Annotated in this window: 51 protein-coding genes, 1 tRNA gene and 2 pseudogenes (2 of these 54 cut by a window edge); 24 read left to right on the top strand and 30 right to left on the bottom strand. The window is 59.3% G+C overall.

Translation table 11 applies throughout. From position 1 onward, the window contains the following. The 5 genes and pseudogenes from glnD to asnB all read left to right on the top strand — a co-directional run. Positions 1-1,555: pseudogene (glnD, locus tag H8L67_RS07735) on the top strand ([protein-PII] uridylyltransferase) (its annotated part extends 932 nt beyond the left edge of the window); the annotation flags it as partial. Further along, on the top strand, positions 1,474-2,466 hold the full coding sequence (dapD, locus tag H8L67_RS07730; protein WP_434063433.1) for a 2,3,4,5-tetrahydropyridine-2,6-dicarboxylate N-succinyltransferase: 993 nt from the start codon (positions 1,474-1,476) through the stop codon (positions 2,464-2,466). The pseudogene glnD and the gene dapD, both read left to right, overlap by 82 nt. Then, entirely contained in the window at positions 2,463-2,822 is a 360-nt protein-coding gene (locus tag H8L67_RS07725) for a Spx/MgsR family RNA polymerase-binding regulatory protein (protein ID WP_220379264.1), read from the top strand. The genes dapD and H8L67_RS07725 overlap by 4 nt, the downstream gene beginning before the upstream one ends. Further along, positions 2,819-3,955 (top strand): succinyl-diaminopimelate desuccinylase, encoded by a 1,137-nt coding sequence (dapE, locus tag H8L67_RS07720; protein WP_220379263.1) that lies wholly within the window; start codon positions 2,819-2,821, stop codon positions 3,953-3,955. The genes H8L67_RS07725 and dapE overlap by 4 nt, the downstream gene beginning before the upstream one ends. A gap of 178 nt (positions 3,956-4,133) precedes the next feature. After that, the gene (gene asnB, locus H8L67_RS07715; RefSeq protein ID WP_220379262.1) at positions 4,134-5,822 is read left to right on the top strand and encodes an asparagine synthase B; all 1,689 of its coding nucleotides are present in this window, start codon (positions 4,134-4,136) and stop codon (positions 5,820-5,822) included. A 21-nt stretch (positions 5,823-5,843) separates the two neighbouring features. On the opposite strand, the gene H8L67_RS07710 is transcribed toward asnB, so the two are convergent. The 5 genes from H8L67_RS07710 to nirK all read right to left on the bottom strand — a co-directional run bounded on the left by H8L67_RS07710 (position 5,844) and on the right by nirK (position 11,798). Continuing rightward, on the bottom strand, positions 5,844-6,329 hold the full coding sequence (locus H8L67_RS07710) for a hypothetical protein (RefSeq protein WP_220379261.1): 486 nt from the start codon (positions 6,327-6,329) through the stop codon (positions 5,844-5,846). Between the two features lie 99 nt (positions 6,330-6,428). Further along, the gene (gene parC, locus H8L67_RS07705) at positions 6,429-8,675 is read right to left on the bottom strand and encodes a DNA topoisomerase IV subunit A (RefSeq protein ID WP_220379260.1); all 2,247 of its coding nucleotides are present in this window, start codon (positions 8,673-8,675) and stop codon (positions 6,429-6,431) included. Positions 8,676-8,831: 156 nt separating this feature from the next. Continuing rightward, positions 8,832-9,455, bottom strand: a complete 624-nt coding sequence (locus H8L67_RS07700; RefSeq protein WP_220379259.1) for an SCO family protein — start codon at positions 9,453-9,455, stop codon at positions 8,832-8,834. Between the two features lie 13 nt (positions 9,456-9,468). Next, entirely contained in the window at positions 9,469-10,206 is a 738-nt protein-coding gene (locus tag H8L67_RS07695) for a formylglycine-generating enzyme family protein (protein WP_255555934.1), read from the bottom strand. A 26-nt stretch (positions 10,207-10,232) separates the two neighbouring features. Next, on the bottom strand, positions 10,233-11,798 hold the full coding sequence (gene nirK / locus H8L67_RS07690; RefSeq protein WP_255555933.1) for a copper-containing nitrite reductase: 1,566 nt from the start codon (positions 11,796-11,798) through the stop codon (positions 10,233-10,235). Between the two features lie 130 nt (positions 11,799-11,928). On the opposite strand from nirK, the gene fabA reads away from it, so the two are divergent. Both fabA and fabB read left to right on the top strand, forming a co-directional pair. Next, complete coding sequence (fabA, locus tag H8L67_RS07685; protein WP_220379258.1) at positions 11,929-12,441, top strand: 3-hydroxyacyl-[acyl-carrier-protein] dehydratase FabA; 513 nt, start codon at positions 11,929-11,931, stop codon at positions 12,439-12,441. After that, entirely contained in the window at positions 12,441-13,649 is a 1,209-nt protein-coding gene (fabB, locus tag H8L67_RS07680; protein WP_220379257.1) for a beta-ketoacyl-ACP synthase I, read from the top strand. Before fabA ends, fabB begins: the two co-directional genes overlap by 1 nt. Positions 13,650-13,669: 20 nt before the next feature. Here fabB and H8L67_RS07675 read toward each other — a convergent pair whose 3' ends face one another. The 6 genes from H8L67_RS07675 to H8L67_RS07650 form a co-directional block, all read right to left on the bottom strand. Beyond that, a complete protein-coding gene (locus H8L67_RS07675; protein ID WP_220380782.1) occupies positions 13,670-14,758 on the bottom strand; it encodes a PLP-dependent cysteine synthase family protein in 1,089 nt (362 codons plus the stop codon). Beyond that, positions 14,746-15,147 (bottom strand): SirB2 family protein, encoded by a 402-nt coding sequence (locus H8L67_RS07670; RefSeq protein WP_220379256.1) that lies wholly within the window; start codon positions 15,145-15,147, stop codon positions 14,746-14,748. The genes H8L67_RS07675 and H8L67_RS07670 overlap by 13 nt, the downstream gene beginning before the upstream one ends. A gap of 15 nt (positions 15,148-15,162) precedes the next feature. Next, the gene (locus H8L67_RS07665; protein WP_220379255.1) at positions 15,163-16,425 is read right to left on the bottom strand and encodes an NnrS family protein; all 1,263 of its coding nucleotides are present in this window, start codon (positions 16,423-16,425) and stop codon (positions 15,163-15,165) included. Next, positions 16,425-18,728, bottom strand: coding sequence for a nitric-oxide reductase large subunit (locus H8L67_RS07660; protein WP_220379254.1), 2,304 nt, complete (start codon positions 18,726-18,728; stop codon positions 16,425-16,427). The genes H8L67_RS07665 and H8L67_RS07660 overlap by 1 nt, the downstream gene beginning before the upstream one ends. 93 nt (positions 18,729-18,821) lie before the next feature. Continuing rightward, complete coding sequence (locus tag H8L67_RS07655; protein WP_220379253.1) at positions 18,822-20,375, bottom strand: histidine kinase; 1,554 nt, start codon at positions 20,373-20,375, stop codon at positions 18,822-18,824. Continuing rightward, complete coding sequence (locus H8L67_RS07650; RefSeq protein WP_220379252.1) at positions 20,372-22,051, bottom strand: histidine kinase; 1,680 nt, start codon at positions 22,049-22,051, stop codon at positions 20,372-20,374. Before H8L67_RS07650 ends, H8L67_RS07655 begins: the two co-directional genes overlap by 4 nt. A gap of 84 nt (positions 22,052-22,135) precedes the next feature. Here H8L67_RS07650 and H8L67_RS07645 point away from each other — a divergent pair, with 84 nt between their 5' ends. Continuing rightward, positions 22,136-22,756, top strand: a complete 621-nt coding sequence (locus H8L67_RS07645) for a response regulator transcription factor (RefSeq protein WP_220379251.1) — start codon at positions 22,136-22,138, stop codon at positions 22,754-22,756. Between the two features lie 162 nt (positions 22,757-22,918). On the opposite strand, the gene H8L67_RS07640 is transcribed toward H8L67_RS07645, so the two are convergent. Further along, a tRNA-Leu gene (locus tag H8L67_RS07640) sits at positions 22,919-23,003 on the bottom strand. A 94-nt stretch (positions 23,004-23,097) separates the two neighbouring features. Here H8L67_RS07640 and rnr point away from each other — a divergent pair. After that, positions 23,098-25,458 carry a ribonuclease R gene (rnr, locus tag H8L67_RS07635; RefSeq protein ID WP_220379250.1) on the top strand — a complete coding sequence of 787 codons (2,361 nt, stop codon included), beginning with the start codon at positions 23,098-23,100 and terminating at the stop codon, positions 25,456-25,458. A 26-nt stretch (positions 25,459-25,484) separates the two neighbouring features. Then, positions 25,485-26,237 (top strand): 23S rRNA (guanosine(2251)-2'-O)-methyltransferase RlmB, encoded by a 753-nt coding sequence (rlmB, locus tag H8L67_RS07630; RefSeq protein ID WP_220379249.1) that lies wholly within the window; start codon positions 25,485-25,487, stop codon positions 26,235-26,237. Here the strand turns inward: rlmB and rnt are convergent. The 11 genes from rnt to H8L67_RS07575 form a co-directional block, all read right to left on the bottom strand. After that, positions 26,219-26,869: a ribonuclease T gene (rnt, locus tag H8L67_RS07625; RefSeq protein ID WP_220379248.1), complete on the bottom strand. Its 651-nt coding sequence runs from the start codon at positions 26,867-26,869 to the stop codon at positions 26,219-26,221. The two genes, rlmB and rnt, sit on opposite strands and share 19 nt — an antisense overlap. A gap of 49 nt (positions 26,870-26,918) precedes the next feature. After that, complete coding sequence (phoU, locus tag H8L67_RS07620; protein ID WP_220379247.1) at positions 26,919-27,623, bottom strand: phosphate signaling complex protein PhoU; 705 nt, start codon at positions 27,621-27,623, stop codon at positions 26,919-26,921. A 14-nt stretch (positions 27,624-27,637) separates the two neighbouring features. After that, entirely contained in the window at positions 27,638-28,450 is an 813-nt protein-coding gene (gene pstB / locus H8L67_RS07615) for a phosphate ABC transporter ATP-binding protein PstB (protein WP_255555930.1), read from the bottom strand. A gap of 19 nt (positions 28,451-28,469) precedes the next feature. Beyond that, positions 28,470-29,351 carry a phosphate ABC transporter permease PstA gene (gene pstA, locus H8L67_RS07610; RefSeq protein ID WP_220379245.1) on the bottom strand — a complete coding sequence of 294 codons (882 nt, stop codon included), beginning with the start codon at positions 29,349-29,351 and terminating at the stop codon, positions 28,470-28,472. Next, positions 29,351-30,319 carry a phosphate ABC transporter permease subunit PstC gene (gene pstC, locus H8L67_RS07605; RefSeq protein ID WP_220379244.1) on the bottom strand — a complete coding sequence of 323 codons (969 nt, stop codon included), beginning with the start codon at positions 30,317-30,319 and terminating at the stop codon, positions 29,351-29,353. Before pstC ends, pstA begins: the two co-directional genes overlap by 1 nt. 81 nt (positions 30,320-30,400) lie before the next feature. Next, positions 30,401-31,504, bottom strand: coding sequence for a phosphate ABC transporter substrate-binding protein PstS (gene pstS / locus H8L67_RS07600; RefSeq protein ID WP_220379243.1), 1,104 nt, complete (start codon positions 31,502-31,504; stop codon positions 30,401-30,403). A 174-nt stretch (positions 31,505-31,678) separates the two neighbouring features. Next, a complete protein-coding gene (gene pstS / locus H8L67_RS07595) occupies positions 31,679-32,686 on the bottom strand; it encodes a phosphate ABC transporter substrate-binding protein PstS (RefSeq protein ID WP_255556076.1) in 1,008 nt (335 codons plus the stop codon). 44 nt (positions 32,687-32,730) lie between these two features. After that, on the bottom strand, positions 32,731-34,032 hold the full coding sequence (locus H8L67_RS07590) for an OprO/OprP family phosphate-selective porin (RefSeq protein WP_220379242.1): 1,302 nt from the start codon (positions 34,030-34,032) through the stop codon (positions 32,731-32,733). Positions 34,033-34,133: 101 nt separating this feature from the next. Continuing rightward, on the bottom strand, positions 34,134-34,778 hold the full coding sequence (gene nth / locus H8L67_RS07585) for an endonuclease III (protein WP_220379241.1): 645 nt from the start codon (positions 34,776-34,778) through the stop codon (positions 34,134-34,136). Between the two features lie 15 nt (positions 34,779-34,793). Next, positions 34,794-35,153: a hypothetical protein gene (locus H8L67_RS07580; protein ID WP_220379240.1), complete on the bottom strand. Its 360-nt coding sequence runs from the start codon at positions 35,151-35,153 to the stop codon at positions 34,794-34,796. Positions 35,154-35,163: 10 nt separating this feature from the next. After that, positions 35,164-35,946 carry an enoyl-CoA hydratase/isomerase family protein gene (locus H8L67_RS07575; protein WP_220379239.1) on the bottom strand — a complete coding sequence of 261 codons (783 nt, stop codon included), beginning with the start codon at positions 35,944-35,946 and terminating at the stop codon, positions 35,164-35,166. Positions 35,947-36,087: 141 nt separating this feature from the next. On the opposite strand from H8L67_RS07575, the gene H8L67_RS07570 reads away from it, so the two are divergent. From H8L67_RS07570 to H8L67_RS07550, 5 genes are all read left to right on the top strand, one after another. After that, positions 36,088-36,792, top strand: coding sequence for an FKBP-type peptidyl-prolyl cis-trans isomerase (locus H8L67_RS07570; RefSeq protein WP_220379238.1), 705 nt, complete (start codon positions 36,088-36,090; stop codon positions 36,790-36,792). A 74-nt stretch (positions 36,793-36,866) separates the two neighbouring features. Then, positions 36,867-37,046, top strand: a complete 180-nt coding sequence (locus H8L67_RS07565) for a DUF1289 domain-containing protein (protein ID WP_255555927.1) — start codon at positions 36,867-36,869, stop codon at positions 37,044-37,046. After that, on the top strand, positions 37,036-37,692 hold the full coding sequence (locus H8L67_RS07560; protein WP_255555925.1) for a CoA pyrophosphatase: 657 nt from the start codon (positions 37,036-37,038) through the stop codon (positions 37,690-37,692). The genes H8L67_RS07565 and H8L67_RS07560 overlap by 11 nt, the downstream gene beginning before the upstream one ends. Beyond that, on the top strand, positions 37,689-38,567 hold the full coding sequence (locus tag H8L67_RS07555) for a sulfurtransferase (RefSeq protein WP_220379236.1): 879 nt from the start codon (positions 37,689-37,691) through the stop codon (positions 38,565-38,567). The genes H8L67_RS07560 and H8L67_RS07555 overlap by 4 nt, the downstream gene beginning before the upstream one ends. Beyond that, complete coding sequence (locus H8L67_RS07550; RefSeq protein WP_220379235.1) at positions 38,564-39,001, top strand: copper chaperone PCu(A)C; 438 nt, start codon at positions 38,564-38,566, stop codon at positions 38,999-39,001. The genes H8L67_RS07555 and H8L67_RS07550 overlap by 4 nt, the downstream gene beginning before the upstream one ends. 17 nt (positions 39,002-39,018) lie before the next feature. Here H8L67_RS07550 and H8L67_RS07545 read toward each other — a convergent pair whose 3' ends face one another. The 3 genes and pseudogenes from H8L67_RS07545 to H8L67_RS07535 form a co-directional block, all read right to left on the bottom strand. After that, complete coding sequence (locus H8L67_RS07545) at positions 39,019-39,426, bottom strand: acyl-CoA thioesterase (protein ID WP_220379234.1); 408 nt, start codon at positions 39,424-39,426, stop codon at positions 39,019-39,021. 6 nt (positions 39,427-39,432) lie between these two features. Next, positions 39,433-42,276: pseudogene (gene uvrA / locus H8L67_RS07540) on the bottom strand (excinuclease ABC subunit UvrA); the annotation flags it as partial. A 180-nt stretch (positions 42,277-42,456) separates the two neighbouring features. Next, positions 42,457-43,938, bottom strand: a complete 1,482-nt coding sequence (locus H8L67_RS07535) for an OmpA family protein (RefSeq protein ID WP_220379232.1) — start codon at positions 43,936-43,938, stop codon at positions 42,457-42,459. Positions 43,939-44,146: 208 nt separating this feature from the next. On the opposite strand from H8L67_RS07535, the gene rplU reads away from it, so the two are divergent. The 3 genes from rplU to cgtA all read left to right on the top strand — a co-directional run bounded on the left by rplU (position 44,147) and on the right by cgtA (position 45,856). Beyond that, positions 44,147-44,464, top strand: coding sequence for a 50S ribosomal protein L21 (gene rplU / locus H8L67_RS07530; RefSeq protein ID WP_220379231.1), 318 nt, complete (start codon positions 44,147-44,149; stop codon positions 44,462-44,464). Positions 44,465-44,476: 12 nt separating this feature from the next. Then, the gene (rpmA, locus tag H8L67_RS07525) at positions 44,477-44,737 is read left to right on the top strand and encodes a 50S ribosomal protein L27 (protein ID WP_220379230.1); all 261 of its coding nucleotides are present in this window, start codon (positions 44,477-44,479) and stop codon (positions 44,735-44,737) included. Positions 44,738-44,824: 87 nt separating this feature from the next. Then, the gene (cgtA, locus tag H8L67_RS07520) at positions 44,825-45,856 is read left to right on the top strand and encodes an Obg family GTPase CgtA (protein ID WP_220379229.1); all 1,032 of its coding nucleotides are present in this window, start codon (positions 44,825-44,827) and stop codon (positions 45,854-45,856) included. 116 nt (positions 45,857-45,972) lie between these two features. Here the strand turns inward: cgtA and rpsT are convergent, their stop codons facing one another. After that, positions 45,973-46,242, bottom strand: coding sequence for a 30S ribosomal protein S20 (rpsT, locus tag H8L67_RS07515; RefSeq protein ID WP_166293226.1), 270 nt, complete (start codon positions 46,240-46,242; stop codon positions 45,973-45,975). A 143-nt stretch (positions 46,243-46,385) separates the two neighbouring features. On the opposite strand from rpsT, the gene murJ reads away from it, so the two are divergent. From murJ to radA, 6 genes are all read left to right on the top strand, one after another. Continuing rightward, positions 46,386-47,978, top strand: coding sequence for a murein biosynthesis integral membrane protein MurJ (gene murJ, locus H8L67_RS07510; RefSeq protein ID WP_220380779.1), 1,593 nt, complete (start codon positions 46,386-46,388; stop codon positions 47,976-47,978). A gap of 37 nt (positions 47,979-48,015) precedes the next feature. Next, a complete protein-coding gene (locus tag H8L67_RS07505) occupies positions 48,016-48,987 on the top strand; it encodes a bifunctional riboflavin kinase/FAD synthetase (RefSeq protein WP_220379228.1) in 972 nt (323 codons plus the stop codon). 65 nt (positions 48,988-49,052) lie between these two features. Continuing rightward, positions 49,053-51,833 carry an isoleucine--tRNA ligase gene (gene ileS, locus H8L67_RS07500; RefSeq protein WP_220380778.1) on the top strand — a complete coding sequence of 927 codons (2,781 nt, stop codon included), beginning with the start codon at positions 49,053-49,055 and terminating at the stop codon, positions 51,831-51,833. Then, positions 51,833-52,330, top strand: a complete 498-nt coding sequence (gene lspA, locus H8L67_RS07495; RefSeq protein WP_220379227.1) for a signal peptidase II — start codon at positions 51,833-51,835, stop codon at positions 52,328-52,330. Before ileS ends, lspA begins: the two co-directional genes overlap by 1 nt. A gap of 12 nt (positions 52,331-52,342) precedes the next feature. Continuing rightward, positions 52,343-53,293, top strand: coding sequence for a 4-hydroxy-3-methylbut-2-enyl diphosphate reductase (gene ispH, locus H8L67_RS07490; protein WP_220379226.1), 951 nt, complete (start codon positions 52,343-52,345; stop codon positions 53,291-53,293). An 11-nt stretch (positions 53,294-53,304) separates the two neighbouring features. After that, a complete protein-coding gene (radA, locus tag H8L67_RS07485) occupies positions 53,305-54,687 on the top strand; it encodes a DNA repair protein RadA (protein ID WP_220379225.1) in 1,383 nt (460 codons plus the stop codon). 39 nt (positions 54,688-54,726) lie between these two features. Here the strand turns inward: radA and H8L67_RS07480 are convergent, their stop codons facing one another. The 3 genes in view from H8L67_RS07480 to H8L67_RS07470 are tightly spaced (at most 20 nt apart) and all read right to left on the bottom strand, a layout consistent with a single transcriptional unit that may run on beyond the window. Continuing rightward, positions 54,727-56,301 (bottom strand): DHA2 family efflux MFS transporter permease subunit, encoded by a 1,575-nt coding sequence (locus tag H8L67_RS07480; RefSeq protein WP_220380777.1) that lies wholly within the window; start codon positions 56,299-56,301, stop codon positions 54,727-54,729. 20 nt (positions 56,302-56,321) lie between these two features. Then, positions 56,322-57,542, bottom strand: a complete 1,221-nt coding sequence (locus H8L67_RS07475) for an HlyD family secretion protein (protein ID WP_220379224.1) — start codon at positions 57,540-57,542, stop codon at positions 56,322-56,324. Beyond that, positions 57,539-57,671, bottom strand: partial view of an efflux transporter outer membrane subunit gene (locus tag H8L67_RS07470; protein ID WP_220379223.1) — the 3' portion only. Its footprint extends 1,346 nt past the window's final position; only the last 133 of its 1,479 coding nucleotides appear in the window; its start codon lies off the right edge, out of view; its stop codon occupies positions 57,539-57,541. Before H8L67_RS07470 ends, H8L67_RS07475 begins: the two co-directional genes overlap by 4 nt.

The following is a 57,671-nucleotide window of genomic DNA, read 5'->3' as shown; positions in this document are numbered from 1 at the left end:
ACGCTTCGAAGAACACTTGCAGGGGGAATCCGAGCCATTAGCCATCCATGCGGAATTTGACGCATTGAACGGGTATTTGGCGGCGCGCGATCCGCAATGGCCCGCGGGAAACGCCAGTCGCATTTTTGAGTTGTTTGACACCTGGGCCGGTGCGCCTGAATTGCCGGGATTACATTCGCGCACCGCGCGCGCCTTGGCCGAGGCATTGCCTTGTGTGCCGGCGTGGTCGGATGCCGATCCGGCGATGCGCGCGCAATTCATGCGCATTTTGCGAGGGCCGGATGCGATTCGCATCTTGATCGAAATGGCCAAAACCGGTGTGTTGGGGCGTTGGATTCCCGCGTTTGCCAACGTGACCGGACGCATGCAGTTCGATCTGTTCCACGTCTACACCGTCGATCAACACACCTTGATGGTGTTGCGCACGCTGGCGCTGTTCCAGACAGGCGAAGGCGTGGATCGTTTCTCGCAAGCGCACACGGTGATGCCGCGATTGCGAAAGCCGGAATTGCTATTGCTCGCCGCGTTGTTCCATGACATCGCCAAAGGCCGTGGCGGCGATCATGCCGAACTCGGCGCGGTCGATGCGCGTGACTTCTGCATTGCCCATGCACTCCCGCCCGCAGACGTGGACATGGTGGAATGGTTGGTCAGGCATCACTTGTTGATGTCTGTCACAGCACAGAAACAAGATATTTCCGACCCCGACGTCGTTGCCCGTTTTGCCCACCTCGTGGCCGATCGCGAGCGCTTGGATACCTTGTATCTCCTAACCTGTGCCGATATCGCCGGGACATCGCCGAAGCTTTGGAATGCTTGGAAAGATCGCCTGTTGGCCGATTTGCATGTCGCCACGCGCTTGGCGCTTCGTCGCGGCTTGGAAGATCCGCTGGCGCGCGAAGAAAGAATTGAGGAAACGCGCGCGGCGGCAAGGGCCTTACTTGTTGATGCCGATGCGGCGATTGGCCGCATTGACGATTTGCCGTCAGACGCCTTGCTTCGCTATCGCCCTGAACAAATTGCATGGATGGCCGCGTCCATTGTCACCTCTCCCCAGATGCAGGTGGCGGTGCACGCCGTGGATGACATCGGCCACGCGCTGGAGGTGATGGTGTGGTCTCCCGACCGCAACGGTTTGTTCGCCGCCATTGTCATGACCTTGGACCGACTGGGTCTGGAGGTGTCGCAGGCGCGACTGATGGACGCGGCAGAGGGGCAGGTTTTGGACGTGTTCCACTGCATGCCGCGCGAGTCGTCGCGCTTGGTGGAGATGCGCGAAGTCGAACGCCAATTGCGCAGCGTTTTGGCCAAGCCGTCATTGTTGGAAGAACGTCCGTCACGACGTGCCGCGCAACGCCATCTGCGCCAGTTCCGACTCACACCGCAAATCGTTTTCTCCGGCCTTTCAGCTAATCGCTACTTGCTCAGCATCGTCTGTAATGATCGCGCCGGCCTGCTCGCAGACGTCGCCGCATTCTTGCGCATGGAAAAACTGCGCGTGCACGACGCGCGGATCGCGACTTTCGGCGAGCGCGCAGAAGACATGTTCACCGTTTCGCTGGACAATGGCGAGCCACTGTCAGAAGAACGCCTCGCATCGCTTGCGTCGGCGTTGGAACCCATTCTTGTAGGAGCAACACATTGAACGCATTGAAAGCACGCATTGAACAGGCTTGGGACGCGCGCGCAGAGTTGAACGCGGACGGCTTGGCCGCCCTGCGACCCGACGTCTTGAAGGCGATCGAAGGTTTGGAGTCGGGTGAGCTGCGGGTTGCATCACCGGGCACGGATGGCTGGGTGGTCAACGAGTGGCTGAAGAAAGCCGTGCTGCTGTATTTCCGCACCGAAGACATGCAGTTGATGGAATCGCAGCCGTCGCCGTTCTTCGACAAAATCCCGATGCGATTTGCGAATTTCAGTGAAGCGGATTTCCGCGCGATGGGTGTACGCGTCCTGCCGGGCACCGTGGTACGCCGCGGCACTTACTTGGGTCGTGATGTCGTCCTGACGCCGAGTTTCGTCAACATCGGTGCGCACGTCGGCGAGGGCACGATGGTGGACACTTGGGCGACAGTGGGTTCCTGTGCGCAGATCGGCAAGCATTGCCATATTTCCGGCGGCGCGGGGATCGGCGGCGTGTTGGAACCGCTGCAAGCCTCACCGACCATCATCGAAGACCATTGCTTCATCGGCGCACGTTCGGAAATTGTCGAAGGTGTGATCGTCGGTCACCACAGCGTGATCGGCATGGGGGTGTTCATCGGTCAGTCGACGCGCATTTACAACCGCGAAACCCGCGAAATCAGCTATGGCTATGTGCCGCCGGGCAGCGTTGTGGTTTCCGGCGCCTTGCCGGCAGCAGACGGAACGCACTCGCTGTATTGCGCTGTGATCGTGAAGCAAGTGGATGAGAAGACACGCAGCAAAACCAGCATCAACGACCTGCTGCGCGGACACGCGCAATGACCACGGTCTACGGGCTGAAAAATTGCGACAGTTGCCGCAAGGCGCAGAACTGGCTGAAACGCTTTGACATCCCGTACACCTTCGTGGATGTGCGCGATGCGCGACCCTCGCCTGAACAATTCCTGCAATGGCAAGCCGCTGTGGGTGGGTGGGAGAAATTGATCAACAAATCGTCCACCACCTGGCGACAACTACCCGACGCGCGCAAGTCACCGGGCAGCGATGCGGAGTGGAAGCTATTACTTCGCGAGCATCCGGCCTTGCTCAAGCGGCCTTTGCTGGAAATGGCTGACGGTCGCGTCCAACAAGGCTTCACAGATAACGGTTTCAAAGCGCTGTTCGGAGTCGCCAAATGACCGAAGTGCTTGCGCTCACCCAAGACTTGATTTCGCGCGCGTCGATCACGCCTGAGGATGCAGGCTGCCAACCATTGTTGGCGACGCGTTTGAGCGCCGCAGGATTCAACTGCGAGCACTTGCGCTACGGCGACGTGGACAACTTGTGGGCGACCCACGGCACCCAAGGGCCCGTACTCGTTTTTCTTGGTCACACCGATGTGGTGCCGCCGGGTCCGCTGGATGCCTGGTCGTCGGATCCGTTCGAACCGGTCATTCGTGACGGGGTGTTATACGGACGCGGCGCCGCTGACATGAAAGGCAGCGTGGCGGCGTTCGTTGTCGCCTTGACGCAATTCGTTGCCGAATACCCGGACCATGACGGCACCGTTGCACTGCTGCTGACGTCGGATGAAGAGGGTGCGGCCATTGATGGCGTGCGCAAAGTCGTCGAAACCTTCAAGGCACGCGGCCAGGCCATCGACTACTGCATCACCGGCGAGCCTTCGTCAAAAGACGTACTGGGTGATCTGCTGCGAGTAGGGCGTCGCGGCTCGCTGTCGGCGAAACTGCGCGTGCATGGCGTGCAAGGCCACGTGGCCTATCCCGACAAGGCCGACAATCCGATTCATCGAGCCTTGCCTGCCTTGGCGGCGTTGGCGGCAAAAGTGTGGGACGCAGGTTACGAGTCTTTCCCGCCCACCAGTTTGCAAATCACCGACATGCATGCCGGCAACGGGGCGAACAACGTGATCCCCGGACAGTTGGACGTTTTGTTTAACCTGCGCTACAACCCGAATTGGACGGCGGAGCAACTGCAGACCGCCTGCGAAGACATTCTCAAGGCGCACGGCGTTCGCTACGACATTCAATGGCATCAAAGCGGTGCACCGTTTTACACACCGGAAGGCCCGCTTCGCGTGGCTTGCCGTGAAGTGCTGACGGCGTTTTCTGGTCAGCCGCCGGAGGAAAGCACCGGTGGCGGTACCTCGGACGCGCGCTTCATTGCACCGATGGGCGCCCACTGCGTGGAAATCGGCCCCGTGAATGCGTCCATCCACAAAGTGGATGAAAACGTCCTTGTTTCAGATTTGAACAGGCTGCCGGGAATATTTAAATCCCTGATGCAAAAACTACTTGTCAAACCGGAATGACGCAGGGCACACTCGATCCATGAGCCGCACATTCACAACCGTCAATCGCAATAACAATAATTCCTGCAAACAGCGGGACGACGGTTAGCGCACGACATTCAGAAATACGCCTATCCGAAGCCCGCTTGAAAAAGCGGGCTTTTTTATTGCCCACGTTTCAGACAATCCGGAGTTTGCCATGTGTTCCATCCTGTCCGTCATCGATCTCCGCGACCGCGCAGATCTGTCCATCCTGAGACCTTCAGCCATCGCCTTGTCCGCATTGCAGCGGCATCGTGGCCCGGATTGGAGCGGCGTGTACGAACATCCCAACGCCCTGTTGGTGCACGAACGTCTATCCATCGTGGATCCCGCGGGTGGCGCCCAGCCCTTGCTATCGAAAGACCGCCAGTTGGCATTGGCGGTGAACGGCGAGATCTACAACCATTCCGAATTTCGCACCGCGCTTGAATCGACGTATGCGTTTCAGAGCGGATCGGACTGCGAGGTCATCAACGCCCTCTATGCCAGCGCCCCCGACGCAGCACCTGCCGACTGGCTGAAGCGTTTGAACGGAATGTTCGCGTTTGTGCTGTGGGATGCGACGCGCAAGCGTGCCCTCATCGCTCGCGACCACATGGGTATCTGTCCCTTGTATTGGGGGCACGATGTTGAGGGTCGTTTGTGGGTCGCCTCGGAAATGAAGGCCATTGCGCGCCTGTGCGTCGATGTCAGTCAGTTTCCGCCCGGGCATGTCTTCGACACGGAAACCGGCGAGCTCACCGCATGGTACGCACCGACTTGGCGTGCGCACGCCGACGTCGTCGGGCATCAGGTATCGCCTGAGGTGATTCGTGAAGCCTTGGAGTCAGCCGTGCACCGGCAAATGATGGGCGATGTGCCTTATGGCGTTCTCCTCTCGGGGGGCTTGGATTCTTCCATCATTGCCGCCTGCGCTGCACGCTTCGCGCGCAAGCGGGTCGAGGACGGCGATAACAGCGAAGCCTGGTGGCCGCGCGTGCACTCATTTGCCATTGGCCTTGAGGGATCGCCTGATTTGGCGGCTGCCGAAGTTGCGGCGCGCGCCATTGATTCGGTGCATCACGGCTTCACCTTCACGTTGGAAGAAGGTCTGGACGCCTTGCCGGATGTCATCCGCCATATTGAAACCTTTGACGTCACCACCGTTCGCGCGTCGACGCCGATGTTCCTATTGGCACGCCGCATCAAATCTATGGGGGTGAAGATGGTGCTGTCGGGCGAGGGCAGTGACGAACTGTTCGGCGGCTACCTTTACTTCCACAAGGCGCCGGATGCGCAAAGTTTCCATGAGGAGTTGGTTCGCAAACTGGATGCACTTCACCAGTTCGATTGCTTGCGCGCGAACAAATCAATGATGGCGTGGGGTGTTGAGCCGCGCGTGCCGTTCCTGGATCCGACGTTCATGGATGTGGCCATGGGAATCGACGCGACGCAAAAAATGGTGCGCAACGGCCGCATCGAAAAACACATCCTCAGAGAAGCTTTCAAAGGTGTTTTGCCAGACGAAATACTTTGGCGGCAAAAAGAGCAGTTCAGCGATGGCGTTGGCTATGGATGGATCGACGGGTTGAAAGCGCATGCGGAAACCGTGGTGAGCGCCGTTCAATTGGCGTCAGCGGCCATACGTTTCCCACTGAACACACCCGCCAGCAAAGAAGCTTATTTGTATCGGACGATTTTCGAACAATCGTTCGCATCGGCGGCCTGCGCTGCAACCGTGCCAAGCGGTAAATCCATTGCCTGTTCGTCACCGGCAGCGTTGGCATGGGATGCGGCATTTGCGAATAGCGCAGATCCATCCGGACGCGCGGTCTCGGGCGTGCATAACGCGCCGGTCACTGTCTGACTGGCGCTACCCGAGATTCGATCAAACGACCGCAATCATCTTCTGCTTAAGAATCGCCTTGTACACCGGCTTGCCTTGAATGCGTTTGAACTCGCGTTCAACGGCCTTGCGATCGGCGGATTCGCGCTGGCGGGAAATCACCGCCAGACAAAACGCGTTGTCGTCACCGAATTTCTCAACCGCCCAACGCGTGCCGTTCGGATTGCCGGGCCAAAACGCATGCCACGCGTAATTCATCGCGCCACTGGCGAGCGGTGCGGCCTTCAACGACACGCCGACGACGCCGGAACTGTTGCGTGAGGTTTTGATGCCGTGCGAGGTGGTCGGCGGCGGCAGGGTTTTCTTGATCTTGGCCAACCACTCCGAGGCGGCTTTTTCGGCCTTCTTCCATGAGCCGTACTCGACCAACGAAAAATTGCGTGCGTACTGTTCTTTGTTGCGCATGATCCGGGCCATGATGCAGCCGGACGATTCGTTCTTGGTGAGGTTCTTCGGCAGGTTCGACATGAAGCTCGACCCTTGGTGTGCGGGGGAGTGCCGATCTTAACATGCGACTTCCGCCGACCCTGGCGGCGGAAGCGGCTTGTTAATGCTGCGTCGGCTTTGTTACTCGCGGGATAGGCGGTCCACCTTTTGCCAGCCACGCGGCAACAATCCGCCGCGGCTTGCGCGCGTACCTATGTAGTTTTCCAAATCCTTGTATGAAAGGCTCATGGTGCGCGCGCCGGAATGCACGACAAGTGTGGCGCCGGGCGCGATGGCCGCCACCGCAACCACGTGTTCCGTGCCGCGTTTGGCTTTCGGGATCTCGATCATCTTGTTGCCTTTGCCCTTGTCGAGCTCAGGCAGCTCCGCCACCGGGAAGGCCAGCAAATGACCTGCACTCGTGACGACGACGACGCGCTCGTCCGGATTACCGGTCAGTTGTGCCGGTTGCAGGGTGTTGGCACCGGCCGGCAACGAGAGCAGGGCTTTGCCCGCTTTTTGACGGCCGATCAAATTCTCGAAGCGGGTGACGAATCCGTGCCCTTGGTCAGACGCAATGACGTACTTGACCTCGTTCTCGGCACTCGCAATGGCAAGGAAGCGCGCCCCTGCCGCCGGTGCGAATCGCCCGGTCAACGGTTCGCCGTTGCCGCGCGCGGAAGGTAGCGTATGGGCCGAAGTCGAGTACGCCCGACCGGTGGAGTCAATGAAGGCCACATTGAAGTTGCTGCGCGTTCGAACGGCCGCAAGCAAGGCATCGCCGTCGCGATAAGCGATCGTTGAGGCATCGATGTCGTGGCCTTTTGCGGCGCGTACCCAACCTTTCTCACTCAAAATCACCGTCACCGGTTCGCTGGCGACCAATTCGGTTTCCGCCAGCGCTTGTGCTGCGCCACGCGACACGATCGGAGATTTGCGCGCATCGCCGAACTTCTTTGCGTCGGCCATCAATTCGTCTTTGATCAATTTTTTGAGCTTTGCTTTGCTGCCCAGGATCGCCATCAATCGATCTCGCTCGGCATCCAACTCATCCTGCTCGCCGCGAATCTTCATCTCTTCCAATCGCGCCAACTGCTTCAATCGCGTATCGAGGATGTAGTCCGCTTGCGCCTCGCTCAATTCGAATCGCGCCATCAAGGCCGCCTTAGGTTCGTCCTCGGTACGGATGATATGAATCACTTCGTCGAGGTTGAGGAAGGCCACCAACAGGCCTTCCAACAAATGCAGGCGGCGTTCGACGCGTTCGAGGCGGTGGTTCAAGCGGCGCGTGACGGTGTCTTGGCGGAATACCAGCCATTCGGACAGCATCGTCTTCAAGTTCTTGACGCGCGGTTTACCGTCCAAACCGATCACATTCAAGTTGACGCGGAAGCTCTTTTCAAGATCGGTGGTGGCAAACAAATGCCCCATCAATTGTTCGGCATCAATGCGGTTGCTGCGCGGAATCAGCGCGATACGGACCGGATTTTCATGGTCGGACTCGTCGCGGATGTCTTCGAGCCAAGGCAATTTCTTTGCCCGCATCTGTGTGGCGATTTGCTCGATTACCTTGGAAGGAGACACTTGGTAGGGCAGGCTGTTGACGATGATGTGGCCGCCTTCCTTCACGAACGTCGCACGCGCGCGGACGCCGCCATTGCCTGTGGCATAGATCTGCTTCAAATCGGCGGCGGGGGTGATGATTTCGGCGGAGGTCGGAAAATCGGGGCCGCGCACGTGTTCGCACAAGGCGTCTAGACTTGCGTTGGGATCGTCAAGCAGAATCAAGCAAGCACTGACAATCTCATTGAGATTGTGTGGCGGAATATCGGTGGCCATCCCCACGGCAATGCCAGTGGTGCCGTTCAGCAGAACATGTGGCAAGCGCGCCGGCAGCCACGAGGGCTCCTCCAAGGTGCCATCGAAGTTCGGATCCCAATCCACCGTGCCTTGGCCGAGCTCGGCCAACAACACTTCGGCAATAGGCGTGAGCTTGGATTCGGTATAGCGCATGGCGGCGAAAGATTTCGGATCTTCGCTGGAACCGAAATTGCCCTGACCGTCAATCAACGGATAGCGGTAGGAAAACGGCTGGGCCATCAACACCAGGGCTTCGTAGCAGGCGCTATCGCCGTGCGGATGGAATTTGCCGATCACATCGCCCACGGTGCGGGCGGATTTCTTGTGTTTCGAGGTCGCCGACAAGCCGAGCTCGCTCATGGCGTAAATGATGCGGCGTTGGACCGGCTTCAAACCGTCGCCGATAAAGGGCAGGGCGCGGTCGAGCACCACGTACATCGAGTAATCAAGGTAGGCGCGCTCGGCATATTCGCGGAGCAGGATTTGCTCATGGCCATGGAAGCTGGGGCGCGCGGGGAGATCGGTCATTCGTCGGGCTGCTTGGGGCGAAGGGTTGATTTTACCTTGCCAAGCGAACAGCCCTCATCCGGCGCTGCGCGCCACCTTCTCCACTGCGTGGAGAAGGGAGATCTCTCCCTCTCCACGCAGTGGAGAGGGTGCCCCGACAGGGGCGGGTGAGGCGCTTCACCGCTCCGCCAACGCCCGCCTCACCGCCTTCACAAACGCCGGATCCGGCACGCTGCCCAATTGCTCTGTGCGCGCCAGTTCGCGGCCGTCACGGTCGAGCAGGATCAAAGCACTCGTATGATTGAATTCGCCGTCGCTCAGACGTCGGTATTTGACGCCGAGTACGCCGGCCACCCCAGGTACATCACCGGCCGCCGGGGTTACGAGATTCCAGCGGGTCAGATCCAGCCTGCGTTGCTTGGCGACCGCCATCAACTTTGCAGGTGTGTCACGCGCGGCATCCATGCTGATCAAAGTGATGCCGAGCCGCGCACGCTCATCGGCGCTCAACTGCTTGTCGATGCCGAGTCCGCTGTCGACGATCAGCGGACATATGAACTTGCACGAGGTGTAGAACATGCCGACAGCGCGTACATAGCCGCGCATTTGGCGAAAGCTGCTGCGCTTTCCCGATTCATCGACAAACCGGGCATCGAGCTGATACACCGAGTCACCCGGCAGCGGCGATTCGGCGGCGCTGCGGATCGGTGGCGCCGGCTTGCCGTTCTGCGCGGCGACAGGCCCGACAGCCAGAAGGGCAGCCATCAAGAGGGATATCGCAGCGAATGCAGCGCTTCGCATGTTCGTTCTCCTTTCATTGCGCACAGCGGAATCCCAGATTGACCGTGACATCGGATGCGGACAAGGACGAAAGCATCGCGATGCGCATCAGCACGGCGTAGTTCTCACGATCATTCATCGACAGCGCGGCTGCCCCGCAGAATTTCGCCTTGTCGGCGTCGCCTTGCTTGCGATTGTCGGCATCGACCAACAGCGATGCATAGTCGCCGGTCCATTCCCAAATCAAACCGTGCATATCCGAGACACCATAGGCATTCGGCGATTGCAGTCCCACACGCATCAACGCCGTATTGGAAGGCCGCGAATACCATCGCAGGATGCGCTCGCGCCAAACCGGATCTTTGCGCGCATCGGTTCGCGTTTCATCGGCCGCGGCCACTAACTCCCATTCGCGCCAATCGGGCAGTCGCGCGCCTTGCGCTTTGCAATAGGCATCGGCCGCGAACCAACTGACATTCACCACCGGTTGGTCGGGCCGTGCTTTCGGGCCTAGCGCGGTGGCACCCTGCCAATGGGCGAGATAGCGTTTTTCGGCAAAAACCACCGGCGCCTTACCCCGCTGCCAGTTGGGATGGGCTTTGACGAAGCTCAGAAAATCGGCATTGGTGACAGGAGTCCGCATCAACTTGAAGGGCGCAACCTTGATGCGGGTTGCGTCTTCATACTTCAGGGCAGACTTGAACACGGCGCCGGGAATCATTGCATAACGTGTTGGGGCACTGCCCGCACACAGCGCGGGCAGAATCAACAATGCGAATGCTCCGCAGCGCTTCACCCTCAGTGTCCGCTGCTCGCATCGGCCGGTTTGGCGGCGCGTGCCTTGGCGGCATCTTCGCGGGTGATCTGGCCGCCCGGGTTGCCCCAAGTGTTCAACACATAAGTGCCGATGTTGGCAACCTCATCGTCGGTCAGTTGGTTCATCGGCGGCATATTGGAGTTATAGGACTTGCCATTTACCGTGATCGGGCCGACCTTGCCATGTAGCATCACTTCGGCAAGGACCTTCGGATTTTTCGCAATGTAGTCCGACTTGGCAAGCGGCGGGAACACGCCGGGCATACCTTCACCTGTCGCTTGGTGACAGGTCGAGCAAGTGCCGGCAAACAAGACCTTGCCTGCCGCGATGCGTTCCTCGCGCGTCGCCGCGCCGGTGGCCGCTGCCGTGGCAGCTGCCGCGCCGACTGCGGCCATGGAGCCGCTACCGGCTTTGTCGCCGACGTACATTTCATCCAGTTCCTTGCCGGAATAGATGGATTTGTTCTCGGCGCCGTCCACTTTCAGGATCGCCAGTGCGCCCTTGTTGAATGCGCGAAAGATCGAGTGGTCGACCAGCACATAGCTACCGGGAACTTCAACGTGGAAATCCATCATCGACGCGCCGCCGGCGGGAATCAAAGTCGTCTGGACGTTTTCATTCGGGTTCCGCGCGCCTTCCGGATATACCTTGTCAAAAATTTCACCGATCACATGAAAGCTCGAGACCAGATTCGGACCGCCGTTGCCGACATACAGTCGCACGTTTTCGCCGACTTTTGCCTTCAACGCCTTGTCATTGGTCATGGAGCCTTCGCGGCCGTTGAACAAGACGTAGGTCGGTTGCTCGGCAATGGCCTTTTCCATGTCGAAGCCCTGATGACCCTTGTCGTGATACTTGCCGAGCGTGTAGAAGTCGCCCTGCATCACGTAGTACTCCTTGTCCACCTTCGGCAAACCTTCGGGCGGCTCGACCAAAATCAAACCGTACATGCCGTTGGCGATGTGCATGCCCACCGGAGCCGTGGCGCAGTGGTAGACATAGATACCGGCATTCAGCGCCTTGAAGGTGAACTGGGTCGTATGGCCCGGCGCGGTGAATGAAGAGGCCGCGCCACCGCCCGGACCGGTCACCCCGTGCAGGTCGATGTTGTGCGGCATTTTCGAGTCAGGCATGTTGTGCAAGCGCATTTCCACGGTGTCGCCTTGGCGAACGCGGATGAAACTGCCGGGCACCGTGCCGCCGAACGTCCAAAAGGTGTAGCTGACACCTTCGGAGATTTCCATTTCTTTTTCTTGCACGGTCAGATCCACAATGACCCGTGCCGGTGTCGTGCGCCCGGTGGCGGGCGGCACGAGCGGAGGCGAAGTCAGGACAGCATGAATCGGTTCGCCTTGAGGTGGGCCGAAATCGCCGTGGGCGGAGCCGCCGTCACCGGCTTTGGGTTGTGTCTGTGCTTGCTGTACGGTGTCTTTGTCGGCTTTGTCGCAGCCCGCAAACAGCAGGCTGGCAGCCATCATGAAGCTCAAGGTGGTGCGTTTCATGTGTTCCTCGACGGAAATGGACAAGTCCTGAGTCGAATTCTTCACCCTTGGCACCATGTTCATATTGACATGAATCAAGTCAGTGAAAGATCCCGCGGAATCCCTGCGTACAGGCGCGAATGGTCATGTCCGCCCCCTACACTACGAGGTTCCTTCCCCTAGACGGGCTGCATGCGTGCGACCGAGTTCATTGGATAAAGAGCAATTGTTGGCCTGCGCCCGCGGCGAACTCTTCGGACCCGGCAACGCCAAATTGCCTGCACCCCCCATGTTGATGTTCGACCGTATCACCGAGATCAGTGAGACGGGCGGACATCACGGCAAGGGTGTGCTTCGCGCCGAACTGGATATTCATCCGGACCTTTGGTTTTTCCAATGTCACTTCATTGACGATCCGGTGATGCCGGGGTGCCTGGGCGTCGATGCGATGTGGCAGCTCGCGGGCTTTTATTTGCCTTGGTTGGGCGAGCCGGGTCGCGGGCGGGCATTAGGCGTGGGCGAAGTAAAATTTTCCGGACAAGTGCTGCCGACTGCGAAAACCGTGTCCTACAACATCCACATCCGTCGCGTGCTTCGTGGAAAGCTGCGTCTGGTGATTGCCGACGGCGAAACGTTCGTGGATGGCAAAGAGATTTACACGGCGAGCAACTTGCGTGTCGGCCTGTTCCAAGGCATGGAGGAGTTCTGATGCGTCGCGTTGTCGTGACCGGATTGGGGATTGTTTCACCGTTGGGCAACGATGCCGCGTCGGTCGCGGACGCCTTGCGTGAAAGCCGCGCCGGCATTGAACATGTCGCCGAATACGCCGACATGGGTATGCGCTCCCAAATCGCGGGTGTTTGCAAGATCGATCTCGAGGCGTTGATTGACCGCAAGCAAAAACGCTTCATGGGTGACGCTGCGGCCTATGCGGCAGTCGCCATGAAAGACGCGATGGCAGATGCCGGATTGGGTGACTCGGTCGCCGGCGATCCGCGCATCGGCGTTATCGCCGGTTCGGGCGGCGCATCGGCCGAGTGGCAAATCGCGACGGGTGATTTGATGCGTGAGCGCGGTGTGCGCAAGGTCGGGCCGTATATGGTGCCGAGAACCATGTGCAGCACCGTATCCGCGGCGCTGGCAACCACCTTCGGCATTCGCGGCGTGAGCTATTCGTTGTCGGCCGCCTGTGCCACATCGGCGCATTGCATCGGCGCTGCTGCCGACCTCATTCGCCACGGTGCGCAAGACATTGTGTTTGCCGGAGGCGGGGAGGAATTGCATTGGGGCATGACCTGCCAATTCGATGCGATGGGCGCTTTGTCAACACACTTCAATGATTCGCCGCAGACCGCCTCACGACCCTACGATGTCGATCGCGACGGCTTCGTCATCGGCAGCGGCGGCGGCATGCTTGTGCTTGAAGATTTCGAGCATGCCATGAAGCGCGGTGCGCGCATCCATGCCGAATTGATCGGATATGGCGTCACCAGTGACGGCGTCGATATGGTCGCACCTTCAGGCGAAGGCGCGGTGCGTTGCATGCGCATGGCCATCGACGGCATCGGTCGCAAGATCGACTACATCAACACGCACGGTACATCGACACCGCTCGGCGATATCACAGAACTGAAGGCGGTGCGCGAGGTGTTCGGTGAGGACATGCCCGCGATTTCCTCGACCAAGGCCTTGAGCGGACACTCGCTGGGTGCCGCGAGCGTGCACGAGGCGATTTATTCGATCCTGATGATGCAGCACGGTTTTCTGGCCGCTTCAGCGAATATCGCGCAGCTCGACCCCGCTTGCGAAGATTTCAATATCCTACGCACGCGTGCGGATAGACAAGTCGACACCGTGCTCTCGAACAGCTTCGGTTTCGGCGGCACCAATGCCGCTTTGGTGTTCGCCCGCGTCTGATTGTTTTTGCCGCGCTGAGGTCAGTGGTGACTGCCGAGCGCTTCGCGGATGGCCTGCAATGCCCCGTCCACCGCAATGCCGCGCTGGGCGCGCCATGCCGCGTCATACAGGGTTTCCCGATAACGGATGCCACGGTCGCAAAGCAAGGTGACGATGCTTCCGCTCGTTCCGGCGGCGCGCATTTCACGCGCAAGTTCTGTGCAGGCGATCAGGTTGGTGCCGGAGGATCCGCCGTAGCGGATGCCCAAAACGCTTTCCAGGAACAACATGGCAGCAATCGAATCGGCATCATCGACTTCGATGACGCGATCCACCACATCGAATTGGAAACTCGGTTCGACGTTTTGTCGACCGATGCCTTCGATGACGCTGCAACACGGCACTGAGGCCGAGCGGTCCCGGGTGCGCCAACCGCCGGCAAACACCTGACCCTTGGGTTCGGCAACGGTGAGCTCGGTGTCGAGCATGCGATAGCGCAGATAACGACCGATGGTGGCCGAAGTGCCACCGGTGCCTACGCCACACACTATATGACGCGGGACCGGGTGCTTTTCCTTCTCCAACTGGCCCAAAATCGACTCGGCGATGTTGTTGTTTCCGCGCCAATCGGTGGCGCGTTCGGCCAGTCCGAACTGATCGAGAAAGCACGCGCCGTCGGCGGCGATTTCGCGCGCACGCGCTTGTGTGCAGCGACCCGCCGGCGTGAGGTCGCAAATTCCGCCGAGTGCGCGGATGGCTTCGATCTTGCCGGGCGATGTCGTTTCCGGCATCACCGCCGTGAATTTGAGCCCCAGCATGCGCGCAAACCAAGCCTCGGAAATCGCGGTGCTGCCCGATGAGGCATCCACTACGGACATACCGTCGGTCAATCGCCCGTTGCAAAGGGCATAAAGGAACAAAGACCGTGCCAAACGGTGCTTGAGACTGCCCGTCGGGTGCGAGGCTTCGTCCTTGAAATAGAAGTCAATATCCGGAAACGCGCTGAACTTTACGTGCAGGAGGTGGGTGTCGGCAGAGCGCGCGGATTCGCGTTGGATGGCGCGGATGGCTTCGTTGACCCAGCTGCGGTCGACGGCGGTCGGATTGGGGAGTGTATTCACGCCAGATATTTTAGCAGCCAGCCATACGGATGATGGGCGCGCGCGATGGAGATGATGGTGCCGAAGACGCACAAGGCAAGGACATAGCACAGGGTGCGTGCGCTGCGTCGCGACGTGCGACGCAGCGCGAGGATGCCGAGGAGAATGTAGATGATCACGAGCACGATCTTCACCGTCAGCCAGCCGTTCGCGAACACGACACCGGGCAACATGCTGAACAACATCGCCGCCGCGGTGAGCAATACCGTGTCAATGATCCAACTGCTCCAGCGGCTGGCGGCGTGGTAAGGCCAAGATTGACCGGCCAACGCCAAGGCGCCTCGCACGGCGAAAAAACTGCCGCTCAACACCACTGCCAGGATATGGATACTTCGAATGGTGGGATAGAACTCGATCATGTGTATTCGAAAAATTCAGCCCGGTTTGCCATCGGCACGGGGTTGCAAATAAATACAGCCGGCGCGAACCACCCACGGTAAGAACCCGACGATCCAAAGCAGGGCGGCAAGGGCGAAGCCGGCCATCGGATCGCGAAAAATCTCGGTGAAGACACGAATGACCGCGGTGATCTGGATCAACGCAAATGCCCACCACGCAACGGTCGGCATCTCCAACAACCGACCCGAATGACCCTGCGTGACGCGCGTCACCATGGCCACCATCAAGCCGCCGAAGCAGCCGATGTACAAACCATGCAGCGGACCGCGGCCCAAATGTGCAACGGCGGGATGCGTCAACGCCAGCAGATCTTGCGCACCTATGAGGGCGAAGGCGATCGGCATCCACGCCAAGGCGATGAAAAGGATCCTCAACAGGCCAGGTGCCTTGCGGCGCGGCCACCAGCGAACGAGCGCAATCGCACTGGCCGCGGAAAACAGCCACTCGACACTCCATGCCATCTGCCCGTCCCCGGTGATCTTAAGAATGCAGGTGGCCAGCATCGCCGCCCAAAGGACCGCGATCAGCCACGTCGGACGCCACATCGAATAGCCTTCAACGACATTGTTTGCGAAGAAAGGAAACATCCGGTGCGCCACGGTGAAATACACCGGCACCAGCATCAAATACGTGCCGATCTTGATGCTGGCCAACATCCAACGCGGATCTTCCAGATTCAAATAGACGATGGCTGCCAGCAGGCCGGCAAACCCGAACACCATGCCGACAAAGCACGACCACGCGTGCCAGTGCCTGCCTTGGGTGGCCGCTCTCGCTTCGCGCAATTTTCCTCCCAACAAGACAAGGCCCGTCAACCATCCAGCGGCGGTCATGAACATGCCGATCTGGACCAAGACCTGTAGTTCGGAAAACGCACCGGCAATCGTCGCGACTTGGCCGCCGAGCAAGCCGGCGCCCACCGGTACGAAATGCCACCGGTCGAATTCTTTCAGTCCCATCCATCGCGGAAACACGGTCAGCAGGAAACCGAAGAAAAACGGCGGAAACAACTGGTATTGCATGACCGTCGCGTGCAGCCAACCGGCAAAGAGCGGCGGCTGCGGCAAGTGCACCCATTGCCAACGCGCGTTGACGAGCCAACACAACCACCAGGCCGTGGCCAGCAACACATTTAAGGCGCCCACGAAAAACAAGAGGCGGTGCGGTGCCCGCGCCAAGGTCTCGATGCCGAGAGCTTGGCGCGCGGCGGTCACCTGCGGGTGCGCATCGGTGGCCATCAAACCGTGCCTCGATCCAGAGTGCGTTGGATGTCTTCATCCGACGTACGATCAAATGCAGGATCCGCCTTAGGCAGGATCCAGTGCCGCAACACGAACCACGCCAGCAGCAGCGCGCCGATCGAGAAGATCAAATCGCCGGGCATGCGCATCCACACCAGCACATCGATGATCGGCTTGCCCATGAACTCCGCCGAACGTGCGTACCAGTAGCCGTGTTCAAGCGCGGCTTGCAGTTGCAAGGTTCCGAGTGGCAGCAAGGTCAGCACAGCCATCAAAGTCAGTCCGACGTTGAATGCCCAGAACGCTGCTTTCAACGTGCCGGTATGCCACAAGGCATTGCCCTTCAAACCGCGCAGACAGAACAACATGAGACCGATGCCGAGCATGCCATAGACGCCGAACAATGCGGTGTGGCCATGCAGCGGTGTGAGATTCAAGCCTTGCATGTAGTAGAGCGCAATGGGTGTGTTGATGAGGAAGCCGAACAAACCGGCGCCGACCAAGTTCCAGAAACTGACGGCGAGGAAGAACATGATCGGCCAGCGATAACGCGCCATCCACGGCACTGCCCGGCTGTGCCGCCATGTTTCATGCGCCTCCAAGCCGATGATTGCCAACGGCACCACTTCTAGTGCCGAGAACGACGCCCCCAACGCAACGGCCGCCGTCGTCGTACCGGCGAAGTACAAATGGTGGAACATGCCGAGCACGCCGCCGGTCAAATAGATGATCGTTGCAAACAACACGTTGTTGGTGGCCGTCTTGCCGCGAATCAAACCGAGTTTGACGAACAGGAAACTCAATACGGCGACCGCGAACACTTCGAAGAAGCCTTCAACCCACAGGTGCACGACCCACCAACGCCAATACTCGACGACCGAAATATGGGTTTTTTCGCCCCACATCAGACCCGCGCCGTAAAAGAGACCGATGGCCACTGTGGAGAGGAACATCAGACCCACGATGGAAGACATTTCATCCTTGCGACGCAATGCCGGCCACAAGGCGCGCCCGACCAGGAACAGCCACAGGAGCAAGCCGATGAAAAGAAACGCCTGCCAAAAGCGACCGATGTCGACATACTCCCAGCCTTGGTGACCGAACCAGAAATTGTTGGCCAACCCCATTTTCTGCATGACCGCAAACCATTGACCGGCAAACGCGCCGACAACAATCACCAGCAGACAGACGAACAGGAAGTTGACGCCCAGGCGCTGAAATTTCGGCTCATGACCCGAGATTGCCGGTGCGATGTAAAGGCCGGTGCCGAGCCACGCGGTGGCAATCCACAACACCGCCAATTGCGTGTGCCAACTGCGCGTCAGTGAATAGGGCAAATACTCGGCGATCTTGAAGCCGTAAGCCTCCTGACCTTCCACTTGGAAGTGTGCCGTGGTGGCGCCCAGCAGGATTTGCACCAGAAATAAGGCGATGACGATCCAAAAGTATTTCGCGGTGGCTTTCATCGACGGCGTGATGACCAAGCCGAGCATGGGATCGCGCGCAGGCGGGATCGGCGCATCTTCCTTGCCGTGATAAGCCGCGTAATGCCAAGTGAGCAGGCCCACACCGGCGATCAGGAACAAAATGGAAAACATCGACCACATGAACGCACTCGGAGTCGGCGTGTTGCCGATCTCGGGGTCATAGGGCCAGTTGTTGGTATAGGTGACGCCGCTTTTTTCCGGTCGGTCGGTGCTGGCGGCCCACGCCGTCCAGAAAATGAAGGCGGTCAGCGCGCGGCGATGTGCTTCATCCGGCACGGTGTTTTCGCGCATCGCATAGGTCTCGCGCAGATCATGTGTGGCCGGATCGTTGGAGAACAGACTCATGTAGTGTGCGGCGACAGCACTCATCGCCATTGCGCGCTGATCCGATACGACCAGATCACCGGTTTTTGCATCATAGGTGTTGGTTCGGAACTCGCGCCGGATACGCGCGTTCAACGCCGCGGATTCCTCGGGCGTCAGTGCGCTTGCCGGCACGCCTTCCGTGGCACGCGCCATTAGCTCGGTACGCGCCTCAACCTCGCGATGGATCCAGTCCGCCGACCAATCGGGCGCCACCAAGGCGCCGTGGCCCCAGATCGAGCCAAGTTGTTGTCCGCCGATGCTTTGCCAAACCTGGCGTCCGGTCTCGATGTCGGCTTTCGTGTAAAGCGCTGCACCTCCGGTTGTGACAACACGGTCCGGAACGGGCGGTTTTGAGCGGTATAACTCGCTGCCGAGCCATAGCATCGCGCCGAAGCTGGCAATCAACAGCGCCGCCAGACCGACCCACAGTTTCTTTGTCGTGGACATCATTCTTCTCCGATCAACTCCGATCATGTTCAATCGGTGTTCGGCGTCAGTTATTGATTCAGGTCAAGCGCACGCGCAATTTGTGCGATCGGATTACGCAGTCACGCTCTGGCGGAGCAGGGCATGTAACCGCAGGCCGGGATTGCGCTTGCGGATCCACAAACGACCGTCGAGTGCGGTAATGCGATGTTGCATGGTCAACAGGCCGTTTCCCCGGCGACGAGTGAACGTCATGCCGATGCCGTCATCGCGCACGTCCACGAACAGATGGATGAACCCGTTGCGCGCATTGATCCGGAAGCGAACTTCACAGCAAGTGGCGTGCGAGTGGCGCACGACGTTGGTGACGGATTCTTGCACCAATCGATACGCAGCCAGCAGGTGGGCGTCGTGCAACCGCGCCAGCCATCTCGAGTCACCCTGCAATTGGACGTCGTATTGAATACCGGCGTCTTCAGCCAAGCGACGAATCGCCCCTTGGTCGACGGCGCCGAACAAACCGAGTTCGTCCAAGACGGCCGGCCTCAGTCGTTCCAGCACCGTGTTGATGTTTTGGCGCATTCCCCGCGTGATGACATGCAAGGTCTCCAGGGCATTGACCCGACCCAGCGAGCGAAAATCATCGCGCAGGATCGACAGATAGGTCTGCAGGGCGGTCAGGCTTTGTCCGAACTCGTCATGCAATTCGGCGGCGATGCGGTTGCGCTCTCTCAACTCGCGATGCAAGTTGCCTTCCGCCGCTTCGGCGAGTTCCGCGCGAAGTTGCTCGCTGCCCGCATCTGCGCGAAGTAAGGCATCCGTTTGCTGCACGTGTTCGTCTATAGACGCGCCCAGCAACAGACACAGTGCGCCAAGCACCGCAATGAAGGTCTGGGGATGGAGGCTGTCGTCGGTGTTCGCAAGATGCAATTGCGCAGCCACCATCGTGGTGGTGATCAACACCGCGAGCACTGCGCCGAACCAGCCGCGTTTCAACGTGAAGAAGACGGCGGCAACCAACAGCAGCAAGCGCAAAATTTCGGTGGTGCCAGCGACATTCCGCGCAAAGTAAGCGGCGCACAAGTACACAATGGCGATCGGGAAATACAGGGCCAATCCGGCATTCAATGGCTGTGGATGACGGGCGCGGGTTTCACGCGTTTGCCACGCGATGAACAAAGGGGCGAGCAGCATGATGCCGACAAACGCACCGATGAAGTGGTTGAGCCCGACTTGCGTGGCGGAAACCACGGATGGCCCCTGCAGGTCACCGGACGTCCACAGCAACGAGACGTCCGTTGCCGCTTGAAGGGTTGCCGAAAGCAAGGCCGCAAGGTGAAGCGTCGCCATCGTTTTGACCGAGACGTCGGACGCCTTCCGTATGCCATTGGCGCGCAGCACGCTGGCGCCCGACATCGCGACAATCGATGGCATTACGGCCGCGCAGAACCAGAAAAACAAGCCGGAGGCGGGTGGGGAAACGAGGGTGAGTGAAACGACATTCGCCGCCGTCAGTATCGGCCATGTGCGTAGCGGCAATGCCCAAAATCCCAGGAACAACACCCCAAGGGCAATATTCCAATGGTGTGAACCTATTTGCGTCAATCCGAGCACAGCGCACTGAATCAACAAGATCACGGCCACGTGCAGCATCCATCCTTGCTTCATACGTGGCGCCCCTGACGGAACAATGCGTGGAGTCGGAATCCGGGGTTCCCCGTTTGAAGGTGCAAGGTGCCGCCGAGGGCGGTGACGTGATCTTGAATTGCCGCCAAATCCCGGTTTTGAATGCGCGTGTCCACCGACTCATTGCCGTCATCGCGAATGTCGACGAACAGATAGGTCTCGCCGGCCCGATGATCGATTCGCAGGCGGACGCGGCAGTAAGAAGCACGCGCATGTTGTACGGCACCGTTCACCGTTTCCTGCACCAGGCGATACGCGGCGACGCGCACAGAGTCATGCAAAGCCGCAAGCAGTCGCGCATCGCCAAGAAGGTCGACCGTATAGCGGATGCCGGCGTTTTCAGCCGATTGGCGCAAGAAGCCTTGATCAATGGCACCGTACAGGCCCAGTTCGTCCAGCGCGGTAGGACGCAGTTTTTCCAGCACCTTGCGCACGCTCTGTCGCATTGTGTTGGTGATGCCATCCAATTCCTGCAACGTCTCCAGCCGATTGGCGCGCGTAAATTCCGGCTTCAACAAGCGCAGGTGGGTTTGGAAGGCCGTCAGGTTTTGACCGAACTCATCGTGCAATGCCCCTGCGATGCGCTGGCGCTCGTTGGTATCGCGCGCCAGGTTTCCAGCGGCGGCGAGGGCGAGATGGTGATGAAGACGTGCCTTCATTCGGCTCGACGCACGAAGGCGTTTGAGCTGCGCGCGATTGGCATCCATCAGTGCACCAAAAAGCAAAGCGGTCGCGCCGGTGATGGCAAGAAAAGCCTGGAGAAGCCAGGGTTGGACGTCAAACGAGCCGATATGATCCTGCCATGCCACCACGACGCTGACCACGACCAGCGACAGGAACGCGCCCCGCCAACCGTGGCGCAACGCAAGCACCACGACGGATGCCACCAACAACAATCGAAACAACGGGCGGATGCCGATCAATCCGGGCAATAAAGTGGCCAATAAGAAAGCTGCCACGATCGGGGTCAAGGTGGTCAGCGTGGAGATGACTACCGGACGATTGTTCCGGAATTTCGGGCGCGACAGCACCCACATCGCGATGGGGGTGACCAGCAGGACCCCCAGGAACGCGCCTGCCAAATGCATGAAGCCGAATTGAAAAAGGAGCGCCGGGGCATTGTCCGAATTCAAGGCGACCATGTTGACGATCTTCGACATGCGCAGTTCACCGACCTGCCGGTCATCCATGACATAAACCAGATCTTTGAGCGCTTGTAGAACCGCGCACGTCAACGCGGCGCCGATCAGATATTTGAACTTGTGCGGCGTGTTCTCACTGCGGATGCGAATGCCGTGATCCACCAACAATTGAACGCCGGCCATGGCGACGAACGGCGGAAAGACATTGCCCATGGCCGCTTGGATGTAGCTGTTCCAATACCCCAAGACATGGGACTCGTCGAAGTACATACCGTCGATCAAGAACGCGCCGCGGGCGAAATTGGAAAGGATCGCGGTGAGGATGAAAATCCACCAACGACGCCTCGGCAGGATCCACAACGCACAGAATTCGAGGCCGACGCCGATGTTCCAGTGCCAAAATCCCAGCGGGTAGGTGAGCTCGCGCACAAGCGAGACGCAGGCGATGAACAGCAGCGTCGTGCGTAGCGACCAAGCGTCCTGCTCGGAGAAATCGGGGGATTGTGCGGTTTTCATCGCGACCAGACTAGCTTAGGAACGCCACGTTTCTGTGCGACATTTTCTGCCATTGCATCCCTAATCTGGTGGCACACTGTGACCATGCTCAAAATTCTTCTTGTGGATGACCACGCGATTGTTCGTGAAGGGTTCAAACGTCTGTTTGCCGATGCCGGCGGATTCGAAGTGGTTGCCGAGTCCGGGGATGCGGCGTCGGCGCTTGAAGCCGTTCACCGGTTGGCGCCGGATATTGCAGTGCTCGACCTGAGCTTGGGCCGGGGTGCGAGCGGCTTGGCGCTGCTCTCGCAAATCAAAGAGCAGGCGCCGGGCACGCAGTGCGTGATGATGAGCATGCACGATGATCCCGGTTTGGTGCTTCGTGCACTCGAGTTCGGTGCGCGTGGCTATGTCAGCAAAGCGGTGGCACCGGACGAGCTGGTCGGCTTGTTGCGGCGTGTCGCGGAAGGTGAGGTGGTCTTGAGCAGTGATTTGACGCCCACGCATTCCGCCACCTCGCGCCCGGTCGGTCTGACTGCACGCGAGCGGGACACTCTGCGCGGCTTGCTGTCCGATCTGCCGCCCAAAGCCATTGCCATGGACCTCGATATCAGTGTCAAAACCTTGTACCGGCACCGGGCGAACCTGATGGAGAAACTCGGGGCCCGAACGCAGGGCGATCTGGTGCGCATCGCGCGCGAGCGCGGATTGTTGCTGGAGGGCTGAGCGCGGTCAGGGGGCGAAAGATTCGCGGTTTCCGTCGCTGCGATCAGACGGTAGGGTAATTACACCGGCAACGTTGCACGCGAAAGCCGCTGCGTGGCCACACGGATTCGTGGCCTGCCGGTACAAAAAAACCCGCCATTGGCGGGTTTTTTTATTGAATCTTGGTGCCCAAGAGAGGACTCGAACCTCCACGCCTCGCGGCGCTAGTACCTGAAACTAGTGCGTCTACCAATTCCGCCACCTGGGCAGGTGAGCGGGATAGTGTGCACCGGAGGGCGCAACCTGTCAATCCGCCGCGACCATTGACGGCGCTTGCAAGCGGGCTGTGCAACCATTCACGGATGACCAAAAAAACCACGAAGGGCCGCGGTAAACAACCGGCCAAGGGATTCAAGCCCGGATCGAATCCACCCAAAGGCAAACGGCGCAACGCTCTCCCGGGTTGGCTGCCAGATCGCCCCATGCAAATGGCCATGGATCCGATGGCGCGCCGCGAGGCCGAGCGCTATGCCGACCCGATTGTGAGTCGCGAAGCCATCCTGTTGTTCTTGTCCCAGGCGGGCGAGCCGCAATCCGATATCGCCATTGCCAAGCAGTTTGAACTTACCGCCCCGGAGCGTTTGGACATCTTGCGCAAGCGACTGGCGGCGATGATGCGCGACGGTCAATTACTGCTGAATCGTGCCGGGGCGTATTTGCCGGCGCACAAGGTGGACCTCATCGCCGGCACCTTGATTGCCAATCCGGAAGGATTCGGCTTCTTGCGTCCGGATGAAGCCGGTGAAGATGTGTTCCTGCCGCCCTATGAGATGCGCAAAGCCATGCACGGCGATCGTGTGTTGGTCAGCATTGCCGGACTCGATCGTCGCGGTCGTCCGGAAGGGAAAATCGTCGAAGTCTTGGAGCGTCGGGTCACGCGGCTCACCGGGCGGTTTGTCCTCGAGTCGGGAATCAGCTACATCGTTCCGGATGACAAGCGCATCCAGCGCAATGTGCAGATTCCGCAAGATGCACGGGAAAACGCAAAGGATGGCCAGCTGGTGGTCGCTGAAATCACCAGTCCGGGCGACAAAATCCGCCCGCCGATCGGCAAAATCATCACCGTGCTCGGCGACAAGCTCACCGCTTCGTTGGTGGTCGAGGCGGCCATTCACGGCCACAATCTTCCGTTCGAATTCCCACAAGCCGTGCTCGACGAGGCTGCGGCGGTACCGCTTGAGGTGCCCTCATCGTTGGCGGCGACGCGCTTGGATTTGCGCACGCTGCCTCTGGTCACGATTGATGGCGAGGACGCCAAAGACTTCGACGACGCCGTTTGGTGCGAACCGACCGCGCGCGGCTTTCGATTGATCGTCGCGATTGCCGACGTTTCCCATTACGTCAGACCCGGCACACCGTTGGATGACGAGGCGCAACTGCGCGCCACGAGTGTGTACTTTCCGGGCTTTGTCGTGCCGATGTTGCCGGAGACCTTGTCGAACGGCATTTGTTCGCTCAATCCGAAAGTCGACCGCCTGTGTTTCGCCTGCGACATGGAGATTGATGCGCGCGGTGAGGTGCTGCGTTCAAGTTTCCACGAAGCGGTGATGCGTTCGCATGCCCGCTTGACCTATACCCAGGTATGGAATGCCTTGAGCGATGAGGTATCGGAGGAGGATCGTTTGCAAGGTCTGTCGGCGGTGGGCGATTTGTTGCCGCAGATCCGCAACTTGCACGCCTTGTACAAGGTGTTCTCCGCAGCGCGGAAAGCGCGCGGTGCCATTGAGTTCGAATCGTCGGAAGTTCGCTTCGTCCTCGACAACACGGGGCAGGTCACCCAAGCCGGCATGCTGCTGCGCAATGATGCCCACAAGCTGATCGAAGAGTGCATGATCGCGGCCAATGTTGAAGCCGCGCGGTTCTTGGAGGCCAACCACATCCCCGCGCCGTATCGCATCCATGACAAACCACCGGAAGCGAAATACGCCGACACCTTGGAATTCCTCAAGGAATTTTCGCTCAGCCTCCCGCCTTGGGGCAAAGTGCAGCCGGGGGATTTCACGCGCTTGCTGGAGAAAATCCGCGAACGGCCCGACGCGGCGCTGATCGAAACCGTACTGCTGCGCAGCCAAAGTTTGGCTGTCTATTCACCAGACAACATCGGGCATTTTGGCTTGGCGTTGGCAGAGTACGCGCACTTTACTTCGCCGATTCGCCGTTACCCGGATTTGCTGGTCCACCGGGCCATCAAGCATGTGTTGCATGGGGGTAGCGCCGCGAAAGATTGGTACTCGCCGCGCGAAATGGCGGCGTTGACCCTTCAATGCAGCGAGCGTGAGCGTCGTGCAGATGAAGCCGAGCGTGAAGTGGATGAGCGCTATCGCGCCGCATGGATGGAAAAACATGTCGGCGGCAAGTTCGATGGCGTCATCAGCGGCGTCACCAATTTCGGCTTGTTTGTCGAGCTTGACGAATCCAAGGTCAACGGGTTGGTGCATGTCACGCAACTGCCGAATGATTTTTACCACTTAGATCCGATCCGCAAGACCATGACCGGCGAGCGCCGTGGACGTGTCTTCCGGTTGGGCGACCGCGTCGAAATCATCGTGATGAAGGCCAATATGGAAGACCGGAAAATCGACTTCAAATTGGCTGAAGGTGGGGCGCCTGCGCCCAGCGAGACGCGCGGCAAGCCGGCTAAACGCGTCAAAAAGAAATATTGAGTGTTGAGTGCAGGCACAATACGCGCATGAGTAAAGATTCCCAATGGGTGGTCGGCCTGAATGCCGTCGCCGCCGCGCTAGAACATGACGCGGCCCACGTGCTCGAGGTACTGATCGAGGCAGGCAGTCAAAACCCGCGCGCCACCGACATCGAACAACAGGCGCGTCGCCTGGGGATTGATGTGCGCAAGGTCAGCAAGCAGGCGATGGAAGGTATCGCCGGCGGTGGCACGCGTCATCAAGGCGCGGCGGCCCGCTATGCGGCGGCGCCGACCCTGGATGAAAACGACTTGCAGGACATTGTTGACCGGGCCGATGGCAAGGCGCTGATTCTGGTCTTGGACGGCGTGCAAGATCCGCACAATCTCGGTGCCTGCCTTCGCAGTGCGTATGCCGCGGGCGCGCATGCCGTCATGATTCCGAAAGACAAGGCCGTGCAAGTCAATGCCACGGTCAGAAAGACGTCTGCCGGCGCCGCCGACCGGATCCCGGTGGTCCGTGTAACCAATCTCGCGCGTGCCCTGAAAGATTTGCAGCAATTGAACGTGTGGATCTACGGCATTGACGGCGAAGCGACATCACGCATTTACGACACCGACCTCAAGGGCAATGTCGCGCTGGTGATGGGCAGTGAAGGTGAGGGCATGAGACGACTGACGCGCGAACATTGCGACGGCATCGTGGCGATTCCCATGCCGGGTCAGATGGAAAGTTTGAATGTATCGGTCGCTGCCGGTATTGCGTTGTTTGAAGCGGTGCGTCAACGCGTCTGCGCTTGATCCAATCGCGGCGGACCCCAGCGGTTCACCAAAGTACAGAAGACATCAGCGGTGCGCTCGGCATCGTAGAGCGCGGAATGCGCGGCCTTGCTATCCCATTCCACGCCGACCGCTTGAACGGCACGCGCCAAAACGGTTTGACCCAGCGCCACGCCTGCCAACGTCACGGTGTCGAAGACCGAGAAAGGATGAAAGGGGTTGCGCTTGTGCTTGCTGCGCGCGACTGCCGCATTGACGAAGCCGAGATCGAAATGCGCGTTGTGCCCGACCAGAATGGCGCGTTGGCAATTCTGCGTGCGGACTTCTTCCCGGACCAGTGCAAAGACATGCTCCAGAGCGTCACGCTCGGGCTTGGCCAAGCGAAACGGATGGTCGAGTTGAATCCCCGTCACTTCCAGTGACTTCGGATCAATTTCCATGCCTTCCGCGGGCACAACGTGGGCGTGTGCGCTGTCGTGCGGCCGGAGTTGACCGGCCTCGTCGAAACGCAAGGTGACGGCCGCGATTTCCAACAGCGCATGCTTACCGCAGTCGAATCCGCCGGTTTCCACGTCCACCACCACGGGCAGGAATCCTCGGAAACGGTTGGCCATGGTGAGGGGTGGGGTGTTCAACGGGTTCGAGGCATCCATGCCCCAAGTTTAACGGGGTCGCCACCACACGGGCGACCTCCGCTTGTATTCAATCGTGCATCGAGCTCGACGTATCCATCTTTGCCCGCGGCGGAAGGTCTTGTCGGCCGTGGACACGATAGACGATGTTCTCAGCGATGTTGGTGGCATGGTCGCCGATGCGTTCAATGTTTTTCGCCATGAACAACAAATGCGTGCACGAGGTGATGTTGCGCGGATCTTCCATCATGTAGGTCAACAACTCGCGGAAAATGCTTGTGTACTGCAAATCCAACGCGGCATCGTCATCACGCACCTTCAATGCGGCCTCGGCATCGAGTTCGGAGAAAGCGCGCATCACATTGCGCATCTGCTGGATGGCCAGTCGACCGAGCGAATCCAAGCCCATCACATGCGGCACCGGCAGCGCCGGCGCGGAGTTGAGGGCGATCGAACGCTTAGCAAGGTTCGAAGCGTAGTCGCCGATGCGTTCAATGTCCGACGCAATCCGCAACGACGACAGGATAGCGCGCAGATCCGAGGCCAAGGGGCCGCCGGTGGCGAGCTTCATCACGTCTTCGCTGACTTGATGCTCGAGCATGTCAATCGCGTCGTCGTTGGCGACGATGCGTTGTGCGGCGCGATCGTCGCGGCGGCCGATGACATCCAGCGCCGCTTCGAGCTGGGAAATGGCCATCTCGCCCATACGCTCGATTTCCGACCGCAGGCGCGCGTGTTCGTCTTGCACACTGGAGATGAGGTGATTGTTTGCCATAAAAAGTCCTGGGATCAGCCGAAGCGGCCGGTGATGTAGTCTTCGGTTTGCTTTTGCGAGGGATTCGAGAAAATCGTCGAGGTTTCGTCGTGCTCGATCAAATCGCCCAAATACATGAAAGCGGTGTAGTCGGAAACGCGCGCGGCTTGCTGCATGTTGTGGGTCACGATGCAGATGGTGTAGTCGTGCTTGAGTTCTTCCACCAACTGCTCAATACGCGCGGTTGAAATCGGATCGAGCGCCGAGGTCGGCTCATCGAGCAACAGGATTTCAGGACGCAGTGCCACGGCACGTGCGATACACAGACGTTGCTGCTGACCGCCCGACAAACCCAGTGCATTCTGCTGCAATTTGTCTTTGACCTCATCCCACAACGCACCTTGACGCAGGGCGAGCTCGACGCGGTCATTCATTTCCGACTTCGACAACTTTTCGTGGTGACGGATGCCGTAGGCCACGTTTTCGAAAATGGTCATCGGGAACGGCACCGGTTTTTGAAAGACCATGCCGACCTTGCTGCGCAGCTTGTTCATCGAATACTTGGGATCGAGGATGTTTTCGCCGTCAAGCAAGACCTCGCCCTTCGCTTCCAGACCCGGGTAAAGCGCATAGATTCGGTTGAAGACGCGCAGCAAGGTGGACTTGCCGCAACCCGACGGTCCGATCAGCGCTGTCACACGCTTCTCCGGCACGGGCAGGGTCACGTTCTTCAGGGCATGGAATTTGCCGTAATAGAAATTCAAATTACGGGCGGCGAGTTTCGCCTCTTTGACAGGCAATCCGGTGTCGATTGCGTGCGTCGAAGTGAAAGTGGCGGCGTCGTTCATATCAGGAGTCCGGCTGAGATCAGTCATTGGGGGTGGCCTTGCGCAACAACACGATGCGGGCAAAAAGGCTCAGGAGGAAAATAAACACGGTGACAACCAGCGCGCCGGCCCAGGCGAGATGTTGCCAATTTTCATACGGGCTGCCGGCGAACTTGTACATGACCAAAGGAATGGAGGACATCGGCCCGGTCACATCGGCGCTGAAGAATTCGTTGCCGAATGCGGTGAAGATCAACGGTGCGGTTTCGCCGGAAATTCGTGCGAGTGCCAACAAGATGCCGGTGACCACACCCGGCGCCGCCGAGCGATAGAGCACCTGCATGATCATCTTCCATTGCGGAACGCCGAGTGAAAGCGCGGCTTCGCGCATCGTGGTCGGCACCAGTCGCAACATTTCGTCCGTGGTGCGCACGACGACGGGCAGAACGATGAAGGCCAAGGAAATCGCACCTGCGATGGCCGAGAAGCGACCACCGGTGTTCATCACATACACGGCATAGACGAACAGACCCAACACGATCGAAGGTGCCGACAACAAGATGTCATTGACGAAGCGCACGGCGCTGCCGAGCTTGCTGCGATCACCGTATTCCGCAAGCCAGGTGCCGGCGGCGATGCCGACCGGCGTGCCGAACAGGATGGCCATGCCGCACATCAGCAAGCTGCCGACAAAGGCATGGCGTAAACCGCCGCCTTCTTCATTCGGCGGCGGCTGATCACCGACAAACAGGTTCCAGTCGAGGCCGGGTATGCCGTTCTTGACCAGGGTGTACAGAATCCATGCAAGGAACAAAAGACCAAAGACCGCTGCAGCCACGGCAAGCGTGACGGCCACCGCGTTCACCAAGGCGCGTCGACGATACAGCGCAGCGTTGCCTTCCGATTTCGCGATCGTATTCATTAGCGACCCTCCTTCCGGGCCAAGCGGCGGAGCATCAATCGCGCCATGGCCAGAACGATGAAGGTCACGATGAAGAGGACGAAGCCGAGCAACAGCAGTGCGGCACGATAGGTTTCCGTTGCTTCACCGAAGTCGTTGGCAATGAGGGCCGCAATCGTCGTAGACGGTTCGAACAAGGACTTGGTGAAGTTGACACTGTTGCCGATCACGAAGGCCACGGCCATGGTTTCACCCAAGGCGCGACCCAAGCCGAGAAACACGCCGCCGATCACGGCCGAGCGGGTGTAGGGCAAAACGATGTCCCAAGTGACTTCCCAACGCGTCGAACCGAGCGCATAGGCGCTTTCTTTCAAGCGCGTCGGCACGGTCAGGAACACTTCGCGCATGGTCGAGGCGATAAACGGAATGATCATGATCGACAGCACCAAACCGGCGGTAAACATACCGGCGCCAATCGGCACGCCTTCAAACAGGAATCCGATCACAGGCAGTTGCGAGAGGTTTTCGCTCACCCAAGGAATGATGGTTTCACGCATCATCGGCATCAGCACGAAGAAGCCCCACATGCCGTAGATGATCGAGGGGATGCCAGCCAGCAATTCGATCAAGATGCCGACCGGTGTGCGGATTTTTCGCGGCGCGACTTCGGTGAGAAAGAAGGCGATGCCGAAACTGACCGGCACACCGATGAGCAGCGCGATGATCGAGGTGACGATCGTGCCGTAAATCGGGACGAGGGCACCGTATTTGTTCTGCACCGGATCCCAGTCGGTGGACAAGAAGAAGTCCAAGCCTTCTTGCATGAGCACCGAGCGGCCGCCCCAAAGCATTGAGAGCGCGGCACCGGCCAGGGAGACCAAAACAAAAATCGCCGTAGCGGTTAGCGCCCAGCGAAAGTTTCGGTCGTTGCGCGCATCAGTGATATCAAGCGTGCGCGCGGGATCTTTTTTTAAGGCAATGGCATTCATGCAGAAGTGTCGTAGCCGGAATGGGGAATGGCAGGAAAGTGATGCGACCCGGCGCGCCGGGCCGCATCCTCGCGCCCGGGATTACTTGAAGTTTTCAGCCCAGCTCGCTTCGATTTGCTGCACGAGTTCCGCCGGCAGCGGCACGTAGTCAAGCGTCTTCGCTTGTGCTTGGCCGTTTTCCAAGGCCCACTTGAAGAAGTCGAGCGCCGCCTTGCGACCGGCCGGATTGGCCGGCTGCTTTTGCATGATCATGAAGTTGCTGGCCGCGATCGGCCAGGCATTCGCGCCGGCGGCATTGGTGATCACCAAATTGAAGTCTTTGGCATTTTTCCAATCGGCCGAGGCTGCCGCCGCTGCGAAAGTTTCCGCATTCGGTTGGACCCAAGCGCCGGAAGCGTTTTGCATCGATGCATAAGACATCTTGTTTTGCAGGGCGTATGACAATTCGACATAGCCGATCGAGTTCGGCATTTGTTTGACGTAAGAAGCAACGCCTTCATTACCCTTGCCACCGATACCGGTCGACCAATTCACGGTCGTGCCTTCGCCCACCACGGTCTTGAACTCCGGGCTGACTTTCGACAAGTAATTGGTGAAGTTGAACGTGGTGCCCGAACCGTCGGAGCGGCGCACGACATTGATCTTGTCGGCTGGCAGCGTGGCACCGGCATTCAATGCAGCGATTTTCGGATCGTTCCAATTCGTGATCTTGCCCATGTAGATTTCAGCGATGACCGGTCCGGTCAGGCGCAATTTGCCGGCTTCGTCAAAGCCGGTGAGATGGATCACCGGGACCACGCCGCCGATGGCGCTTGGGAATTGGGCAAGGTTGGCAGCGGCAAGCTCTTCACTGGAGAGAGGCTTGTCGGACGAGCCGAAATCCACGGTGCCGGCCTTGATTTGGGCGATACCGCCGCCCGAGCCGATCGATTGGTAGTTGACCTTGTTGCCAGTGGCGGCGGCATAGTCTGCCGACCACTTGGACATCAGCGGGTAGATGAAGCTCGCACCGGCACCCGTGATCTGGGCGCCTTGCTTGTCGGCGTTGGCGGCGCCGGCATCGGCGCCTGCGGCCGGTGCCTTGTCTGTGGCGGTCGCGCCATCGGCGGCTTGCTGCTTGCAGCCGGCAATGACCAAGGTGGTGGCAAGGGCCAGCAGGGCGAGTTTCGGGGCGGTGTGCTTCATATGAACTCCTGGGCGGCCGAAAAGGGCCGAGAATGAATCAGTTGCGCTATGAAACCTGTTTTAGATGACAAGAATGTTACTAAAGCAGGGTAATCAGTCATAAATCTGTCGTCTTCACAAAAAAAGAGCGGGCCGAAGCCCGCTCCACAGCATCCTTGCGGATACCCACTCCAATCAATATTTCACTTCTGCCGACCAGTACGACTTGATCTGTTGCACCAAGCTGTTCGGCAGCGGGACATAGTCCAGGGCCTTGGCTTGTGCATCACCGTTGGCATAGACCCACGTGAAGAAGTCCTTGGCGTTTTTGGCCGTGGCGGCATTCTTCGGGTTCTTGTGCATCAAGATGAAGTTGGTGGCGGTGATCGGCCACGACTTTTCGCCGCGGGCATTGGTCATCACCAGGTAGAAGTCCTTCGAGCTCGCCCAATCGGCGTTGGCAGCGGCCGCTTGGAAGGTGTCATCGCTCGGGTTCACGAAGTTGCCGGAAGCATTCTTCATGCGGGTGTAGGTCAGCTTGTTTTGCAAAGCGTAGGACAGCTCGACATAGCCGATGGCGCCTTTGATTTGCTTCACGTAAGCGGCCACGCCTTCGTTACCCTTGCCGCCGATACCGGTCGCCCACTTCACCGAAGTGCCTTCGCCGTACTTCGCTTTCCAATCACCGTTGACCTTCGACAGGTAGTTGGTGAAGTTGAAGGTGGTACCCGATGCGTCCGAACGATGCACGACCATGATCTTGCTGTTCGGCAACTTCACGCCGCCGTTCAGTTCGACGATGCGCGGGTCGTTCCAGGTCTTGACCTTGCCGGCGAAGATGTCGGCCAGCAAAGCGCCGTCAAATTTCATGGCACCCGAAGCGACGCCCGGCAGATTGACAACCGGCACCACGCCGCCGATCACGGACGGGAATTGGATCAGACCGAATTGTTCGAGCTCCGCCGGTTTCAGCGGGGCGTCGGACGAACCGAAATCAACCGTACCGGCCTTGATTTGCGCGATACCGCCGCCCGAACCGATCGACTGATAGTTGACCTTTTTGCCGGTCGCTTTCGCGTAGTCGGACGACCACTTCGACATCACCGGATAGACGAACGAAGCACCGGCGCCGGTGACATCAGCCGCCATGGCTTGGCTGGTGAAAGCAACTGCAGCCGTGAGGGCTGCAGCGCTGATTTTGATGAACTTGGACACAAGAGTCTCCTTGGATTAAGTGTTGGCTTGGATTACCAATAGAACTGGAAGCGGGCTTCGATCATGCTCGGATCGTCTTGCACGTTGCCGTTGACCAAGCGGTTGTTCCATGCCGGATCGGCCGAGAAGGTGGCCGGCGTGCGGTTGTAGAACTTCGACGACTTCACAGCGACATAGTTCAACGAGACCTTGAAGTTGGAATGCCAGTACCAGTTGGCGCCCAAGGTCCAGGTATCCATCTTGCCGCCCTCATAGGTGTACGGGGCCACGGTCGGGACGCCGCCCACGGTCACAAAGGTGCCGTCGTTCAAATCCAAGGTGTCGTAACGCAGACCGATTTGGAACATGCCGGTGGCCGGTTCGTTCGGCAGCGGGGTGGACGGGGTGCCGCCCTTGTAACCGAATTTTTCGCCGGTGACGTTCCAGACAGCGCTGACGTAGCCGCCCGAACCGCTCCAATCTTTCAAGGTGTCAAACTTGCGGGTGACAGTCGACTTCATGTATTCGCCTTGAACCTTGAACGGGCCCGAGATGAACAAGGCTTCGCCACCGAGGATGGCGACGGTGTCGGCGCGGTCGATGTTGCCGGTGTCCACGTAACGGTTCGCGGCAATATCGGCGTTCGGACGTGAACGCAGACGTGCGCGATCCCATTGCGTGGTGCCCGGGTAGGTGGCGAGTTCGGCTTCGTAGCGGTTATAGCTGAGGCCGAGGTGCAGCGTGGTGCCGTCAGCGTTGATCGGTGCGAAGTAACCGCGCACGCCGAAGCCGTTGCCACGGTTGCCGCCGCGGGTCAGTTCACGACCGTAGACCGAACCGGCGATGGCCCAGTTGTTGTCGCCGAAGCTGTACATGGCGCCGAGACGACGGCCGACACCGAAGGTATTGGTGATGTTGGCTTTGGCAATGAAGTCGTTGTTCTTGGTCGACGACAGTTCTTCCATGCTGTTCAGCTGCTTGTATTGGCCGACTTGCACGAAGTGGTTGCTGTTACCGCCGATCTTGTACTTCCAGTTCACATCGAGCCACTTCTTGCCGTAGGCGTCGTAGCCCATGACCCATTCGTTGTTGCCCGGGCCTTTGCCTTTCAACACGAGCTCTGCGCGACGCATGCTCCATTCTTGGCGACGACCGTCGTTCGACGCATTGCGGGACAAACCGCCGATGCCGTAGTCGAACTTGTCTTCGTCGAAATAGATGAAGTCGGCTTGCACCAGACCTTCAAAGGAGACTTCGGAGCCGGCGACACTGTCGATGGTGATTTCGGCGTGCGCCGCAGGCGCGAAGATGAGCGCGGCCAAGCTGGCAGCAAGGAGGTTGCGGGTCAGTTTCATTGTGGGATGCCCTTGGGCGTTTGGATGACCCGCGCAGATTACGGCGTAAATATTTCGTTCTGGTTACAGTGCTGTCTTCAAATTTGCACACCGAATTGACGTCATTCGGGAGAGCTGAGGTTTTTCGCCTTGTAATGGCACAAATCCACGATCGGGCAGGCGCGGCATTGCGGCGCGCGCGCCTTGCAAATGTAACGTCCGTGCAATATGAGCCAATGGTGCGCGTGTTGGAGTGCCCAGGCGGGCACCCGCTTCATCAAGCCGACTTCCACCTGGCGAACCGTTTTGCCCGGCGCCATGCCGGTCCGGTTGGCGACGCGAAAGATATGCGTATCCACTGCCATCACCGCTTCGCCGAACAACGTATTCAGCACCACATTGGCAGTTTTTCGACCCACGCCAGGCAATGCTTCGAGCGCGGCGCGCGTGCGCGGGACTTCCGAGTTGTGTTGGCTGACGAGCGCCTCCGACAGGGCGATCACATGGGCGGCCTTGGCGTTGTACAGACCCAAAGTGGCGATATAGGGCTTCAACCCTTCGACGCCCAATGCGGCTACGCGTGCCGGGGTGTTGGCAACGGGATACAACTTGCGCGTGGCTTTGTTGACGCCCACATCGGTCGATTGTGCCGAGAGCACGACGGCCACCAACAGTTCAAAAGGGGAATCGTAGAGCAGTTCCGTTTTCGGTTCGGGCGAGAGTTCTGCAAACCGGCGGAAGGCCTCATCGATTTGCGCCAAAGTCATGGCTTTGGGCACGATTTAGGTGTCCGATTTGCGCGCCCGGGCCAGCACGCGCAAGAGCGCGGCATTCGCAGCGGGTGGAAGTTTCGTGGTTTCGTCGCGCTTGAGCGCATGCGCGTTTTCTCGCGCATGCTTGCGTGCGGCGACGCGAGCATTGCGTTGATTGAAACGCTCGCGTGCGGCCCATGCGCTACGTCGTTGCGTGGCCGCGTCTTCAATCATGTGCGCATCTGTCGCAGACATTCCCATGCCACACAGCGCAGAAAATGGGGGTGCCTGCATCAGACCTGCCTCGATGGCACCGTCCACATCCTGGTGCTTCAGGGCATGAAGGACCTGTGTCGGATCGAAGGCGGGTGCGGGCGCAACGTCGTTCATTGCGAAATGATCAACGGCCCTTGAAGCTTGCCGGGCGCTTTTCCAAAAAGGCCGTGGTGCCCTCGCGCATGTCTTCGGTCGAGAACATCAAACCGAATTGTGCGGACTCGTATTCCAAGCCCTCTTCAATGCCGCACTCACCGCCGACATTGATGCAATCCAACATGCCGCGCAGCGCAATCGGCGACGCGTTCGCCAACTGCTGTGCCAGTTCGGTTGTGGCCGTTTCCAAGGTGTCCGCAGGCACCACGCGATTGACGATGCCGAGCTGCAACGCGCGTTCCGCCGTAATCGGCACACCGGTCAAGCACAGTTCCAGAGTCGCCGCACGTCCGGCCAAACGAAGCAATCGTTGCGTGCCGCCGAATCCCGGAATCAAACCGAGATTGATTTCCGGTTGCCCGACCTTTGCTTTGTCGGAGGCGATCCGAAGGTGACAACACATCGCGAGCTCAAGACCGCCACCCAAGGCAAAGCCGTTGACCATGGCAATGACGGGCTTCGACAAGCGTTCGACCCGGCGCATCATGCGTGTGCCGCGTAACGAGAAATCACGGCCTTCGTTGGCACTCAACGCCTGCATTTCGCTGATATCGGCACCGGCCACAAAGGCCTTGGGGCCGGCGCCGGTCAGCACCACCACGCGCACCGTGGGGTCGCGTTCGGCGTCGGCGAAAGCGGCGTCGAGCGCGTCCAGCGTCGCGGAATTGAGGGCATTCAGCTTTTCCGGCCTATTCACAGTGATGGTGCGAATGGCGTCGGTTTGGGCGATTTGCAACGGTGAATCAGTCATTTGCAGCTCATCGGGTGAATGGGAACTTTGTGGGAAACGCGTTGTCACAGGCTGTGAGTCGCGGTTTAACCTGTCGCTCGTTATCCTAACGTGCTGGCAGGTCGATGTGCGGCCGCCACCCAATTCACCAGGAGTTTTTGAATGAAGATGCGTTACCTTGCCGCGGCCATCGCCGCAGCGTCGCTTGTCACTTCGGTTGCGCATGCGCAAGACCTCAACTCGGACAAGGGCAAGCTGAGCTACTACTTCGGCTATCGCGCCGGCGCCAATATGGCCGGCCTCAGCGAACAGGGCGAGCAAATCGACATCAATGCAGCCATCAAAGGCATGCAAGATGCGTACGCAAAGAAGCAGCCGCCGTTCACCGAAGCGCAATTGAAGCCGGCGGTTGACGCCTTCCAAAAGCGCATGGAACAACGCGGCGCGAAAGCCAAGGCTGAATTCGACAAAGCCGCAGCCGCCAACAAGACGGTGAGCACGAAAGTTCTGGCTGACAACAAGGCCAAGCCAGGCGTGCTGTCGTTGCCGAGCGGCGTGCAATACCGCGTGATCGAAAAGGGCACCGGTGCCCGTCCGGCATTGGGTAGCACGGTCGCATTGGATATCAATGGTCCGTATGCCTATGGTCAAGCGCCGGAAGGAAACAAGGGCGTTCAATCGGTCCCGGCCATCAAGGTCAGCGAAATCCAATTGGTCGGTCTGCGTGAAGCCATCACCCAAATGCCGTCCGGTTCGCGCTGGGAAATCACCCTGCCGCCGGAAAAAGCTTTCGGCGACCAACCGAACCCTGACGTGCCGCCGAATGTGGTGGTTCAGTTCGACGTCAAAGTGAAGTCGGTCAAGTAATACGCCCGCAGGCGTTTTGCGCGTATCGGAACGCCGGCTGGAGACAGTCGGCGTTTCTTTTTTAGGTGGAAGTTGTGAATCAGTTTGTTGTCAGCCCCTGTGTCTCCGTATGTGAAGTGGACGAGCGCGATATTTGCGTCGGCTGTTTGCGTACCTTGGACGAGATTGCGAGGTGGGGCGTGATGAGTCACGAAGAACGCATGCATGTGATGACCGAGCTCTTGCCGCTGCGCGAGGCGGGCGATGTCACCTGATTTTCCTGTCGATGATGCCGCCGCCCAACTGGCGCTGATCGAACAACGCATTTTGCCTTTGGATGTGGTGCCCGAATGGGGCTGCGACGAGGTGGAAAACGCACAATTTCTACGCGAGGCGATGGGCATCACCGAGTTTCGGGATGCCGCGGTGTTGATCGGATTGGTTCGCCGGGAAAAAGGCTTGAATGTCCTGCTCACGGTACGCGCGGAGGATCTGCGCAGCCATGCGGGTCAGGTGAGCTTTCCGGGCGGTCGTGTCGATGAGGGCGATGCGTCGGTAGTGCATGCCGCCTTGCGAGAACTCACCGAAGAAACCGGCATCGAAGACATGCATGTGCGTCCAATCGGTGTGTTGCCGCCACTGGCCACCATCAGCGGCTATCAAGTGGTGCCGGTGGTTGCCGAAATCGATTCAACGCATGCGATCACCTTGAACCCCACAGAGGTCGCGGAGATTTTCGAAGCGCCGTTGGCTTGGCTGCTGGACTCTGCGAACCTGGAGTATCGTGACATCGGAATGGGCGCCATGTCGCGTCGGGTTCCACAGTACTTGGTGGATGCGGATCATGCGCCGCATCTGATTTGGGGCGCGACGGCGATGATGTTGCAAAGTTTGCGTTCACTTTTGGAGACGCGCACATGAGTTGGTACACGCTGGTGGATTGCGAGACCTTGTCGGTCAATCTTTCCGACGCATCGATTCGCATTGTGGATGCGCGCGCCGTCGTCGGTGGCGAACGGGGCGCGGGTCGTGCGGCCTATGAAACCGCGCATCTGCCGGGTGCACAATTCGTCGATTTGGAAACGGATTTGTCGGACCATGCGATCGAGGGGCAAGGGCGGCATCCGTGGCCAAGCGATGCTGACTTCGCTGTCCTGCTGCAGCGGCTCGGCATCACGCCGGACCATCAGGTGGTGGTGTATGACGCCGATGTCGGGATGTATGCCGCACGTTTCTGGTGCATGTTGCGCTTGTTCGGCCATGCCAAAGTCGCGGTGTTGGACGGCGGTTTCGCGCGCTGGATGCAACTTGGTTTGCCGATCACTTCTGAAATCGAAACGGTCGAGCGCAGCGAATTGCGTCACCCCGGCGGATTCGACCACGCAAAATTATTCGACCATGAAGATGTGGCGGCCCACGTGGAATCGGGTGGCTTGTTGGTGGATGCGCGCGCGGCAGAGCGTTTTCGCGGCGAGACGGAGCCGTTGGATAAGAAAGCGGGCCATGTGCCCGGCGCCGCCAATCGACCGTTCATGGCCAACATCGCCGACGGTGTATTCAAATCGAAGGACGAATTGTTTGCCGAGTTTCATGCGCTGCTGGCCGGGCGTACGCCCTCGGACATGGTTGCGATGTGCGGTTCCGGCGTCACAGCTTGTCACCACTTGCTGGCGATGGCCCATGCCGGTTTGGAAGGCGCCAAGCTTTACAAGGGCAGCTGGAGTGGTTGGATCGCATCGGACGAACGCCCGGTGGAAACCGGCGAATCCACCTACACAGGAAATCTTCAGGCATGAAAAACGTTTCGTTGTGGATGCTGGCGCTCGCGCTACCGATGAGCAGCTGCGCGCAATCCAAACCGGAAGCCTGCGCCCCTGAATTTTCCAACGCGACCATTCGCGTCATGCCGGTCGCGATGCCGTTGCAAGCCGGCTACGTCACGATCCGCAATCGCTGCAAGACGACCCTCGAAATTACAGCGGTGCGCAGTCAAGCATGGAAAGACGTGTCGCTGCACTCGACACAGGTGGTGAAGGGTGTGAGCAAGATGCGTGAGATACCGGTGCTGAAAATCGCCCCCGGCGCGAGTCTGCAAATGGCGCCGGGCGGTTCGCACCTCATGCTGATGGACCCCACGCGCGACATCAAGGCCGGCGGTAGTGTTGACTTGAACTTCGTTTCACGCGACGGCCGCGTGTTCCGCGTGCCATTTTCGCTCAAGGCCATCTAGCGCGTCGGCCGGACAGCTTAGTGTCCGGCGTCTTCCAACAACAATTCCGATGCGCGGCGTACACCGTCCGGCAGAGTAATCGGTTTGCCGTTTTTCCGGCTGATCCACACCGCAACCACTTGGCCGTCGCAGTAAAGGCGCCCGTCTTCACCGACGATGCGATGGCCGATGGTCACGCTCGACGTACCCAATGCCGCTGTAAACAGTTCGACGTTGACCTTGGCGGGGTATTCGATCGGGTACTTGTAGTTCACCAAGACGGAAGCGATGACCGGCGCAAATTCGTCGGTCAGCCAATCCTCGCCCAACGTGGCGAACCAACGGATACGGGCTTCTTCGAGAAAGGTCAGGTAGTTCGAATTGTTGACGTGATTGAACGCATCGAGATCGCGCCAACGGATGTCGATCGGGGAAACGAAAGCCACAGGTCAAGACTCCAATAAGGGGGCGAGAAAACGCCCGGTGTGCGAGGCGGGGGACGCGGCAATGTCTTCCGGCGTGCCTTGCGCGATCAACATACCGCCGCGATGGCCACCTTCCGGACCCATGTCGACAACCCAGTCCGCGGTTTTGATGACATCCAGATTGTGTTCGATGACGACCACAGTGTTGCCGTCATCGCGCAAACGATGCAGCACGCCGAGCAAGGCTTCGATGTCGTGGAAGTGCAGGCCGGTCGTCGGCTCGTCCAAAATGTAGAGCGTGCGACCGGTGTCGCGACGCGACAGTTCTTTCGACAATTTCACCCGTTGCGCTTCGCCGCCCGATAGCGTCGTCGCCGACTGGCCGAGCTTGATGTAGCTCAGGCCCACGTCCATCAAGGTTTCCAATTTACGCGCAATGGACGGCACCGGTGCAAACAAGGCAAGTGCATCTTCAACCGTCATCTCCAACACGTCGTGAACGCTATAGCCCTTGTACAAGATTTCCAGGGTCTCGCGGTTGTAGCGCTTGCCGTGACACACGTCGCAGGGCACATACACGTCGGGGAGAAAATGCATTTCTACTTTGATGAGACCGTCGCCTTGGCAGGCTTCACAGCGGCCGCCGCGCACATTGAAGCTGAAACGACCTGGTGCATAACCGCGCGCACGTGCTTCCGGCACCTGCGCAAACAGTTCGCGCAGCGGCGTGAACAAGCCGGTATACGTTGCCGGATTCGAGCGTGGCGTGCGGCCGATCGGCGATTGATCGATATCAACGACTTTGTCGAAGAGATCCAAACCTTTGATGTCCTTGTACGGCGCCGGCTTGTGCGAGGCGCCATTGATTTCGTTGGCGGCCAAGGCGTACAAGGTGTCGTTGATCAAGGTGGATTTGCCGGAGCCTGACACACCGGTGACGCAGGTCAGAAGGCCGGCCGGAATTTCCAAGTCGACGTTCTTGAGGTTGTTGCCACGCGCGCCCTTCAATTTCAACATGTGCTTCTTGTTGGGCGCATGGCGCTTGGCCGGCACTTCGATTCTGCGTTTTCCACTCAAGAACTGACCGGTCACCGAACGCGGCGATTTCATGATGTCTTCGACCGTGCCCTGGCCGACGACTTCACCGCCGTGTACGCCGGCACCCGGACCGATGTCCAAGACATGGTCGGCGAGTTTGATAGCGTCTTCGTCATGCTCGACGACGATGACGGTATTGCCCAAGTCGCGCAGGCGGGTGAGGGTGCCCAACAAACGTTCGTTGTCGCGTTGATGCAAACCGATGGACGGCTCGTCCAACACATACATCACGCCGACCAGACCGGCGCCGATTTGCGAGGCCAAGCGGATTCGCTGCGCTTCACCGCCCGACAAGGTGTCGGCCTTGCGCTCAAGCGTCAGGTAGTCGAGGCCGACATCGATCAGGAAGCGCAAGCGCTCACCAATCTCTTTGACGATCTTGACGGCGATCTCGCCGCGCCAACCCGGCAGTGCGAGGTCTTTGAAGAAGTTCATCGCATCACCGACCGGCAACACGACGATTTCGTGCAAGGGTTTGTCATCGACGAAGACGTTGCGTGCTTCGCGATTCAAACGCGCGCCGCCGCAGTCGGGGCAGGGGCGCTCGCTGATGTATTTGGAAAGCTCCTCGCGCACGGCCGACGATTCCGTCTCCCGGTAACGGCGTTCCAAATTCGGCAAGATGCCTTCGAAGGCATGCTTGCGTTGCATGCGAGAGCCGGCATCATTGACGTAGGTGAATTGAATCGCCTTGCCCTTGCTGCCGAACAACACCGCGTCCTGCATCTCGGCTTCGAGCGCTTGCCACGGGGTGTCTACGTTGAATCCGTAGTGCTTGGCCAGCGATTGCACCATCTGGAAGTAGTAACCGTTGCGCCTGTCCCAGCCGCGCACGGCACCCGCCGACAGCGAAAGTTCGGGGTGGATGACCACGCGCGCCGGATCGAAGAATTGCGCCACGCCCAATCCGTCACAGGTCGGGCAGGCGCCTTGCGGCGAATTGAACGAGAACAGACGCGGCTCCAACTCCGGCAATGCGTAGTCGCACACCGGACAGGAGTAGCGCGAGGAAAACAACTGTGCTTCGTCGTCGGCATCGTCGAGCGACTTGACGAAGGCCATGCCGTCACCAAGCTTCAACGCGTTTTCGAAGCTTTCGGCCAAACGTTGTCGGATGTCCTCGCGCACTTTGAAGCGATCAATCACGGCTTCGATCGTGTGCTTTTGACGCAGGCTCAGTTTGGGCACGTCGTCGATTTCATATAGGTCGCCGTCGACGCGCACACGTACATAGCCTTGCGCGCGCAGTTGTTCGAACACATGCGTGTGCTCGCCCTTCCGCTCGCGAATGACCGGCGCCAACAACATCCAGCGTTTGTCGGCCTTGGCCGGATCGTCCGCCATGGCCATGACCGAATCGACCATTTGACTCACGGTTTGCGCTTCAAGGGCGAAGTGGTGATCGGGGCAACGGGGCGTGCCGACGCGCGCATAGAGCAAGCGCAGATAGTCGTAGATCTCGGTGATGGTGCCGACCGTAGAGCGCGGGTTGTGCGACGTCGACTTTTGTTCAATCGAAATCGCCGGCGACAAACCTTCGATGTGATCCACATCGGGCTTGTCCATCACGCTCAGAAATTGCCGCGCATAGGCCGACAGGGATTCGACATAGCGGCGCTGTCCTTCCGCGTAGATCGTGTCGAATGCCAACGACGACTTGCCCGATCCCGACAAGCCGGTGATCACGATCAGTTTGTCGCGCGGCAAATCGATGTCGATGTTTTTGAGGTTGTGCGTACGTGCGCCGCGAACGCGGATCGTATCCAGTGCCATCTTCTGTTTCCGTCGGCCAATCAATTAGTTTAAGCGCAGCGGGGAGCTCGGCGCTGACTTGAATACATGGGGACGCAGACCGCGCGTTCAATGTTCACCGGCGCTGCCGTTCATTCGATTCCGGCAAAAAGAAAGGGCGCCGAAGCGCCCTTCCGATCCCGCATCCGTGCAGGGAAAGCGTTACTGCGCAATCGTGTACTCGATACGGCGGTTTTGGGCCTTGCCGGCATCGGTGGCGTTGTCGGCCACCGGCTTGGTGTCGCCGTAGCCCTTCGCGGTCAACACGCCGTCGGCGACGCCGAACTCCTTCAGCTTGGCCATCACCGAATTGGCGCGCGCATCCGAGAGCTTCATGTTTGCGTCTGCGTTGCCGACGTTGTCGGTATGTCCGCCGACTTCAATCTTGGTGCCGGCCGGGGCTTTCTTGATGTATTCAGCGGCATTCTTGACCAACACCATGCTGGCGGCGGAAATATCGGCCGAACCGGTCTTGAACTGGATGTTCATCATGCTCAAGGCTTTGACCAGATCATCGGCGCTGAAGCCGTCTTTCAAAGCGGCCAAGGCATCGGCGCCTTTATCGAGACCGGTGATGGTGACGCCGTCAAACGCGCCGTTCAATTTTTCCATCAAGGCATTGCGGTCAGCATCAGGCATGGCCGAGGTATCGAACTTCAGCATGTTGCCGTCGAAGTCGAACTTCAAACCTTTGGCCTTGAAGTCCGGCAGAATCGCGACCAACTTGTCGAGCCATCCGGCCGGCGCGGTCGCAGCATCCACAGTGATGTCGCCTTTGACGTTGTCAGCACCGAAGACCGCCTTCAGCTTGTCGAGCAGGCTGGTCTTTTCGGCGTCGCTGGCCAAAGTGCCGTTGATGTTGACCACGCCATCGGTGTTGTTGAAGCCGAATTTCGGGTTGGCCGTCGCGGCGGCAGGCGCGGGTGCTTCGGCAACCGGTGCGGCTTCAGTGGGTACCGTCGGCGCGGGTGCCTTTTTGCATTGGTTCAATGCGAACAAGCCGAGCAAAACGATACCGGCAAGCAAGATCCACGGCAGCAGTTTGCCGATGCCCGAACCCGTGCCCTTGGCGATATCGCGGGCGGCGTCCACTGTGTTGTCCATGGCGCGGTCGGCCACACGGGCGGTGGCGCGACCGGCGTCGCCCAAGGTATCGCCGACCTTGTCCGCCGCGTGAGCCACACCACCGACGGCGGCGGCACCGAGGCCGAGCACCCCGGCACCAAGATCCTTCATAAAGTCGCCGACGCTGTCGACGTACCCCAGCAGTCGATCGGGAATGCTGGCACCAGTCGGCACCTGGCCGTTTTCGGTCAGATTGTGGAAAACATCCGGCAACATCGCGGCCAGGGCCGAGCCTGCAATGTGGTGATCCACGCCGGCGCGGCTGGCAATGCTGCCGATCAGATCGCTACCCAAGGCGGATTCGAGTTGGGTGGCGGAAATCGGTTGGTTGGGACCGGAGCCGATCCAGGAGCTCACGGCATCGCCGAGGCCACGACTGCGGAAGAGATCGACGAAGCCGGCGGCGCCGCCCCGTTTTTCGTTGAAAATCAAGGCGATAAGCATGCCAAGCAGCTGCTTCGCCCGATCAATACTGATGCCGAAGCGGCTCGAGATGTCCTGCAGTATGGCGTCAAACATAGCGGTTCTCCTGGGCAATGGGGGGTGTTGCCGTGTGTCGGTAGGCTATTCTTTGCGACATCCGTGAACGCATGGTGAGGAATTCCCTTGCAACCGCCGGATTTCACAGGCTTTTGATCTTGCGGCGCGCGCTGCAGCGCTGCTATACTCTCGGGTTCAGTGCGCCACGAGTGCGCTGGACCACAATAACGACAAAGGAAGCTTGGTCATGTACGCAGTTGTAGTAACCGGCGGTAAGCAATACCGCGTGATGCAGGGCGAAACCCTGCGCGTCGAGAAACTCGACCTCGAAGCTGGCAAGGACGTCACGTTCGACCAGATCCTGATGCTGGGTGACAGCGATGGCGTGAAGTTGGGTGATGCGCTGAAGGGCGCCACCGTTTCCGCCAAGGTCGTCGGCCACGGCCGTGCCGACAAGGTGCGCATCGTGAAGTTCCGTCGCCGCAAGCACCACATGAAGCAGATGGGTCACCGTCAGCATTACACCGAAATCGAAATCACCGGCATTGCCGGCGGCAAGAAGTAAGGAGATAACCTCATGGCACATAAGAAGGGCGTAGGCTCCTCGCGCAACGGCCGCGATTCCAACCCGAAATACCTCGGCGTCAAGATGTACGGCGGTCAAGCCATTGAAGCCGGCAACATCATCGTTCGCCAACGCGGCACCCAGTTCCACCCCGGTACCGGCGTGGGCCTCGGCCGTGACCACACCTTGTTCGCGCTGGTCGACGGCAAGGTCGAGTTCTCCGTGAAGGGCGCCAAAAAGCGTCGCACGGTGAGCGTCGTCGCCGGCGAATAAGCCGAGAGCGTGATCGCTTCAAGAAAAGCCCCGCTTCGGCGGGGTTTTTCATTTTCAACATTTCAATATTTGATTTAAGGTTGTGCCATGAAACTCGTCGACGAAGCAGAAATCACAGTCGAAGCCGGTAACGGCGGCAATGGTTGCGTCGGTTTTCGTCGCGAGAAGTTCATTCCCCTAGGCGGCCCCGATGGCGGCGACGGTGGCAATGGCGGCAGCGTCTGGATCGTCGCCGACGAGAACCTCAATACCTTGGTCGACTTCCGCCACGAGCGCATTTTCCGCGCGCAACGCGGCGAAAACGGCATGGGTCGGCAGATGTACGGCAAAGCGGGCGAAGACAAGATCATTGTCGTCCCCGTCGGAACGGTCATCACCAACGTCGCCACCGACGAAGTGATCGGCGACCTGACCAAGCACGGCGACAAGCTGTTGGTTGCGCGCGGCGGCAAGGGCGGCCTCGGCAACATGCACTTTAAGAGCTCGATCAACCGGTCGCCGCGGCAAAGCACGCCGGGCGAGCAGGGCGAGGCGCGCGATTTGCGCATGGAACTCAAGTTGCTCGCCGATGTGGGGCTGCTCGGCTTCCCAAATGCCGGCAAATCCACGTTGATTCGCGCTGTCTCTGCGGCCACGCCGAAAGTGGCCGACTATCCGTTCACCACGTTGTATCCCAACCTCGGGGTGGTGAGCGTCGAACCGCACCGCAGCTTCGTGATTGCCGATATTCCGGGTCTGATTGAAGGGGCTGCCGACGGCGCCGGTCTGGGCGCGCTGTTCCTGCGCCATATCCAGCGCACCGGGCTGCTGTTGCACTTGGTCGAGATCGAGCCGTTGGATGGCAGTGATGCGGTTGAGCAGGTCCGCGCGATCGAGCGCGAATTGGCCAAGTTCGACGCCGGTCTGATGGAGAAACCGCGCTGGTTGCTGTTGAACAAAGCCGATTTGCTGCCGAAAGAAGATGCCGATGCACTCGCGAAGCGCATTACCGAAACCCTGGATTGGAAAGGTCCGTGGTTCGTGATCTCCGGCCTCGCGCACGAAGGCACCCGCAACGTCATGCTGCATGTCCAAGCATTCCTCGACGAACAGGCCCGCGAAAAAAGGGAGTCAGAGTGACTTTTAAAAATGGGGTCAGATGAAATTTTCAAGAAAATTTCATCTGACCCCATTTTTGGGGCAATAAAAAACCCGGGTTCCCCCGGGTTTCTTATTCTTCCAATCCGTTGTCTTTCTTAAGCGGCTTTCAACGCACGGATACGTGCATTGAGGCGGCTCTTATGGCGAGCAGCCTTGTTCTTGTGGATCAGACCGCGCGAGGCGAAACGATCGAGAATCGGGGTAGCAGCGGCGAGGGCTTCGGTAGCACCTTGCGCGTCATTGTCTTGAAGTGCCTTCAGCACCTTCTTGACCGACGTGCGCAGCATCGAACGCTGGCTGTTATTGCGGGCATTGCGCACAATGGTTTGCTTAGCGCGCTTCTTGGCAGACTTGATATTGGCCACGAGTAAACCTGAAAAATCGGATTGAGGAAGAACTCGCCCTAGGCGAGACCGGAAATTATGGCTGAGAATACACCGTGCGTCAACCAGGACCCCGCCGAATGAACCCAAGCTCCACCCCCGCACCGAAGTCCGGCCACCGCAGCATGGCACGCGGTATTGCCGCCTTCGGAAGCATGACCCTGATCAGTCGGGTATTCGGCCTGTTGCGCGATATCGCGGTCAATACCCAGTTCGGTGCCAATGCCGTCACCGATGCCTTCTGGGTGGCGTTCCGGATCCCCAATTTTATGCGGCGCTTGTTCGCGGAAGGCTCATTTTCGACGGCGTTCGTCCCCGTTTTCACGGAAATCAAGGAAAAACGCACCCACGCCGATCTCAAGGAACTCGTGGCCAGAACCGCCGGCACCCTGAGCGCGGTCCTCATGATCGTCACCGCGCTCGGCATGCTGTGCGCGCCCTGGCTCGCCACCTTGTTTTCCAATACCGAGCAGCCGGTGCCGGGGCAAGTGGCGCTCATCACTCAGCTGCTTTACCTGACTTTTCCCTTCCTGCTGTTCGTCTCGCTCACGGCACTGGCCGCCGGTGCGCTGAACAGCTACCAGCGATTCGGCTTGCCGGCATTTGCACCGGTCATTCTCAATCTCTGCATGATTGCCGCCGCGCTTTGGGGCAAGCGCTATACCGACCCGCAGATTCTCGCCTTGGGTTGGGCGGTGATGGCGGGCGGCATTTTGCAGTTGCTGTTCCAATTCCCCGCATTGGCGAAATTGGATTTGTTGGCGATTCCGAAAATCGGTTTCACCCATCCCGACGTCAAGCGGGTCATGACACTGATGGTACCGACGTTGGTCGGATCGTCCGTTGCGCAAATCAATCTCTTGTTCGACACCTTCATTGCCGCGAAATTGGCCTCGGGTTCGCAAAGCTGGCTGTCCACGGCGGACCGGTTTTTGGAGCTCCCGCTCGGGGTGTTCGGTATTGCACTGGGCACGGTGATTTTGCCGGCGCTGTCACGACACCACGTCAACGCCGACCGGCATGCGTTTTCAAAATCGCTCGACTGGGGCCTGCGCAGCACACTTATCATCATTCTGCCGGCGATGTTGGGCTTGATGCTCTTGTCGCTGCCGCTGGTCTCAACGGTGTTCCAGCACAACAAATTCGATGAAGCTGCCGCGCGTATGACCGCGTTGTCGGTGTTCGGCTTGAGCTTTGGTCTGCCCGCGTTCGCACTGGTGAAAACCGTGCTGCCAGCGTTCTATGCACGACAGGACACCCGCACACCGATGCGCGCCGGACTCGTCGCTTTGGTCGCCAACATGGTGTTCAACGTGGCCTTGCTGGCGCTGCTGTATGTCGTCTGGGCGCCCGAGTCGGCAAAAACGGGCGGCATCATGGCGACCTTTGCCAATCTGCCCGGCTTCCATTTCGCGCTCGGTATCGCCAGCGCCTTGTCCAGCTACTTGAACTTGGCGCTGCTGTGCTGGTGGTTGAAAAAAGCCGGTGTTTACGATGCCCAACCCGGTTGGGCCCGATTCGTCAAACGCCTATTAATTGCCAACGTCGCGATGGCCCTGTTCTTGTTGGTCGGCCAGTACTTCGGTCCAGACTTCCCGAAAGCCGGACTGTGGACACGCATGGTTTGGCTGTTGGGTTTGGTCGGCGGCGGTGCCGCCACCTATTTTGGCGCGATGTACGCCTTGGGTTTCCGCCTCCGCGATTTCCGCGAACACTGAACGAGGCCGCCGGGCGCATCCGTATAATGTGAAGTCTATGAATCGAGTGTTTCGCGACCCTGTTGGCGGGACGTTGTTCCCGCAGGGCAGCGTGGTGTGTATGGGTGCATTTGATGGGCTCCACCGAGGCCATCAAGCATTGGTGCGCCAAGCTGTGGCGGACGCGCACGCGCACGATTTGCCCGCTGTGGCGGTGTCTTTCGAACCTTTGCCACGCGAATTTTTTGCCGGTGAGGAAAAACCGCAACGTCTTATGCTGCCGCGCGACAAAGTCACCGGTCTGCGCCAGTTGGGCGCGGACGCCGTGGGTCTGTTGCGCTTCAACGCCGCCATGACGCAGATGTCTGCGGAAGCGTTCATCGATGAAGTCTTGATCAAACGCCTGCGCGCCAACGCCGTGTGGGTCGGGCCGGAATTCCGTTTCGGCCATCGTCGTAGCGGCGACATCCGGTTGCTGCGCGATCGAGGTCTCGACAAAGGTTTCCGTGCCTGCGAAATCGAGGGCGTCGAGGTCGGTGATGTACGCGTGTCAAGTACCGGCATCCGCGCCGCATTGGCCGCCGGCAACTTCGATCAGGTCGAACATTTGTTGGGACGTCCTTACGCCATCAGCGGTCGCGTCGTGCGCGGGCGGCAATTGGGTCGCACGCTCGGCTATCCCACCGCCAACATCCGCTACGGTCATTACCGTCCGGCCTTGCAGGGCATTTTCGCGGTGCGCGTTCATGGCATTGAATCCGGTCCGCGCGCGGCCGTCGCCAGCTTCGGCACACGTCCGACGGTGGACGGCGTCGAACCGTTACTTGAAGCCCATATTTTCGACTTCGATGGCGACCTCTATGGCCGCCATTTGGCGGTTGAGTTTGTGGAAAAGTTGCGCGACGAACAACGTTTTCAGTCGCTGGACGATCTCGTCCTGCAAATGCGCATTGACGACGCGCAAGCACGTGCCATTCTCGGCGTACATCCCGGGTCCAACTCACTAAAAAACAACAGAGCAAACGCGTGACCGAGCAAGACACCGACAACCGCAAGTACAAAGACACGATCCACCTGCCGGAGACCGCGTTCCCGATGCGTGGCGATCTGCCGAGTCGTGAACCGGCATTGTTTGCCCGCTGGGATTCGGAAGATTTGTACGCGCAAATCCGTCGGCATTCGAAAGGGCGTCCGACCTTCATGCTGCATGACGGTCCGCCGTACGCGAATGGCCAAATCCACTTGGGTCATGCGGTCAATAAGATTTTGAAAGACGTCATCGTGCGCTCGCGCACCTTGGCCGGATTTGATGCGCCATACATTCCCGGTTGGGATTGCCATGGCCTGCCGATCGAAATTGCCATCGAGAAAAAATTCGGCAAGGTCGGCGACAAGTTGGATGCGAAAGCGTTTAGGCAGAAATGTCGCGAGTACGCCGCGAGTCAAATCGACGTGCAGCGCACGGACTTCAAACGCCTCGGGATTCTGGGCGATTGGGAAAACCGTTACGCCACCTTGGATTTCAAATACGAAGCCGATGAAATCCGCGCGCTCGCGAAGGTCGTTGAAAACGGCCATCTCGATCGTGGTGTGAAGCCGGTCTATTGGTGCTTCGATTGCGGTTCGGCGTTGGCGGAAGCGGAAATCGAATACGCCGACAAGGAATCGCCGGCCATCGATGTCGCCTATCCCGCGCGCGACCCGGCGAACATTGCCGAAGCCTTCGGCGTCGCGTTGCCGGCCGGCACCGAAATCGCCGTACCGATTTGGACCACCACGCCGTGGACCTTGCCGGCTTCGTTGGCCGTGTCGCTTGCCGGTGAGGTGGAATACAGCCTCGTCGAAGGTCCTGCGCGCAATGGCAGCCCGCGCTGGTTGGTCGTGGCGACCAAGCTCGCAGAACGTGCCTTGCAACGTTATGGCATCGAATCGCCGGTGTTCCTTGGCCAAGTGCCGGGCGAGCGTCTGCGCGGCATGGAACTGCTGCATCCGTTCTACGTCGATCGCGTGCTGCCGATTCTGATTGGCGATCACGTCACCGACGAAGACGGTACCGGTGCGGTGCACACGGCCCCGGGACATGGTCAGGAAGATTTCCAAGTCTCACAAGCCAATGGGTTGGTGAAGCAATACAGTGCCGCGGAGTTGAACCCGGTGGACGGTCGCGGCGTGTATTTGCCGAGCACGCGTCCGGCAGGGGATTTCGCCTTGGCCGGACAACACATCTGGAAAGCCCAAGACGGCATCATCGACGCGCTCAAAACCAATGGGACGTTGCTTGCCGCTGCCAAGCTCACCCACAGTTATCCGAACTGTTGGCGTCATAAAAAACCCGTGGTGTTCCGTGCCACCCCGCAGTGGTTCATCTCGATGGAAAAGGGCGGCTTGCGCAAGGACGCCTTGGCCGCGATCCCGGGCGTGCATTGGTATCCGGCTTGGGGCGAACAACGTATCACCGGCATGGTGGAAGGTCGCCCGGATTGGACCATTTCACGTCAGCGCACCTGGGGTGTGCCGATCGCGTTGTTTGTCCATCGCGAAACCGGTGAGCCGCATCCGGACACGGTCGCGCTCATGGAAAAGGTGGCGCAGCGTGTCGAGGCCGAAGGCGTCGATGTCTGGTACGAACTGGACGCAGCGGAATTGCTGGGCGATGACGCGGTTCACTACGAAAAGATCACCGACATCCTCGATGTCTGGTTCGACTCCGGTGTCAGCCATCAATGTGTGATCAAGGCGCGTGGCTACGACTTGCCGGTCGATTTGTATTTGGAAGGTTCCGACCAACATCGCGGTTGGTTCCAATCGTCCTTGTTGACCTCGGTCGCCATCGACAAACAGGCGCCCTACAAGCAATGCCTGACCCACGGCTTCACCGTGGACGAGCAGGGACGCAAGATGTCGAAGTCGCTCGGCAACGGTATCGAGCCCCAGGAAATCATCAAGACGCTGGGCACGGACATTCTGCGTTTGTGGGTGGCCTCCGCCGACTACAGCAACGAAATGTCGTTGTCGAAAGAGATCTTGAAACGTACCGCCGATGCCTATCGCCGCATCCGCAACACCGCACGCTTCCTGCTCGGCAATCTGGATGGATTCGATCCTGCACAACATGCCGTGCCGGCCGCCGAGATGGTGGCGTTGGATCGTTACATCCTGCAGCGCAGCGCGGAAGTGCAAAGCAAGATCGAAGCCGCTTACGCCAACTACGATTTCTCCGACGTCGTGCAGTTGCTGATGAATTACTGCAGTGTCGAACTCGGTGCCATGTATTTGGATGTCACCAAGGATCGCCTCTACACCCTGCAGGAAAATTCGCCGGCCCGACGCAGTGCGCAAACCGCCATGTGGCATATCGCGCAAGCCTTCGTGCGCTGGATCACACCCATCCTCGCTTTCACCGGCGATGAGATGTGGCAGTTCCTGCCGGGTGAGAAAGTCGACAACGTCATGTTCTCGACGCGCCACGCGGCCCTCGACGCTTTTATGGACGGCGACACCGTCAATGCCGCGGAGTTCGATGCATTGATGGCGATGCGCGAGCAGGTTTACAAAACGCTTGAGCCGATGCGCGCCGCCGGCGAGATCGGTGCCGCACTTGAGGCGGAGATCGAGATTTCGGCACCGTCCGACGTGCGCGAATGGCTGACGCCGATGCAAGACGAACTGCGCTTTCTCTTCATCAGCGGTGACGTCACACTGACTGCAGGCCAGGAAAAAGGCTTGGGTGTGCTCGCACGCCCAACCACCAAACCGAAATGCATTCGCTGCTGGCATCGACAATCCGACGTTGGCACGCATGCGGCGCATCCCGAGCTTTGCGGCCGCTGCGTGGACAACGTCGACGGTGCGGGTGAAACAAGGAGGTTCTTCTGATGTCGCGGTTCGTCACGCGCAATGCATTGCCTTGGCTGGTGTTGAGCTTGGTGGTGATCGTCCTCGATCAAGCCAGCAAACGTTGGGTTTTGGCGGCGCTCCCGGAGTACACCGATGTCGTCGTGATTCCGGGCTTCTGGAATTGGTTCCGCACCTACAACACGGGCGCGGCATTCAGTTTCCTCGCCAACAGCGGCGGCTGGCAGATTTGGTTGTTCAGCGCGTTGGCCGTGGTGATTTCCGGCGTCTTGATCCATATGTTGGCGCGCACACCGCGTCACGATTGGCGTACCGCCTTGCCGTTCGCCCTGATTATTGGCGGCGCCATCGGCAACGTGATCGACCGCATTCAACACGGTCACGTGATCGATTTCATCAAGTGGTACATCGGTAGCCATACTTGGCCCGCATTCAACATTGCCGATGCGGCCATTGTCGGCGGGGCGATCGGCGTCATCCTGTTCCAGGTGCTCGCACCGAAGAAGCAGGGCGAGTGAGACAATAGCGCCATGGATATCGTCCTTGCCAATCCCCGCGGTTTTTGTGCCGGTGTCGATCGCGCCATCGAAATCGTCAAGCGTGCGATCGAGACACTCGGTGCGCCGATCTATGTCCGTCACGAGGTCGTGCACAACAAATTCGTCGTGGACGATCTGCGCATGCGCGGCGCCGTCTTTGTCGAAGAATTGGACGAGGTGCCGGACGGCAGCACGGTGATTTTTTCCGCCCATGGCGTGTCCAAAGCGGTGCGTGAAGAAGCCGATCGCCGTGGCTTGAAGGTGTTCGATGCCACTTGCCCGTTGGTGACCAAGGTGCATCTGGAAGTTGCGCGGCACTGTCGCGCCGGTCGCGACATGATCTTGATCGGACACGAAGGCCATCCGGAGGTGGAGGGCACGATGGGGCAGTGGCGCGCCAATGAGGGCGGCGGTCGCATCTATCTCGTGGAAGATGTTGAACAAGCGCGCACCATCGACATCGCCCAACCGGAAAACGTCGCCTACACCACGCAAACCACCTTGTCAGTGGACGACACACGCGAAATCATCGAGCTGTTGCGTATGCGTTTCCCGCAGATGCAAGGCCCGCGAAACGATGACATTTGCTATGCCACGCAAAACCGCCAAGACGCGGTTCGTGATCTGACCAAAACCTGTGATCTGGTGTTGGTGGTCGGTTCACCCAACAGTTCGAACTCCAATCGCTTGCGCGAGTTGGCGGAACGCGTCGGGGTCGAGGCCTACTTGATTGATGCGGCCGAAGAAATCCAACCGCAGTGGATTCAAGGCAAGCAGTGCATCGGCGTCACCGCCGGGGCATCGGCGCCCGACGTCTTGGTCCAAGGCGTGTTGCAGCGCCTGAAAGCCATGGGCGCCAACGGACTGAAAGAACTCGAAGGCGAACCGGAATCCATGGTGTTCGCCTTGCCGAAAGAATTGCGCGTGCGTTTGGTGGATTGATAGCGATCCCCATGAAGAAAACCGAGGTGAAAGCCAAGACCGCATTTGTCTGTACCGAATGCGGCGCAGATAGTCCGAAATGGGCCGGTCAATGTGACGCCTGTGGTGCATGGAACAGCCTCACCGAAATCACCCTTGAGTCGAAGGCGGCAGTCACGGCATCACGTCGTGGCAGCTGGGCCGGCAAAATGGATGCGCCGAAAATCACGGCGCTGAAGGATGTGACGCACACCGAAGCGTCTCGCGTCAGCACCGGAATTTCCGAGTTCGATCGTGTGCTCGGTGGCGGCCTCGTCGATGGCGCGGTGGTGCTCATCGGCGGCGATCCGGGAATCGGCAAATCCACCCTGTTGTTGCAATCGATGGCGCTGATGGCGCCGCGAATGCCGGGTCTGTATGTCACCGGTGAGGAATCCCTCGGACAAATCGCCGGTCGCGCCGCGCGGCTGGGTGTGCCCTTGGACGGTTTGTTCGCGCTGTCGGAGACCTGCGTTGAGCGCATTCTGGCGCAAGCGATCCAGGAAAAACCGCGCTTCATCATCGCCGATTCGATTCAAACGCTGTGGACGGAAACGTTGGCGGCAGCACCAGGTTCGGTCGGGCAGGTGCGTGAGTCGGCGGCGCGATTGGTTCGCTATGCCAAAGAAACCGGCACGTCAGTTTTTCTTGTCGGTCACGTGACCAAAGAGGGCGGCATTGCCGGCCCGCGTGTGTTGGAACACATGGTGGACGCCGTCTTGTATTTCGAAGGCGATTCCGGCTCCCGCTTCCGCCTCTTGCGTGCCTTCAAAAATCGCTTCGGTGCGGTGAACGAACTCGGCGTTTTCGCCATGGGCGACAAGGGATTGAAAGAAGTGCCCAACCCTTCGGCGATTTTTCTCAGCCACACCAGTACGCGCCAGCCCGGCAGTTGCGTCTTGGTGACGCGCGAGGGTACCCGCCCGCTGTTGGTGGAAGTGCAAGCCTTGGTGGATGCTTCGCCCTTGTCGAACCCGCGCCGCGTGGCCGTCGGTTTGGAAGGCAACCGCCTGGCGATGTTGCTGGCCGTGTTGCACCGTCACGGCGGTGTGTTTACCAGCGATCAGGATGTTTTCGTCAATGTGGTCGGCGGCATTCGTGTTCAGGAAACGGCGGCTGATTTGCCGGTGCTGCTCTCGGTCTTATCGTCGTTGCGGAATACCCCTCTACCCGAAAAAACCTTGGCCTTCGGCGAAGTCGGTTTGAGTGGCGAGATCCGCCCGGTGCCCAATGGCGAAGAACGTTTGAAGGAAGCCGCGACGCATGGCTTCAAGCGCGCGATTGTGCCGCGTGCCAATGCGCCGCGTACGTCGCCGGCAGGCATGGAAGTGATTGCGGTCGATCGACTGGCAGATGCGATCGAGGCGCTCGGTTAGAGCGCCTCGAACGTCAAGCTTTTACATTTGTGCGGTGGCTTAGTGCCCGCCAGCCGCCGCTGCCGGACCGCCTTTCGCCACGAACGGCGGACGTGCAAACCACACAAAGCCGATCACCAAAATAAAGATGATGCCGAGCGCGTGGAAGATCTCGTTGAATCCGATTTGCATCGCTTGTTGCGAGATCATGCGTTCCAGGACGAATGCCCCGCGTTGCAAATCACCGCCGCCGATTTGCGTCACCGTTTGCACCATGTTGGGATCGGTGCGTTCAATGGCTTCGGTGAGGTGGGCGTGATGCACGGCGCCGCGCTCGGTCCAGAGGAAAGTGGTCAGCGAGGCCGCAAAACTACCGCCCAATGTTCGAACAAAGGTCGCCAACCCTGACCCCGCGGCAATCTCACTCGGTTCCAAATCCGAGAGCAATATCGTCAGCACCGGCATGAAGAACAGCGCTACGCCGAAACCTTGGAACAGCTGAACCAGAGCCACGCGTTCGAAGTCCACATCCAGATTGAAATGTGAGCGCATGAAACTCGTCAGCGCCATCGCCACGAAAGCGATGCTCGCCACGATGCGCAAGTCGAAGCGCGCCGCGTACAATCCGACAAAGGGCGTCAACAGCACCGGCAGGATGCCAATTGGCGCGGACGCGAAGCCCGCCCATATCGCGGTGTAGCCGAGGTTCCGTTGCAACCACAACGGGACCAACAGGCCCACTGAGAAGAACGCCGAATACGCCATGACCATCGCCAAGGTCCCGGCCGCGAAGTTGCGGTGGCGGAACAAACGCAGGTTCACAATCGGATCGTCATCGGTCAATTCCCAGATCACGAAAACAACTAGCGAAATGGCCGCAATGATCGTCAGCGCCACAATGGTGGTGGAGTGGAACCAGTCCTCGTCGTTGCCGAGGTCGAGCATGATTTGCAGGGCACCGACGCCAAGCACCAACAAAGCCAGACCGATGTAGTCCATTTTCGGGCGTTCAAGCCGTTCGGGGCGACCCTTCAATTGGCGGCCGACCACGACAGAGGAGAAAATGCCGATCGGAATGTTGATGAAGAAAATCCATTCCCAACTGTAGTTGTCGGTGATCCAGCCGCCGAGAATCGGACCGGCAATGGGCGCCACCACCGTCACCATCGCCAGCAAAGCAATCGCCTGCCCGCGCTTTTGGGGTGGGTAGATGGACAGCAACAAGGCCTGCGTGACCGGATACATCGGTCCGCAAACAAAGCCTTGCAACGCACGCGCGAACACCAACATGCCCATGCTGGCCGACAAACCGCACAACGTGGAGGCGATGACAAACGCAAGCGTTGACCACATGAACAACTTGCGTTCGCCGAAACGACGCGTTAACCAGCCGGTCAAGGGCAGGGCGATCGCATTGCTCACCGCGAACGAGGTAATGACCCAAGTGGCTTGGTTTGCGCTACCGCCGAGATTGCCTGAGATCGAGGGCAACGACACGTTAGCGATCGTGGTGTCCAGCACTTGCATGAAGCTTGCAAGTGCCAGACCCAAGGTGGCCAGCGCACGGTTGGGCGGCGCGAAACCCGGCGCCGTCAAACCAGAGGGCGGTCGCGCGGCGTCTTCACCTTGGGTGATTTCCGCAGGGCCAGCCACGATTAACGTCCGCCCATGTTTTCGCTGATGACGCGTTCGATTTCTTCATCGGCGCGTGCCATGACCGAATCGTAGGCAGATGTGGTGGCATGCGCTTGCGTCGGCGTGGTGGTGGGCAACAAGCCATTGCCCTTGTCATGCAGATTCACCTTGACGCTCATGGTAAGACCCAAACGCAGGGGATGTTCCTGCAATTCTTTCGGATCGAGCTGGATGCGCACCGGGACACGTTGCACGATTTTTATCCAGTTGCCCGAAGCGTTTTGTGCCGGCAGGATCGAGAACGCGCTGCCGGTGCCCATGCCGAGGCTGGCCAACTTGCCGTGGAAAACGACGTCGTCGCCGTACAGTTCGGACGTGAGTTCGACACCTTGGCCAAGGCGCAGTTTCTTCAACTGCGTTTCCTTGAAGTTCGCATCCACCCACACGCCGTTCAACGGAATGATGGCCATCAACGGCGTGCCCGGAGCGATACGTTGCCCCAATTGCACAGTGCGCTTGGCAACGTAGCCTGAGACCGGCGCGACGATGCTGGCGCGTTGCACGCCGAGATAGGCCTGACGAAGCTGCGCGGCGGCGGCAACCACCTGCGGATTGTCGCGAATCGAGGAGGAATCAATCGGCGTGCGCGAGCGCACAGCGTTGTCGCGTGATGCGGCCAATGCGGCTTGCGCGGCGGCAAGTGCCGTCTCCGCATGTGCCAGTTCTTCGGCGGAGACCGCACCGGAAGCGACCAGGCCGCGACGACGTGCAACGTCAGCGCTGGCTTGGGCAACGGCAATTTCGCGGGCGCGAATATCGACGCTGGCGGCGTTGGCTGCTGCACGCAGGCCACGCACTTGGCGCACGGCGGAACCGAGCGCGGCTTCCGCCTGGCGGAACGCCAGTTGCGCATCTTCGACGTCGAGATTCACCACCGGTTGGCCGGCTTCGACTTTCATGCCGTCGTCCAAGGTGATGCGTGTGACCGTGCCCGGAATTTGCGAAGTGACGCTCACCACGTCGCCTTGCACGTAAGCATCGTCGGTGCTTTCGCTCCAGCGGCCGATCATGAAGTGATACAGCAGCCATGCGATCGCGGCGAGGATGACCACCAAGGCGACGATCAACAGGGCGCGACGACGCTTCTTGTTGTTCGGGGTTTGCTTGAGATCGGTGGGAGGAAGCGGTGTCGCGGTCGGCGGCACGTCGGTCTTCGGGGTGCTCGGATTTTCGCTGGTCATTGCGGGTTGCCCTTGGAGTCGTTCTTTTTGTCGAATGCCGTCGAAACAGCGGCTTCATTCACCGGTACACCGCCGCCGAGCGCGACATTCAGTCGAACCCAGGCGTCGATGCGTTTCGATTGCAGTTGT

The organism is Lysobacter soyae (assembly GCF_019551435.1).
Taxonomy (GTDB): domain Bacteria; phylum Pseudomonadota; class Gammaproteobacteria; order Xanthomonadales; family Xanthomonadaceae; genus Solilutibacter; species Solilutibacter soyae.
Note: the sequence above shows the minus strand (reverse complement) of the source record. Positions and strands in the feature narration are given on the sequence as shown.

What these genes read in the sequence shown, in the direction of transcription:
- H8L67_RS07725 (WP_220379264.1), top strand. Translation starts at nt 2,463, where the DNA reads ATGACCACGGTCTACGGGCTGAAAAATTGCGACAGTTGCCGCAAGGCG.
- dapE (WP_220379263.1), top strand. Translation starts at nt 2,819, where the DNA reads ATGACCGAAGTGCTTGCGCTCACCCAAGACTTGATTTCGCGCGCGTCG.
- asnB (WP_220379262.1), top strand. Translation starts at nt 4,134, where the DNA reads ATGTGTTCCATCCTGTCCGTCATCGATCTCCGCGACCGCGCAGATCTG.
- H8L67_RS07710 (WP_220379261.1), bottom strand. Translation starts at nt 6,329, where the DNA reads ATGTCGAACCTGCCGAAGAACCTCACCAAGAACGAATCGTCCGGCTGC.
- parC (WP_220379260.1), bottom strand. Translation starts at nt 8,675, where the DNA reads ATGACCGATCTCCCCGCGCGCCCCAGCTTCCATGGCCATGAGCAAATC.
- H8L67_RS07700 (WP_220379259.1), bottom strand. Translation starts at nt 9,455, where the DNA reads ATGCGAAGCGCTGCATTCGCTGCGATATCCCTCTTGATGGCTGCCCTT.
- fabB (WP_220379257.1), top strand. Translation starts at nt 12,441, where the DNA reads ATGCGTCGCGTTGTCGTGACCGGATTGGGGATTGTTTCACCGTTGGGC.
- H8L67_RS07670 (WP_220379256.1), bottom strand. Translation starts at nt 15,147, where the DNA reads ATGATCGAGTTCTATCCCACCATTCGAAGTATCCATATCCTGGCAGTG.
- H8L67_RS07665 (WP_220379255.1), bottom strand. Translation starts at nt 16,425, where the DNA reads ATGGCCACCGATGCGCACCCGCAGGTGACCGCCGCGCGCCAAGCTCTC.
- H8L67_RS07660 (WP_220379254.1), bottom strand. Translation starts at nt 18,728, where the DNA reads ATGTCCACGACAAAGAAACTGTGGGTCGGTCTGGCGGCGCTGTTGATT.
- H8L67_RS07655 (WP_220379253.1), bottom strand. Translation starts at nt 20,375, where the DNA reads ATGAAGCAAGGATGGATGCTGCACGTGGCCGTGATCTTGTTGATTCAG.
- H8L67_RS07650 (WP_220379252.1), bottom strand. Translation starts at nt 22,051, where the DNA reads ATGAAAACCGCACAATCCCCCGATTTCTCCGAGCAGGACGCTTGGTCG.
- H8L67_RS07645 (WP_220379251.1), top strand. Translation starts at nt 22,136, where the DNA reads ATGCTCAAAATTCTTCTTGTGGATGACCACGCGATTGTTCGTGAAGGG.
- rnr (WP_220379250.1), top strand. Translation starts at nt 23,098, where the DNA reads ATGACCAAAAAAACCACGAAGGGCCGCGGTAAACAACCGGCCAAGGGA.
- rlmB (WP_220379249.1), top strand. Translation starts at nt 25,485, where the DNA reads ATGAGTAAAGATTCCCAATGGGTGGTCGGCCTGAATGCCGTCGCCGCC.
- rnt (WP_220379248.1), bottom strand. Translation starts at nt 26,869, where the DNA reads ATGGATGCCTCGAACCCGTTGAACACCCCACCCCTCACCATGGCCAAC.
- phoU (WP_220379247.1), bottom strand. Translation starts at nt 27,623, where the DNA reads ATGGCAAACAATCACCTCATCTCCAGTGTGCAAGACGAACACGCGCGC.
- pstB (WP_255555930.1), bottom strand. Translation starts at nt 28,450, where the DNA reads ATGAACGACGCCGCCACTTTCACTTCGACGCACGCAATCGACACCGGA.
- pstA (WP_220379245.1), bottom strand. Translation starts at nt 29,351, where the DNA reads ATGAATACGATCGCGAAATCGGAAGGCAACGCTGCGCTGTATCGTCGA.
- pstC (WP_220379244.1), bottom strand. Translation starts at nt 30,319, where the DNA reads ATGAATGCCATTGCCTTAAAAAAAGATCCCGCGCGCACGCTTGATATC.
- pstS (WP_220379243.1), bottom strand. Translation starts at nt 31,504, where the DNA reads ATGAAGCACACCGCCCCGAAACTCGCCCTGCTGGCCCTTGCCACCACC.
- H8L67_RS07590 (WP_220379242.1), bottom strand. Translation starts at nt 34,032, where the DNA reads ATGAAACTGACCCGCAACCTCCTTGCTGCCAGCTTGGCCGCGCTCATC.
- nth (WP_220379241.1), bottom strand. Translation starts at nt 34,778, where the DNA reads ATGACTTTGGCGCAAATCGATGAGGCCTTCCGCCGGTTTGCAGAACTC.
- H8L67_RS07580 (WP_220379240.1), bottom strand. Translation starts at nt 35,153, where the DNA reads ATGAACGACGTTGCGCCCGCACCCGCCTTCGATCCGACACAGGTCCTT.
- H8L67_RS07575 (WP_220379239.1), bottom strand. Translation starts at nt 35,946, where the DNA reads ATGACTGATTCACCGTTGCAAATCGCCCAAACCGACGCCATTCGCACC.
- H8L67_RS07570 (WP_220379238.1), top strand. Translation starts at nt 36,088, where the DNA reads ATGAAGATGCGTTACCTTGCCGCGGCCATCGCCGCAGCGTCGCTTGTC.
- H8L67_RS07560 (WP_255555925.1), top strand. Translation starts at nt 37,036, where the DNA reads ATGTCACCTGATTTTCCTGTCGATGATGCCGCCGCCCAACTGGCGCTG.
- H8L67_RS07555 (WP_220379236.1), top strand. Translation starts at nt 37,689, where the DNA reads ATGAGTTGGTACACGCTGGTGGATTGCGAGACCTTGTCGGTCAATCTT.
- H8L67_RS07550 (WP_220379235.1), top strand. Translation starts at nt 38,564, where the DNA reads ATGAAAAACGTTTCGTTGTGGATGCTGGCGCTCGCGCTACCGATGAGC.
- H8L67_RS07535 (WP_220379232.1), bottom strand. Translation starts at nt 43,938, where the DNA reads ATGTTTGACGCCATACTGCAGGACATCTCGAGCCGCTTCGGCATCAGT.
- rplU (WP_220379231.1), top strand. Translation starts at nt 44,147, where the DNA reads ATGTACGCAGTTGTAGTAACCGGCGGTAAGCAATACCGCGTGATGCAG.
- rpmA (WP_220379230.1), top strand. Translation starts at nt 44,477, where the DNA reads ATGGCACATAAGAAGGGCGTAGGCTCCTCGCGCAACGGCCGCGATTCC.
- cgtA (WP_220379229.1), top strand. Translation starts at nt 44,825, where the DNA reads ATGAAACTCGTCGACGAAGCAGAAATCACAGTCGAAGCCGGTAACGGC.
- murJ (WP_220380779.1), top strand. Translation starts at nt 46,386, where the DNA reads ATGGCACGCGGTATTGCCGCCTTCGGAAGCATGACCCTGATCAGTCGG.
- H8L67_RS07505 (WP_220379228.1), top strand. Translation starts at nt 48,016, where the DNA reads ATGAATCGAGTGTTTCGCGACCCTGTTGGCGGGACGTTGTTCCCGCAG.
- ileS (WP_220380778.1), top strand. Translation starts at nt 49,053, where the DNA reads ATGCGTGGCGATCTGCCGAGTCGTGAACCGGCATTGTTTGCCCGCTGG.
- lspA (WP_220379227.1), top strand. Translation starts at nt 51,833, where the DNA reads ATGTCGCGGTTCGTCACGCGCAATGCATTGCCTTGGCTGGTGTTGAGC.
- ispH (WP_220379226.1), top strand. Translation starts at nt 52,343, where the DNA reads ATGGATATCGTCCTTGCCAATCCCCGCGGTTTTTGTGCCGGTGTCGAT.
- radA (WP_220379225.1), top strand. Translation starts at nt 53,305, where the DNA reads ATGAAGAAAACCGAGGTGAAAGCCAAGACCGCATTTGTCTGTACCGAA.
- H8L67_RS07475 (WP_220379224.1), bottom strand. Translation starts at nt 57,542, where the DNA reads ATGACCAGCGAAAATCCGAGCACCCCGAAGACCGACGTGCCGCCGACC.